This window comes from Kribbella capetownensis (genome assembly GCF_004331485.1).
GTDB lineage: Bacteria > Actinomycetota > Actinomycetes > Propionibacteriales > Kribbellaceae > Kribbella > Kribbella capetownensis.
Map to the genome: position 1 here is coordinate 1349659 of NZ_SJKD01000001.1, position 55602 is coordinate 1405260.

The following is a 55602-nucleotide window of genomic DNA, read 5'->3' on the forward strand; positions in this document are numbered from 1 at the left end:
TCGAGTCGCCCGAGCGTCGTGTACACCTGCCCGAACGCCAGCGGGCGGCTGTCCGGGAACCAGGAGTCGTGGCCGCGCTTCACGTCGTACCCATGCGCCGGACCGGCGGAGAGTAATCCAAGGACCAACTCGGCGGTTGCCATGACGAGGACTATACACCAAGTGTATGTACTGAGTGAATAGTCGGCGATGCGGCGTTCTGGCGCCCGGTCGGTAGGATTCAGGGCGTCACGCCGGAACGAAACCTGGAGTAGTCAGTGGCTCGCGTTGTCGTCGACGTCATGCTCAAGCCCGAGATCCTCGACCCGCAGGGCAAGGCGGTGCACGGCGCGTTCGGCCGGCTCGGCTTCGACGGCGTGGCCGATGTCCGGCAGGGCAAGCGGTTCGAGATCACCCTGGACGGCGAGGCGACCGAGGAGCGGGTCGCCGAGATCCGCAAGGCCGCCGACACGCTGCTGGCCAACCCGGTGATCGAGGACTACACCTTGCACGTCGAGGGCGACGCGCAGTGAAGATCGGGGTCGTCACCTTCCCGGGGTCGCTGGACGACGCGGACGCCCGCCGCGCGGCCACAGTGGCCGGCGCCGAGCCGGTCGCCCTCTGGCACGGCGACGCCGACCTGCACGGTGTGGACGCGGTCGTCCTGCCGGGCGGCTTCTCGTACGGCGACTACCTCCGCGCCGGTGCCATCTCCCGGTTCGCGCCGGTGATGGAGACCATCATCAAGAAGGCCGGCGAGGGTCTGCCGGTGCTGGGCATCTGCAACGGCTTCCAGGTGCTGTGTGAGTCGCACCTGCTGCCCGGCGCGCTGATCAAGAACCACCACCGCAAGTTCATCTGCAAGGACCAGCCGCTGCGGATCGAGAACAACCGCACCGCCTGGACCAGCGACTACGACGCCAACCACGAGATCACCATCGTGCTGAAGAACCAGGACGGTTCGTACGTCGCCGACGAGGCCACGCTGGACCGGCTGGAGGGTGAGGGCCGGGTCGTCGCCCGCTACCTGGCCGAGAACCCGAACGGCTCGTACCGCGACATCGCCGGCATCACCAACGAGCGCGGCAACGTGGTCGGCCTGATGCCGCATCCGGAGCACTGCGTCGAGACACTGACCGGCCCGACCACGGACGGCCTGGGCTTCTTCACCTCGGTGCTGAAGGCCGTCGTCTCCAGCTGATGAAGTCGTCACGGTTGCGGCGCATCCTGGCCCGCAGCCTCTTCCTCACCGCGGCGATCCTGATCGTCGCCGCCGGTACGGCGAACGCGCAGCCGGCCGGCCTGATGGCCAAGGTCGTGGTGATCGGCGTACCGGGACTGACCTGGGACGACGTGAAGGCCTCGCCGGAGCTGACCGCGCTGGTGAACCAGTCCAACGTCGGGTCGATCACAGTGAAGACCGCCGGGCCGCACACCTGTCCGGTGGACGGCTGGCTGACGATCAGCGCCGGCACCCGGGCTTGGGGGAGCGTTTCCGACCAGCCGTGCGGCGACCTGCCCGCTGTGACGGACGGCAAGGTCGCAGGCTGGCAGACGTACGTCGACCGGCAGGCCGAGCACCACACCGGTGCGCCTATCGGCCGGCTCGGTCAGACCGGTTACCCGATCTGCGGGTTCGGTCCGGGTGCCGCGATCGCCTTGGCGCGGACCGACGGCTCGGTGACGAACTGGCAGCCAGAGGCCGACCGGGCCCGATTGGCGAGCCCCGCGTGTGGTGACGCGATCGTCGACGCCGGGGCGCTGCCGCTGGGCGAGGGGCGGGCAGAGGCCCGCAAGAAGGTTGCCGACCTCGTCGCCGATGCCCGAGCGGCCGGAGGGTGGGTTCTGCTCGTCGGTGTCAGCCAGGAGCTGGCCGACTCGCACCAGGAGCCCCTGGTCGCCATGCAGCTCCCGCCGGACAACGGATCGCGCTGGCTGACCAGCGACAGCACCCGTCGGCCCGGTCTGATCCAACTGACGGACATCACCGCGACGATCCTCAAGGGACGAACCGCGGCCGAGGTGGATCCTGCCGGGGCGGAGAAGGCCGGTCCGCTGGACGGGAGCGAGATCCGCTTCACCGGCCCTGTACACACCGACGCGGACGCGGTCATCGAGAATCGGCTCGACGCCGATCAGCGGTTCGAGCAACCACGGCCGGTTCTGATCGCGGTCTCGATGACGATCCTGGCCGCGGAACTCCTCGCACTCGCCTGGTTCTGGTTCACCCGCAGCCCGCGCTCCCGGCGTACGTTCGTCTTCACGTTGCTCAGCCAGGGCGGGTTCTTCATCGCGGCCTTCCTGTCCACCGCGACCGTGTGGTGGCGCTGGCCTACGCCCGGACTCTCCTTGTACTGCGTGGTTCTGGGGATCAGTGCGATCCTGGCGGCGGTGTCCCAGCTGGTCCTGAAACGCTATGCGTTCCTGGGAATCACGCTGGTGGCGTATCTGATCCTGCTGGTGGACGGCGTACTCGGGACTCCGCTGCAGTTCGGCAGCATGTTCGCCGACGGGCCGGTCGTCGGTGGGCGGTTCTACGGCTTCGGCAACTCGACCTTCGCGACGCTGGCGGTCGCTGCCCTCGTCACGGCCGGGTGGGCCGCGCAGAAGCTGATCGACAAGAGCAGAGTGCAAGCCGCACTCGCTGTGCTCGTCATCGGCGGCGCGGCTATCGTGGTGGACGGCAGACCGGGCTGGGGGACCGACTTCGGCGGCATCATCGCGCTCACACCGGCTGTGCTGCTGATGGCCTGGCTGACCTGGCGCGGCAGCATCTCGCTGCGTGCCCTGATCGGTGTGAGTGTTGCCGGCGCACTGGCGGTGTCAGCCGTCGCGTTCCTCGACTACTTGCGGCCGCCGGATCAGCGGAGTCACTTCGGTACCTTCGTGGCCCGGTTGCTGGACGGCGATGTGGGCGACGTACTCATCCGCAAGCTGGACATGGCGGCGCACTACTTCACCGGTCCGGCCGGCTGGGCCATGCTCGTCGGTGTGGTGCTGGCCATGCTTGCCACTGTGTTGCCGGAGCGGGTGCCGTTCCCGGCGTACCGGACCTTCTACTCGAGTCTGCCGATGATCCGGCCGACTCTGCTCGCCCTGTCGGCCTGCGGTCTGGTCGGCATGCTGCTGAACGACGCCGGGGTCACAGTGCCCGCGATCATGACCGGGTTCAGCCTTCCACTGCTGGTGGCCCACCTGGTGGCTTCCGAGCAGCCCGCTACCGTTTCACCTGAGTCCCACCTAGTGCAGGAGTCCTGAAGTGTCTACCGACACCGTTAGCAACGCCACCAGTACCCCGGACGTCGAGCAGCCCTGGGCCGAGCTCGGTCTGAAGCCGGACGAGTACCAGCGGATCCGTGACATCCTGGGCCGGCGGCCGACCAGTTGCGAGCTGGCCATGTACTCGGTGATGTGGAGCGAGCACTGCTCGTACAAGTCGTCCAAGGTGCACCTGCGCAAGTTCGGCGACATCCCGCAGGAGACCCCGGCCGGGAAGATGCTGGCCGGGATCGGCGAGAACGCCGGCGTGATCGACATCGGCGAGGGGTACGCCGTCACGTTCAAGGTCGAGTCGCACAACCACCCGTCGTACGTCGAGCCGTACCAGGGCGCGGCGACCGGAGTCGGCGGCATCGTCCGCGACATCATCGCGATGGGCGCCCGCCCGGTCGCGGTGATGGACCCACTGCGGTTCGGTCCGCTGGACGCCCCGGACACCAAGCGCGTACTGCCGGGAATCGTGTCCGGCGTCGGCGGCTACGGGAACAGCCTCGGGTTGCCGAACATCGGTGGCGAGGTCGTCTTCGACCCGACGTACCTGGGGAACCCGCTGGTGAACGCGCTCTGCATCGGTGTGATGCGGCACGAGGACCTGCACCTCGCGAACGCGACCGGCGTCGGCAACCAGATGATCCTGTACGGCGCCAAGACGGGCGGCGACGGTATCGGCGGAGTGTCGGTGCTGGCGTCGGAGACCTTCGCCGAGGGCGGTCCGACCAAGCGGCCGGCGGTCCAGGTCGGTGACCCGTTCATGGAGAAGCTGCTGATCGAGTGCACGCTCGAGCTCTTCGCCGCGAAGGTTGTCGAAGGCATCCAGGACCTCGGCGGCGGCGGACTGTCCTGTGCGACCTCGGAGCTGGCCAGTGCGGGTGACGGTGGCATGCGGGTGTCGCTCGACAAGGTGCCGCTGCGTGATGCCTCGCTGTCGCCCGAAGAGATCCTGATGAGCGAGTCGCAGGAACGGATGATGGCCTGCGTCACCACGGACAACGTCGAGGAGTTCCTGAAGATCTGCGCCAAGTGGGACGTCCAGGCCGATGTGATCGGTGAGGTGACCGACACCGGACGGCTGGAGATCGACTGGCACGGCGAGCGGGTCGTCGACGTCTTGCCGGAGACGGTCGCGCACGAGGGCCCGGTCTACAACCGCCCGTACGCGCGGCCGGACTGGCAGGACGACCTGCAGGCCGACGGCGCGGAGAAGTTGCCGCGAGCAACCACTGGCACCGAGCTGCGGGACACGCTGCTGAAGTTGGTTGCCTCGCCCAACCTGTGTGACAAGTCCTGGGTCACGGACCAGTACGACCGGTATGTGCTGGGCAACTCGGTGCTCGCGCAGCCCGAGGACAGCGGCATGATCCGGGTCGACGAGACCAGCGGGCTCGGCGTCGCGGTCTCGACCGACTGCAACGGGCGGTTCGCCAAGCTCGACCCGTACACCGGTGCGAAGCTGGCCCTCGCCGAGTCCTACCGGAACGTGGCCACCACGGGTGCCCGCCCGGCCGCGGTGACGGACTGCCTGAACTTCGGTTCGCCGGAGGACTCAGGTGTCATGTGGCAGTTCACCGAGGCCATCCGCGGCCTGGTCGACGGCTGCATCGAGCTGGGCATCCCGGTCACCGGCGGCAACGTGTCGTTCTACAACCAGACCGGTGAGACTCCGATCCTGCCGACGCCGGTGGTCGGCGTACTCGGTGTGATCGACGACGTCACCCGTCGTACGCCGATCGGCTTCACGGCCGAGATGGAAGGCCACCAGCTGTACCTGCTCGGTGAGACCGAGGAGGAGCTGTCCGGGTCGGAGTGGGCGCACGTCGTCCACGGCCACCTTGGCGGGCGGCCGCCGGCGGTCGACCTGGCTGCAGAGCAGCAGTTGGCCGACATCCTGATCAACGCCTCTCGCGACGGACTGATCGACGCGGCGCACGACGTCAGCGACGGCGGTGTCGCGCAGACGCTGGTCGAGTCGGCGCTCCGCGGTGGCGTGGGTGCCCGGGTCTGGGCGCCGGACGGGCTCGACCCGTTCCTGTTCCTGTTCGCGGAGTCGGCCGGCCGCGCGGTCGTCGCCGTACCGCGCACCGAAGAGGTCCGGTTCACCGACATGTGCACCGCGCGCCGCTTCCCGCACGCGAAGATCGGCGTCATCACCGGCGACTCGCTGGACGTGCAGGACCAGTTCGAGCTCCCGCTGACCGAGCTCCGCACCGCCTGGACCCGAACGCTCCCGGCCGTCCTCAGCTGACCAGTCGCTCGAGGACCCGGGCGCTGTGGGTGCCCGGGTCGGCGGTCATGAAGACGACCTGCTGGTCGTCATCCGGTACGACGAGGACGTCGCAGCTCACCTGGAGCGGACCGAGCTCCGGGTGCTGGAGGGTCTTGGCGCGGTGGCCGGGGGCGTGCACCGGGTCGGTCGTCCAGAGGACGCGGAACTCCGGGCTCTTCGCTCGCAGCTCGGTCACCAGCTCGGTGATCTGCCGGTCGCGGGGATAGCGCCGTGCCGCGGTGCGGAGGCGAGAGACGGCGATCCGCTCGAAGCCCTGGCTCGCGGCGACCTCGCGGGCCCGCGACGGGTCGAGGAAGCGGCGGCGGGCCAGATTCGAGCCGGCGTCGAGGTCCAGGAGCGCGGTCGCCAGCGGGTTCGCGGCGACCACGTCGTACCCGGCGTCAGTGACGATCGCGGCGGTGGCCGGTAGGCGGTTCAGGAGTTGCCGGACCGATGGGCGGACGTGCCGGACCGGGCTGGTCGGCGCCGTCGGGGCCACATCGGCCAGGCGGAAGAGGTGGGTACGCTCGGCCGCGGTGAGCCGGAAGGCGCTGGTCAGCGCGTCCAGAACCTGCGCCGACGGATGCGGTCCACGGGCCTGCTCGAGCCGCGTGTAGTAGTCCACCGACACATGGGCGAGCTCCGCGACCTCCTCGCGGCGGAGTCCCGGCGTACGACGACGTGCCCGGGGCGGCAGGCCGAGGTCGCCGGCGCGCAGTATTTCGCGTCGTACGCGCAGGAATCGGGCCAGTTCGTCCCGTGCCATCTTGTACCTCCTTCGCTCAGCCAGGCCCAGGTAGTCCCTGGTTGAGGCGCTGCTGAGGCGGAATCGTTCCTGGTATGAACAATTCCACAGCCCTGGTAACCGGTGCGAACAAGGGCATCGGCAAGGAGATCGCCCGGCAGCTGGCCGCTGCCGGGCTCACCGTGTACGTCGGCTCGCGGGATGCGAGCCGTGGACAACGAATAGTCGACGAGCTCGGCGACCGGGCCAGGCTGCTGGTCCTCGACGTCACCGACGCAGACAGCATCGCCAAGGCGGCGGCCGCGGTCGGCTCGCTGGACATCCTGGTCAACAACGCCGGCATCTCGCCCGACCTGGCGCCCCCGGCCGAGGCCGACGTGGAGGCCTTCCGCCGGACCTACGAGACCAACCTGTTCGGCGTCCTGGCCGTCACGAACGCCTTCCTTCCGGTACTGCGCCAGTCCGCGCACCCGCGGATCGTGAACATCTCCAGCGGCACCGGTTCACTCACTCACAGCGCCGGCCCCGCCTTCGCGATGACCGGGAGCGGCGCGGCGTACCGCAGTTCCAAGACTGCCCTCAATGCCCTGACGTTGTTCTACGCCCAGTCCCTCGGCGAGCCGTTCAAGGTCAACGCTCTCGCTCCCGGCCTCAGGCGTACCGACCTCAACGCCCGCGCCGCCGCGAGCGACGGCGACCCGGGCGAAGCGGCTGCCGGTGCCGTCCACCTCGCTCTGCTGCCTGACGACGGGCCCAGCGGGACGTTCGTCTCCTGGGACGGGACCCCGCTGCCCTGGTGAATCCGTGGCGCTGCCCGGTCGTCTGGCACACTCGAAAGGACGAGTGAGGTGAGGCGGATGGTGGAGCGGCGGCCGGCGAAGCCGTCTGTGGGCGACCTGATCGGGTTGGCCTCGGCGGCCGGGCAGGAGGCCCGGGTCGTGGCGGCCCGGCGGCGGGTGGCGAACATCCGGCTCACCGACGAGGAACGCCGGATCTGTACTGACGACCTCGCCGAAGCGTTCGCGGTCGGGCGGCTGGACGAGGACGAGTTGCACCGGCGGGTCGATCGGCTGAACGAGGCCGTCACGCACGGCGAACTGCAGCCGATCTTCGCTGGGCTGCCCGCGCCGTCGCTGTACCAGCTCGAGCCGCGCAAGACCGGCCGGTGGCGCTGGGCGGCGTTCGTCGGTGCGGTCTGGCTGGCCCTGCCGTTCTTCCTGCTCGGACTGGTCTTCCTGGTCTTCGGTCGCGAGCTCGCCGCCGCGATCTTCGGCCTACCCGCGATCCTCTGGACCCTGGTCGCCTACCGCTGGGCCAAGGGGACCACGCGCAGATCCCGCCGGACCTGAGGCCCGGCGGGACTACGCCTGACTACTTCTCCGGCTCGGAGCCGATCCAGAGCACAACGACTCCCGGCGACTCCGGCTCGGCCTCATGGACGTACCAGTCGCCTGGTGCCGGGTCGACTTCCTTGGCGGTGTTCACGCCGTTGACCATCTCCGTCTTGGAGTTGAGGTAGCCGCCGATCGTCACGCCGCGCGCCGCGATGAGCTTCTGCACCTCCGACACCTGCTTGTTCTTGTACGACAGGCCCGCCAGCTCCTCCCCGGGAGCACTGGCATCGCTCGGGATGTACTGGTACCTCTCACCAGGCTGGGCGGCCCGGCCGAAGTGGATCTCGGCCTTGCCCTTGAACTTCTTGTCCACCTCGACTCCGTACTGGCAGCCGGGGTCGTTCGCATCCAGGGTCGATCGGCAGTCCTCACCCGGCTTGAGCAGCCCGAGCTTGGACCCGTCGCTGCCCACGTAGTACAGGAAGGTCGCGTATTTGCCGACGGCCGACGGCGCGACCGGGACCATCTTCACCTTGATGTCCAGGCCCAGCCTCTTCAACTGCTGGTTGTAGGCCTTCGGGTCGGCGTCCTCATCGACCACCCGGACGGTCAGCCGTTCGCCTTGATCCGTGACGGACAGCGCCTGCGGCAGATCCTGCCCTGGCCGGTTGACCACGGTGGCGGCGACCACGCCGGCGATCAGGAGGGTGCACGCGGCGGCTAAGAGTACGCGAGGTCGGGCCGGGCGGCGGCGGGTTGCGAGGGGGACGATCGTCTCGTCTGCGCCATTGGTGATGTTGGCCGACAGTTCGGACCAGGCTGCGTTGGTGATCTGCTGGTCGGGGCGGGCCAGGCCGCGGACTGCGGCGTCGATGTCAGGCGTCTTCATGTGAGGTCTCTTCCGTGAGGGCGACCAGCTTCCGGTTCGCGAGCGGGGCGCTGAGCAGTTTGGCGAACCGCTTCCGGGCGCGGTGCAGCCTGATCCGTACGGCGTTGCGCGTGATCCCGAGCACGGTCGCGATCTGGGCGGTGTCGAGGTCCTCCCAGGCGACGAGGGACAGAAGTTCCCGATCCTGGTCGGGCAGTGCGCTGAACGCCCGCGCCGCGGGGGAGTCGTCGGGCAACGACCGGTCCGTCCCGTCCGGCTCGGTGAGTTCCTCGCGCAGCTTGGTCGCGAGCGCGTGCCTGCGTCCCACGCCTCTGCGGTGATTGGCCAGCACCCGCCGCGCCACGCCGTACAGCCATGGCCTGGTCTGGACGCCTGAAGGGACGTCGTCGAGCCGTCGCCACGCGATCAGGAACGTGTCCGCGAGCAGGTCGGCGGCGTCGTAGCCGCTGTCGGTCCGGCGGTGCAGGTAGCCGAGGACGGCTTCCCGGTGTGCGCCGAACAGCTCTTCGAACCGGTCCCTGCGTGGATCCGGTGGTGGGTGCACGGCTCCCTCACTCACCGGCCCTGCCCAGGCCTTGATCGGTGTCTGCGTCATACCCGGTAGATGTCCGGCAACGGTCCGACCCATTTCACCGCACGGGTGTTGCGGAACCAGGGCACGACTCTCAATTCCCTGCGTGCTGCGCGGCACTCGGCACCTGATCGCGACTGCAGGGAATTGAGAGACGTGCCCTAGCCTGTGAGGCGTGGAGGCTGTGTTGCGGGTCGCGGTGCGGGCGGACGGGCCCGCTGTGGCCGAGTTGGCGCGTGCCTCTGTGCGGGAGCTGTTCCCGGCGTACTACGACCCCGCTCAGACGGCCAGCGCCGCGGAGCACATCACCACGCTGGACACCGCGCTGATCGACGACGGGACCTACTACGTGCACGAGGCCGGCGGCGAGATCGTCGCGTGCGGTGGCTGGAGCCGGCGGAACAAGCTGTTCAACGCCAGTACGGCGGGAGCCGACGCGCGGCTGCTGGACCCGGCGACCGAGCCGGCCCGGATCCGGGCGATGTTCGTCCGCAGCGACTGGACCCGCCGGGGCCTGGGCCGGGCGATCCTGGATGCCTGCACCGACGCCGCCCGGGCCGAGGGCTTCACGCAACTTGCGCTGATGGCGACGCTGCCCGGCGTACCGCTCTACAAGGCTTTCGGATTCACCGAGGTGGAATCCGCCGAACTCCCCATGCCCGACGGCGTCGTCCTCGGCGCGGTCGCGATGGAACGCCCAGTCGACCCGCCCGTGAAGGAGAAGACCGTATGACCGCAGGCACCACCGTCGCCGCACCCGACGGCACCGAGGTTGTCCTCGGTGAGATCGGTACGCGCGTCCTGCTGAAGAACTCCCGGGTCCGAGTCTGGGAGGTCTCGCTCGCGCCGGGTGAGGCGCAGGGCTGGCACCTGCACCACAACCCGTACGTCGTCCTGTGCCTGTCGACATCCCCGTGTCACATGGACTGGCTCGACGGCAGCCCGGCCCGGCAGCTCAACGAGACCGTCGGTGGCTCGGTCTACCGGCCGGTGTCGCCGGTCCACATGCTCACCAACGACGGCGAAACGCCGTACCTGAACCGGCTGATCGAGGTTCTCGACCTCGGCGAGGAGGCGTCGGGCGATCCGTACTTCCTGGTCGCCGGCGTGCCCGCGGAGGCGGGGTTCGAGCAGGTGGGCGAGGTCCCGGCGAAGGTGGTCGTAGACGAGGACGACGTCCGCGTGCAGCACGTCACGCCTGATGCGGGCGAGTCCTACACCTGGCACACCGGCGCGTACCCGGCTCTCGTGGTCGACCTCGACCTGGAGCACCCGGACGTCACGTACCTCGAGCCCGGCGAGTCCTACACGCTGCCCACCAAGCCGACCCGCACGTCGGGCTTCAACCTGGTCGAGCTGCGCTACTACAGCAAGCCACGCACCTGAGTGGCGTCCCGGGCGGCCAGCACGGCGGCAGTGTCGATCTGACCGAGATCTGCGTGCCGTAGACGTTCCTTGACCAGCGGGACCTGCGGACCGACCGCACTGAGCTCGTCCACACCAAGAGCGGCGAGCAGTACGGCGGCCTGCGGATCGCTGGCGAGGTCGCCGCAGATGGCTACCCGGACTCCGGCCCGCCTGACCACGTGGTCGATCAGCTGCAGTACGGCGGGATCGAGCCCGTCGGCGAGTGGCGCGACCGCGGTGTTGGTGCGGTCCGCGGCGGTCGTGTACTGCGTGAGGTCGTTGGTGCCGATGCTGACGAAGTCGAGGCCGGCAGCGAGGGTGTCGATCCGGAGTGCGGCCGCGGGGACCTCGACCATGATGCCGACCTCCAAACCATCGGGCCGCGGCCCGAGCTCGTCCAGCGCCCACGCGACCTCGTCGGCGGTCGTCACCATCGGGAACATCACGTGGACCGGTGTCTCGGCCGCGACCCGGCGTACTGCTTCGAGCTGATCCCGCAGCAGCTGAGGACGGCGCCGGAAGACGCGGAGGCCGCGCTCGCCCAGGAACGGGTTCGCCTCCTGGTCCTGCGGCAGGAACGGCAGCGGCTTGTCGCCGCCGATGTCCCAGGTTCGGATGGTGATCGGCTTCTCCTGCAGGGCTCGGGCGATCGCACGGAACTGCTCGGCCTGCTCGTCGACGCTCGGCGCCGTACGCCGATCGCCGAACAGAACCTCGGTCCGCACCAGCCCGGACCCGTCCGCTCCGCGCGCCTCCACAGCATCCTGCACCGACCCGACGTTCACCAGTACCGCGATCGTCCTGCCGTCCACGGTCGTCGCAGGCTGATCAGCCTCCTCGATCGCGCGCTCCCGCTCGGTCTGCCGCTCGGTGATGGTCCGCCGGACCGCGTCCTCGTCCGGCGCGACCTCGAACGAGCCTGCCCGTGCATCGAAAGCGACCGTTGCTCCAGCCGGTACGGCGACGTCGCCGATGCCGGTGATGAGAGGTATTCCGCGCGACCGAGCCACGATCACCCCGTGCCCGGTGGTCCCGGCCGCCCGCACCGCGATCCCGGCAACCTTGGCGGCGGCGAGTGTGGCCGCGGTCGCGGCGTCCAGCTCGGGTACGACGAGGATCCCGCCGTCAGCCGCTTCGTCGACGGTCGCTCCCGTCAGGGCCCGCAGTACCCGATCCCGAACGGCCCGGACGTCTTGCGCGCGTTCCCGCTGATAGGCATCGTCCAGCCCTTCGAACGTCTTCGCCAGGTCGTCGTAGGTCTGCTTCCAGCCGACGGGTGCCGGCGTACCTGCGGCGATCGCGGCCCGAATCTCGTCCAGCGGTTTGCGGTCCTTCAGCAACGCGAGATGTGCCTCGAAGATCCCTCCATGCTCCGGACTCGCGTCTCGAAGCCGCCCCAACTCCTCAGCAACAGTCGCGACCGCACCGTCAAGCCGCGCCGCCTCGTCGCCACCGGCAACGTAGTCGTTCAGGTCCACGCCCGCCCCGGCAATCACCGCGGGCCCGATCGCAACGTCCAGCCCCGATCCACTGGCGAGGGAGCCGGCTGCTCGCGATCCTGTCTGCCCGGCGGCCGTGGGCTCATCGCCGAAGTTCTCGGCGGCCAGTTCGCCGATCGCCGCCAGCACCTCGGCGGCTTGCCGACCGCTCGCACCGACTCGCAACCTGTGGCCCTGCTGGGCGTTGAGGGTGGCGACCATACTCAGACTGCCTGCGTCGATCGGCCCTCGCCCGGTATCCAGATCGGTCAGCGTCACGACAGCATCGAACGAGTTCACCAGCCCGACCAGCCGCGCTGCGGGCCGGGCATGCAATCCATGCTCGTTGCCTACGACAACTTCCACGGTCTGGTCAGTGGCCGCCACAGCAGCTGCCTCAACGCCACCGCCGCCGCCAAGATGATCCTGCTTGCCGAGCAGGCCGCGCTCGGCTTCGGCCGCGACCGCGGCGAGTGAGGCGCCGGTGGACGCGGTGACGACCGCCGCCACCAATCCCTCGACGAGCGGCGCACTCGTCAGCCGCACGTGCGAAGCCACGTCGGGATCGACGAACTCCAGCGCCAGCTCCGCACTCAGTACGGCGCTACCGAGATCGAGCAGCACGAGTACGCCGTCCGGGCTGTCCGCCGTCGTGATCGCCTCGGAGACCGCCATCGCATCCGTACCGAACGTCGTCGCGTCCAGCCCGGCCGCGACCGCGATCACCGGACGGTTGTCAGCAGCAACCATCTCCGCGGCGAGCCCGATCGCCGCGTTCGCCAGCGCGTGGCTGTGCGACACGACCACGATCCCGATCATGGGAGGGTGCGGGCAGCCGACTCCAGCAACAGTGTGGTGCTCGTCGCCCCCGGGTCCTGATGACCGGCGCTGCGCTCGCCCAGGTAGCTCGCGCGGCCCTTCCGCGCGACCAGCGGGACCGTCGCGTCCCGGCCCTTGGCGGCCGCCTCCGCCGCGGCGGTGAGCGCACCGGCGAGGTCCGCTCCGCCCGCGACCGCGGCGTCGTACGCGTCCAGAGCCGGCGCCCAGGCGTCGTACATGGTCTTGTCACCGAGCTCGGCCTTGCCGCGCTGGAGGATGCCGCCGACGCCCGCCGTGAACGCCTCGCCGATCGTCGCCGGAGTCAGGTCGGCGCCGGCCAGCGCGGTCCCGAAGCGGAGGAAGAACGTGCCGTACAGCGGCCCGCTCGCCCCGCCGACCTTGCTGACCAGCGTCATCCCGGCCTTCTTCATCAACTCATCGACCGTCTCGAAGCTGGTCTCGTCCAGCAGCGCGACAATTGCCCGGAACCCACGGTCCATGTTGGCCCCGTGGTCCGCGTCACCGATCGCCGAGTCCAGCTCAGTCAGGTACGCGGCATTGTCGTGCAAAGACCCCGCAGCATCCCGCAGCCAGTTGACGAAGTTGTCGACTCCCATGCTCACGCGCCCCAGCGTAGGCCGGGGGTGTTGACCGGAGCGTCCCAGAGGCGTACCAGGTCGTCGTCCACCTTCAGCAGGGTGACCGAGCAGCCGGCCATCTCCAGGGAGGTGATGTAGTTGCCGACCAGCGAGCGGGCGATGGTGATGCCGGCGCGGTCGAGCAGTTGGGCCACCTCGTTGTACATCAGGTACAACTCGATCAACGGGGTACCGCCCATGCCGTTCATGAAGGCGATCACGGAATCGCCTTGCTGGTAAGGCAGATCGCTGACGACCGGGTCGACCAGCATCGCGGCGATCTCCTTCGCCGGTGCCAGCGGCAACCGTTGCCGGCCGGGCTCGCCGTGGATGCCGATGCCGACCTCCATCTCGTTGTCGGCCAGGTCGAACGTCGGCTTGCCCGCCGCCGGGACCGTGCACGAGGTGAGCGCCATGCCCATGCTGCGACCGTTGTCGTTGACCCTCTTGGCCAGGTCCGCGACCTGCTGCAGCGGCTGGCCCTCCTCAGCGGCCGCGCCGACGATCTTCTCCAGCAGCACCGTCACACCGACGCCGCGGCGGCCGGCGGTGTAGAGGCTGTCCTGGACGGCGACGTCGTCGTTGGTGACGACCGACAGCACCTCGGTGCCCGCGTCGGCCGCGGCCAGTTCGGCGGCCATCTCGAAGTTCATCACGTCACCGGTGTAGTTCTTCACGATGTGCAGTACGCCGGCGCCCGCGTCGACCTCCTTGGTCGCCGCCATCATCTGGTCCGGCACCGGCGAGGTGAACACCTCACCCGCGCAGGCCGCGTCCAGCATCCCGAGCCCGACGAAGCCGCCGTGCATCGGCTCGTGCCCGGATCCACCCCCGGAGATCAGTCCCACCTTCCCGGTCCTCGGTGCGTCCTTGCGGTACACGATCCGGTTCTCGTGATCCACCCGCAGCCGATCCGGATGCGCTGCCGCCATCCCCCGCAGCGCCTCACTCACAACATCACCAGGTTCGTTGATGAGCTTCTTCATGGCACCCATCTGAGCACACGCCCGCCCGGAACGGGAGCCCCCTGATCACACGGGGGTCGCGGCCTTCACCTCGGACAGCAACGGAATCGACCGGATCGGTCGGCTCAGCGTGAGCAGAAGAGACGCGACGGTGAGGATCGCGCCCAGAACGCCCACCGCGGTCCGGTGCCCGAAGCTCGCCAGCATCACGCCGCCGAGGGCAGGAGCAAGCGGCTGGGTGCTGGTGGCGAGGAACATGACGGCACTCTGCGCCCGCCCTTGCAGATGGTCCGGTGTGATCAGCATCTGGTAGCCGAACAGACCTGAGTTGAGCGCCGGGAGCAGGAGCATCGCCAGGGAGAGCAGCACGATCAGTGCGGCTGGTGCACTGGTGAAGGCGGTCGCCGTGAACGTGCACGCGACGATCCATGAGCCGACGATCGCGATGGCGCCGGTGCTGAACATGGCCAGCAGTTTCGGGGTGAGGATCGCGCCGAGCAGGCCGCCGACGCCCATGCCGGTCTCCAGCAACCCGATCACGGACGGCCGGACGCCGCGCTGCTGGAGGTCGAGGATGAGGACCAGGACTGTCCCGTTGGCCGCGAAGTTCAGTGCGGTGGCGACCAGTGCGATCGTGCGCAGGGCGGGCTGCGCGAATAGCCAGGTGATACCGGAGCGGATCGAGCGCAGCATCGGCTCGGGCTTGGCATCGCGGGTTTCGGGAGCGCCCAGTGGATGGCGGATCAGCGCCAGCAGACCGGACATCACCAGGTAGGACAGTGCGTCGATCGCCACCGGGACCATGCGGCCGACGGCGAAGAGCAGTCCGCCCAGCGGTGCACCGGCCAGCGAAGCGACGTACATACGGCCCTGGTTGGCGGCGACCGCGGTGCCGATGTCCTCGGGCGGGACGATCTGCCGGAGGGCGGCGTTCTGGGCCGGCATGAAGAAGGCGGTGCTCATGCCGCTGCCGAGGGCTACCACGATCAGGTGCCAGATGGTCAGGTCGTCCATCCAGCCGGCCACAACGACTGAGCCGTACAGTACGGCGCCTGTCACGCCGCAGCTGATCAGCACTACCCGGCGGCTCGTCCGGTCGACCAGTGCTCCGGCCGGCAAGGAGGACAGGGTGGCACCCAGGGCGTACGCCGCACCGACCAGACCTGACTGTGCCGGAGAACCGGTGATGGCCATGGCGAGCAGCGTGAAGACGAAGGTGCTCATCGCCGAGCCGAGGGAGCTGATCGTCTGACCGCTCAGCAGCTTGAGGTAGTCGCCGTTGCGCAGTAACCCCCGACCTGACATAACTGGGAGATTAGGTCCATACCAGGTCAATTACGGACGACTTGCAGCCTGCTGCAGTCAGTCCTTCGGGCGCAGGAGCGGCCGGACGACCTCGCGGGCGTCGTGGATGCGCGACTTGACCGTGCCGAGTGGGGCGCCGACCTCGGCGGCGATCTCCTCGTACGACAGGCCGTAGACGTCGCGGAGCACGAGCGGGGTGACCATCTGGGGCCGGTCGCGCTCCAGCGTCTCGAGTGCCTCGAGCAGGTCCAGGCGGGTGCCGGCGATGACGCTGGTGGTGCGGGGGTCCGGCTTCTCCATCGCCTCCGGGTTGTGCGCGGCCTGGGCAGTGCGCTTCAGCTTGCGGTACGTCGACCGGGCCGAGTTCGCCGCGACCGAGTGGACCCAGGTGGAGAAGCTGCTCCGGCCGGAGTACGTGTGGATCTTGGTCGCGATGTTGAGCAGCGCTTCCTGAGCCGCGTCCTCGGCGTCCGCGGAGTACGGCAGCACACTGCGGCAGATGCGCAGTACCCGCGGATGGACCAGCCTGAGCAGGTCGTCCATCGCGTTCTTGTCGCCCCCCTTGGCCCGTTCGGCCAGGGCTCCGAGGTCGTCCGTCGGGCTGGTGCTCTCGCTCATCTGCGCCTTTGCTGTCATTCCGCCCCCGGCAGGGGACTCCCAGTGATCCATAATGCCTTGTATGGGGGTCCCGACCAGACTTGGCCGCTACGTCGTGCGCCGACGCCTGGGCTCAGGCGGTTTCGCTACGGTATGGCTTGCTCACGATGAGCAACTGGATGCCGAGGTCGCGATCAAGGTGCTCGCGGACAACTGGGGCCACGACGACTCGGTCCGCCGCCGGTTCCTCGAGGAGGGCCGGTTCCTGCGCCGGGTCGAGTCCGAGCACGTGGTCCAGGTGCACGACGTCGGCGAACTCGACGACGGCCGCCCCTTCCTCGTGCTCACGTACGCCGATCGCGGCACCCTGGCCGACCGGCTGAAGAAGCAGCCGCTGCCGATGGTCGAGGCGGTCGACGTCGTCGTCCAGGTCGGCCGCGGCCTGCAGGCGCTGCATCGGCGCGGTCTGCTGCACCGCGACGTGAAACCCGCGAACGTTCTGTTCCGCAGCACGGACGAGGGCGAGCGGGCCGTGCTGTCCGACCTCGGCCTCGGCAAGTCGCTGGACGAGGTGTCACGGATCACAATGCCCGGCGGCACCCCGTCGTACGTCGCTCCCGAACAGGCGATGGGTGAGCGGCTGGACCAGCGCGCCGACCAGTACTCCCTCGGCGCAGTCGCGTACGCCGCTTTGACCGGGCGGTCACCCCACCAGCTCGACGGCCTCGGCGCGGCCGGCCGGGTCGCGGCGCCGCCACCGCCGAGCTCACTCGGGTTCGAGCTGCCCGAGCAGGTCGACGCCGCGATCGTGCGGGCCCTGGACCCGGACCGGGAGAAGCGCTGGCCGGATGTGCAGTCGTTCACTCGTGAGCTCGTCGGTGGTCTGGACGAGACCACGCACGGATTCGTGCCGGCGTCCTACGGCATCCGCGACACCTCCGTGGTCGACAGCCCGTCGGACGACAGCGAGACGACCGCCCTCAGCGACGCCAACAAGCCCACGATCGTCAAGCCGGCGCCCGAGCAGCCCGAGGAGACCGCTCCGGCCGTCGCCTCGGTCGAGCCGGCCACGGAGCCGGTGACTGCTCCGAAGCGGAAGCGGCACCGAGGCCGATGGGTGCTCGCTGCCGTCCTGGCACTGATCGTGGGCGGTGGGGCCGGGTTCGGAGCGCAGCGCTACCTGTCCGGGCGCGAGGTCGTGCCGCTCTCCTACGGCTGGGTCAACCTGGAGATGCCGAAGGGGTGGGCGAAGTCGGTCGCCGACGCGGACTGGCAGCCGCCGGGCACCACGCTGTCGTACCCGGCGCTCCGGGTCAGCCAGGACCCGAGCTGGTCGACGAGGTCACCCGGAGTCTTCATCGGCATGACCGACGCGCAGGTCGCCCGCCTGTCGGTCGGTAGCGGTAAGTCGTTCGGCTGCGTCGCCGACGAGGAGGTCAAGTCCTCGACGGTCAACGGTTCCGCGGTGACCGAGCGGTTCTCCACCGGCTGCGGTGACGGCGGCAGTATGCTCCTGCAGCGAGTCGTGGACACGGGGACCACCGGCTCGATGCTCGTTCAGGTCCTGGTACCGGCCAACGGCCGCGACCAGGCCCTCGAGATCGCCCACTCGGTGTCGTTCACCGGCTGACGAGCGCTTCTGTCCTGCTCGGTCCCGAGGAAGTCCCTGGTGTTGCGTTTCGCGTTCGACCGGCTGCGGCCGTCACCTGCCCTGATCCAGTCCACCCGTCGCGGCTTCTACCGCCTCCGCTCCACCATCTTCCGAGCCATCTGGCCGATTGACTGACCGGACTTCGGGTACGGCGTACAGCGTGTTCGACGGTTTCACGACATTCGACGTACCAGTGTCCGGGGCAACCATCCACGGCCGCCGCGGCGGCGACGGACCGCCCGTCCTGCTGCTGCACGGTTTCCCGGAGACACACGTCATGTGGCATCGCGTCGCCCCAGCGCTGGCCCGGGAATTCAGCGTGGTCGCGACCGACCTGACCGGCTTCGGTGACAGCACGGCCGGTGACACCCACTCGATGCGGGAGCTGGCCACGCACCAGGTCGAAGTGATGCAAGCCTTCGGGTACGACGCTTTCGCGGTAGCCGGTCACGATCGGGGTGCCCGGTGCGCGTACCGGATGGCGCTCGACCACCCGGACGTCGTGACGAGGCTCGCCGTACTGGACATTGTGCCGACCGGGGATGCGTTCGACCGGGCGGACAAGGAGTTCGCGCTGGGGTACTGGGTCTGGTCGTTCCTGGCGGCGCCGGAGCCGATCCCGGAACGCCTGATAGCGCAGGAACCTGAGCTGTTCGTGCAGCATTGCCTGGACAGTTGGTCCGCGGCCGACGTGTTCCCGCGAGAGGTCCGGAACGAGTACGTGCGCCACTTCCGCGATCCTGCCACCGTGCACGCGATCTGCGAGGAGTACCGCGCCGCGGCGACTGTCGACCACCAGCACGACACGGCCGATCGCGGCGTACGGCGGATCGGCTGTCCGGTGCTGGCGTTGTGGGACCCGTCGGGTGCGGTGGTCAGTTGGTACGGCGATCCGATCGCGATCTGGCGGGAGTGGGCGGACGAGGTCGTGGGAGCGCCGATTCCAGCCGGGCACTTCATGGCCGAAGAGGCTCCGGCCGAGACACTCGATCGGTTGATGCCCTTTCTGCGTGGGGATGTACGGTCAGCCAGGTGATGGCCAGCCCGACCAGCCACAGGCTGGTGCCGATGTAGGCGAGGGTGTGGAGGCCGGTGATCATGCCGGCCGGTCTGCCGACGATCGCGCCGTACAGAATGATGCCGATGGCACCGAATGCCTGCCGGCAGGTGTTGTTGACGCCGCTGGCGAAGCCGGCGCGGTCGGGCGGCAGTGAGGCGACCGCTGCGTTGACGACGGCGGCGGTGAGGAAACCCATGCCGATGCCGAGGCCGAGCTCTACGGGTATGAGCTCGCGGTAGCCGCCGTGAACTATCAGCAGGCAGGCCGATCCGGCTGCTCCGAGCACCAGACCGATGGTCATGGGCAGTCGAGGACCGTAGCGGGCGGTGATGCGGCCGGACACCGGAGCGAGTACGGAGAGCGGCAGGAACAACGCGATGAGCTCGAGACCGGCCCGGAACGCGTTGTGGCCAAGGTGTTCCTGGAGATACAGCGTCAGTACGAGGACTGTGCCGAGACCGACCAGATTCATCAGGCCGGCGGTGACATTCGCACCGACGAAGTCCTTGCCGATGCGGAGTGGGCTCCGCGTGCCTTGCCGGGCCGATTGATGCTGGGGGATCAGGCGGAAGGCCAGTGGCAGGCCTACGGCGATGATCGGGAGGTTGATCAGGAACACAGCCCGCCATCCGAGGCCACTGACCAGCGCACCGCCCAGCAGCGGACCGGACGGCAGCGAGAGTGCTCCGGCGCCGGCCCAGATGCCGACCGCACGAGCCCTTGCCGCACGGTCGACGTACCGGTCGGTGATGACGGCCAGCGTGCCGGGGAGGAGCAGAGCGGCGCCGATGCCTTGTATTGCGCGCGCCGCCACGAGTAGCTCGATGGTCGGAGCCACACCACAGCCGAGCGAGGCCAAACCGAACACGGTGAGACCTGCGAGCACCACGCGCCGGTGACCGATCCGGTCGCCCAGTGCGCCGCAGACGAGGAGCAGCGCGGCGAGCGTGATCATGTAGCCGTCGACGACCCACTGCTGTCCGGCGAGCGTCGTACCGAGGTCGATCCGGATGTCCGGAAGCGCAACGTTGACTACGGTCACGTCGAGCTGGACCAGGAAGATCCCGACGCAGAGGAGGGCGAGAAGCATGTGTTCCAACCTCGCATCGAATCACTTCGGGTTGCGTCGAAGTGTGACGGTGTGAGCATGGAGACATGGAGTTCACCGGGGATGCGGATGTGGCCCGCGCGGCCGCACTGCTGGCTGAGCCCGCTCGCGCGAAGGTGCTGATGGCGCTGGCGGACGGCCGGGCGCTCCCTGCGTCCCTGCTCGCCACCGAGGCCGGTGTGTCACCGCAGACGGTCAGCTCACACCTCCACAAGCTGCTGGATGGCGGTCTACTGGAGATGGAGCGCTCCGGGCGGCACAGGTACTACCGGCTCGCTGGTCCCGAGGTGGCCGCGGCGGTGGAGGCAGTGGCACGCATCGCCAAGCCGCAGCCGATCAACTCGCTCCGGCAGAGCACTCGCGCCGCGGCACTCCGCGAGGCGCGCACCTGCTACGACCACCTGGCCGGTCGGCTGGGCGTTGCCCTGCTCGAAGGCCTGGTACGGCGTGAGGCACTGGTGCGGACTGACGGCGGCACCGGCACGGACCGTCGGCCGGAGGATCCACTGGCGCAGCAGCTACCGGATGGGCCGTACGCGTTGGGTCCTGCGGCTTCCGAGGTCTTCGGCGAGCTGGGTGTCGACCTGTCGGAGAAGGCATCTGGCCGACGGCTGCTGAGGTTCTGCGTCGACTGGAGTGAGCAACGGCATCACCTGGCCGGTCGCCTGGGCGCGATGGTCGCCAACGCAACACTGGAACGGGACTGGGTACGTCGGAGGCCCCGACAGCGCGCAGTCGACCTCACGGATGCCGGTCGGCACGCTCTGGCTGACCTGCTCGGTTAGGGCGTGTCCCGGCGTACGACGCTCTTGGACGCGTGGTCGAGAACGTCGAGCAACGCGTCCTTGTCCTGCGGGAGACCGGTCGAGCTCATCTCGATCGCGCAGAGGCCACTGTCGTCGGCGACCCAGCGGACGATGACGTACCGGATCACCCCCTCGGACGTCTGCGACTCGGGCGGAAGGTAGGTGTAGGCGAGCGTGGCCTGGTCGTCCTCCACTTGCTGGGAAACGATCGTCAGCAACTGGTTCTTGTCCAGGGTGTTGAGGTCCTTGATCCGCGCGGCCATCGACGCCGCCGGGGGACGGCTGATGGTGAAGCCCGCCTCGATCCGGATCCAGCGCTTCGACGTCGGATCGGTGAACCGCGCGTAGTTCGGCGGATCGGGCTGGGTGATCCGCCAGTTGTACGGCACCCGGGCGCTGACATGGGACTTGACCACGAGCTCCGCGGTGAACGACCGGGTCTTGTAGCTGATGTCGTCCGCCTGCAGCGCAGGCCTGTTGTCGGGCTTGGGGGTGCGCGTCGGCGCCGCGGGTGTGGGTGTCCCCGACGGCGTCGGTGATGCGGTCCCGAGTGGAGCCGCCGCGCCGGACGCCACCGCGGGCTGCGCCTCGCCGATCAGCAGTCCGACCCCGTATCCGCCCGCGCCTCCGAGGGCCGTGATCACCACCAGCCCGGATCCCAGCAGGGCGCCAACCGTCCCCCGACGAGCCACGCCTGCCTCACCTCCCCACTCGAAGCCCTACTTCAATGACACTTCAACCCGCCACAAGGTTGCAGCAGCCCGGTAACGATTCCATGAAAAAGCTGCCGGCGGGGCAGCAGACCTTCGGCTCAGCCGGTCTCGCGGACCGACTGGGTGGCCCTCAGCAGGACCTCGTCCAGCGCGGGCGAGTCGTCGGGCAGGCCGGTGATGCTCATCTCCACGTTGGCCAGGTCGTCGCCGTTGGTCGAGACCCAGCGGACGATCACGTAGCGCAGGGTGTCGGTCGGAATGTAGGTGTAGACCAGCGTCGAGACCGTCCGCATCTGGTCGTCGTCGCCGACGATCTGCTCGGTGGTCTGGGACTGGATCCGCAGGTCGTCCTGCGGCGGCAGGCTCTTCTTCAGGTCGATGACGAGGCCCGCCAGCGCGTCCTTGGTGGGGATCGGCGGGCGGTTCGCCTCCACCCGGACACCCCGCTCGTTGCGGGAATCGAGGTACTTGACCTCGGCCGGACGCTTCGGGTCCGTCTTGAAGTGCCAGCCGTCCGGTACCTCGATCGCCATCTGCACCGACTGGTAGTCCTTCGGCGAGACCGTGAAGGTACGCCGCCGGAAGCTCAGGTCGGTCTCTAGCGGCGGGATCGTGTTGGGCACCGGAGTCTTGACCGGCAGCGGCGGATCGGACGGTGTCTGCGACGGGGTAGGCCCGGCCGGTGTCACCTGACCGAGCGGGGCCGCCTCACCGGAGGCCGTCGCCGCCGGGATGTCCCAGCGATCGCCGGCGAAGTAGCCGCCGGCCGCCCCGAGGACCGTGATCAGCAGCAGAACGATGACCAGAATCGGACGTTTCACCGGCCCACCGATCCGCGGTTCGGCGCCTGCTCGGTGGCGTCGAGGAGGGCGTCGTACGGCGGGACCCGCGGGTTGCCGGTGGGTGGGTTCGAGGGCAGGCTGCAGCGTCCGGCCGGCCGCGGAGCGTACGGCGGGCTGACCGGTCGGGCGCAGGCGGTCGCGGACACATCCTCATCTTCTCAGGCGACCCGGGCAGGGACCCAAAACGTGTGATCCGGTTTTCGCACCGGCCCGAACTGAATCCTTTCAACGAGGTCTTGACACCCCTCCGGGGCGACCGTAGCGTCCCGCGTGAAAAAAGTAACACGAATACACGATTACTTCACATCCCACAGCGGTACTTCAGAGGCGGCTGTCGCCTCGCTCAGGAGGAACTCATGGCACTCGATCAGACCGTCAGCCGGCGGCGTCTCCTGCAGCTGATGGGAGGCGCCGCCGCGGTCGGCACCCTGGCGGCCTGCGGAGGCAACGGTGGCGGCTCGTCGTCCGGCGGGCAGCTGAAGGTGATCGGCGCCGGCAGCCAGGAGGCCGGCCTGCGCAAGGCGCTCGACGACTACAAGAAGGCGAACTCCGACTTCGACTTCAATCTCTCGTTCTCACCCGCCGACCAGCTGCAGACCGCTCTCCGGGCCCAGCTCGCGGCCGGCAACGCGCCCGACATGCACGCGGTCTACCCGGGCAACGGCAGCGCGATGTCGATGGTCCAGCTCAGCAAGGCGAACCTGCTGACCGACCTCAGCTCCCAGTCCTGGACGCAGAAGATCCCGGAAGGCTTCAAGGGCGCCTTCCAGCAGGACGGCAAGACGTTCATTTTCTCGCCCGGCACCAGCGTGCTCGGCGCGATCTACAACAAGAAGGCGTTCGCAAGCGCCGGCGTCGAGCCTCCCACGACCTGGTCGGAGCTGCTGACCGTCTGCGACAAGCTGAAGAAGAAGGGCATCGTTCCGATCGCGCTCGGCGCGCAGACCCCGTGGGTCACCCAGCTGATCGACTACGCGCTGGTGCCCGGCACGGTCTACGCCAAGACCCCGGACTTCGACGACAAGATGATCGCCGGCAACGCGTCGTTCGGCGACTCCGGCTGGGCCGACGCGATGGACAAGTACCTGGAGTTGCAGAAGAGGGGCTTCTTCAACGACAACCCGAACGGGACGACGTACGAGCAGGCCACCTCGATGGTCGGCACCGGCAAGGCCGCGATGGCCGTGCAGGTGTCCGCGGTGCTGCAGGCGTTCCGGGACGCGTCGCCGTCGCCGGACGACCTCGGCATGTTCCCGTTCCCGGCCACCGACGTCGCGGCGGACAACTGGATCCCCGGCGGCATCGTGGTCGGCATCGCGGTCAGCGCGAAGAGCAAGAGGGCCGAGCAGGCGAAGAAGTTCATCGAGTACTGCGGGCAGCCGGAGGTCGTGAGCGCCTGGTCCCAGGCCGTCGCCTGTGTTCCGCTGTACTCCGACGGCGATGCGAAGGTCGACCCGGTGCTGACGTCGTTCCTGCCGTACCTGAAGGACAACAAGGCCGTGCCGTTCATGGACCAGCGCTGGCCGAACGCCGAGGTCCAGCCGACCCACTTCGCCGTCGTCCAGGAACTCCTCGGCGGCAAGACCACGGTCCAGGGCGCGCTGAAGAAGATGGACGAGGCCTACCGGAAGACCGCATGACCGTCACCGCTCCACCGGTCACGCCGGTACGACGGGACGCCTCGAAACCACCGCGGCGGCGGGGCGGCGGGGTCGCGCCGCCGTGGTTGTTCGCGGCCCCGGCACTGGTCGTCTACGCGCTGGTGATGCTCTACCCGAGCATCGTGGGCGCGGGGTCGGCGTTCACCGACTGGTCCGGTGTCGGCGAGGCCCGGTCGTTCGTGGGCGTGGACAACTTCAAACAGTTGGTGCACGACGACCAGGCGCTGGGCGCGTTGCGGAACACGTTGCTGCTGACCATCGCGATCGTCGTCGTACAGAACGGGATCGGTCTGCTGCTCGCGCTCGGCGTACACACCAACATCAAGAGCCGGATGGCATTGCGGGTGATCTTCTTCGCGCCGGTCGTGGTCAGCCCGGTGATGGTGTCGTTCCTGTGGAAGTACGTCTACAACCCGGCGCCGGACGCGGGCCTCAACGCGGCGCTGAACGCGATCGGGCTCGGTGCTCTGCGCCAGGACTGGCTCGGGAATCCGTCGCTGGCGATCTGGTCGGTCGCGTTCACGGTGATCTGGCAGTGCGCGGGGTACTCGATGGTGATCTTCCTGGCCGGACTGGAAGGCGTACCGCAGGAGTTGCACGAGTCCGCGATGGTGGACGGTGCCGGGACGGTCGCCCGGTTCCGGCACATCACCTGGCCGCTGCTCGCGCCGGCGGTGACGATCAACGTGATGCTGTCGACAGTGGGCGGGCTGACGCTGTTCACGCAGATCATCGCGATGACCAACGGCGGGCCCGGGTACGCGACGGACACGTTGTCGACCGTGCTGTACAAGCAGGCCTTCGTGTACGGGAAGTTCGGTTACAGCACGGCGGTCGCGCTGGTACTGGCGATCTTCGTCGCGGCGGTGTCGTTCATCCAGATCGGGTACCTGCGATCGAGGGAGACGGCAGCATGAGGACCGGCTATCGTCCCCGCACGTTCGTGCTCGAGATCGTCATGGTCGCGGTGGCGATCGCGTTCCTGTTCCCTGTCTATGCACTGGTGACGCTGGCGTTCAAGGATCCGCAGCAGATCGCGAACAAGCCACTGTCACTGCCTTCGCCGCCATCGGTCGGCAGCTTCGGTGAGGCTTGGCAGTCCGCGTCGCTCGGGTCGGCGCTGCTACACAGCACGCTGATCACTGTTGCCAGTGTGATCGTCCTGATCGTTCTCGGGTCGCTGGCGGCGTACTTCCTGGCCCGGACCGTGACGCGGCTCAGTTACAGCCTCTACATCCTGTTCCTGGTCGGCATCATCCTGCCGTTCCAGCTCGGGATGATCCCGCTGTATCAACTGGTCAACAACATGGGTCTGCTCGGGACGTACCAGGGCATGATCCTGTTCTACACCGGCATCCAGTTGCCATTCACAGTGTTCCTGTACACCGGGTTCATCCGCTCGCTGCCGGCCGACTACACCAACGCGGCGTTGATCGACGGGGCCTCCCATCTGCAGGCGTTCGCGCATGTGATCTTCCCGTTGCTGCGGCCGATCACCGGGACCGTGCTGATCCTGAACGCCGTCCACATCTGGAACGACTTCTTCACCCCGCTGCTGTATCTGGGCGGCTCGGGCCGGGAGACCGTGCCGGTACGGGTGTTTGCCTTCGTCAACGAATACACGTCCGACTACGGGCTCGTCGCGGCCGGTCTTGTGCTCGCGGCGCTGCCGATCCTGGTCGTCTTCCTGATCCTCCAGCGGTACGTCATCCGTGGCTTCTCCAGTGGTCTGAAGGGATAACTGTGGCTCTCCCCGAGCGCCTGGCGTCGGTTCTCACCGATCCGCCCAGGGCCTTCTCACCTGCGCCCTTGTGGTGGTGGAGCGGTGAACCGCTCGACCCGGCGCGGTTGCGCTGGCAGTTGGAGCGGTTCGTCGAAGGTGGCGTGTACCAGCTTGTCGTCATGAACCTGGCGCCGGCCGGGACCGACCACGGCTGCGACGCGGACGACCCGCCGTTCTTCTCCGAGCGGTGGTGGGAGATCTTCCTCGGCGTCTGCGACGACGCTGAGTCGCTGGGTGTGTCGTTGTGGTTCTACGACCAGCTGGGGTTCTCCGGCGCGGACATCCAGGCGCGACTGGTTGCCCGGCAGCCCGCCTTCGCAGGGCGCCGTCTGCAGCGGCTGACCGTGAGTGGCACTGGTCGGTTGGTACTGCGTTGCCCCGCCGGGGGTCGCGTTCTGGGGGCTGTGCTCGGCTCGGAGCCCGTGCCGGTGGTTGATGGCGTTGTCGAATGCGAGGCGTCCTCCGAGTCGCGGTTGTCGTTGTTCTACGAGACGGACCACGGGTTCGACTACCTCAGTCCTTCCGCGTGTGCCGCGTTGCTGGACCAGGTGCACGGGGAGTTCGAACGACGGTTGGGGGATCGGCTCGGCCAGGTGGTCGTCGGCTCGTTCCAGGACGAACTGCCGTCCGTGCCGACGTGGTCTGCCGACTTCGCCGAGCGGTTCGTCGCGCGGTACGGGTACGACGTTCGCGACCAGCTGGCCGCGTTGTGGGATCTCGACGTACCGGATGGGGCTCGCGTTCGGCGGGACTATCACGCGTTGCGGGCTTCGCTCGCCGAGGAGGCGTTCTTCCGGCCGTTGCACGAGTGGCACGAGAAGCACGGACTGATCGTCGGGTGCGACCAGCAGGATCCGGCGCGGGCCGGCCGTCCGATCGAGGGCGTGGAGTTGTACGCCGACTATGCGCGGACGCACCGGTGGTTCAGTGCGCCCGGGTCCGATCATCATGGGGATGCGCGGATCCACTCGTCGTTGGCGCATCTGTACGACCGGCCCCGGACGTGGATCGAGGCTTTCCACTCGACCGGATGGGGTGGAACGCTGGAGGAGACGTTCGACTGGTTACTGCCGTGGTTGCGGACCGGGGCGACGCTCTACAACCCGCACGCCGTCTACTACACGACCCGCGCCGGGTGGTGGGAATGGGCGCCGCCGGCAACGGATTGGCGGCAGCCGTACTGGCGTCATCACAAGTCGTTCGCTGATGCGGTGACGCGGCTGTGCGCCGCGCTGTCGCTGGGGCGGCACGTGTGTGATGTTGCTGTGCTCTTCCCCAGTGTGACAGCTCAGGCCGACACGGGGCTGGACGGTCCTGGGCCGATTGCTCTTCGTGCGCAGGAGGTCTATCGCGAGCTGATCGGTGACGCGACGTGGTTCGCTCCGGTGCCGGGCGTACTCGACCGAGCCCGGATCGACGCCGACGTGATCGACGACGACTCACTGGCCGGAGCCGAGGTTGGGGACGGTCCACGGCTGCTCGTCGCGAGCGAGTCCTATTCGGCCGTGGTGTTGCCTGCGGCAACTGTGCTGGAAGACGCGGTGACCGAGCGATTGTCCGAGTTCGTGCTCGCGGGTGGGATGGTGGTTGCTGTCGGCACCGTTCCGCCGGGACTGCCGGAGGGCGTCGTACTCGTCGCCACGGCCGCCGAGGTTCCCGGTGAGCTCGGGAGGTCGCAGCGACGGGTCGAGGCTGACGTGCCGATGCTCGCGCGGGAGGTGGACGACGCTCTGGTCGTGTTCGTCACGCCTACCGAGTGGAGTGCGACGGAGATCGCGGGACCGCCGGTGGGGCGCGGGATCAGTCATGAGTGGGCCAGTGTCGGATACACGTTCGATCCTGGGCGCTATCGCCGTGAGGTCGTCGTACAGGTCCGCGACGTACCGGGACCGCCGCTGCTCGTGGACCCGTTCGGTGGGGAGCCTCGAGCCCTTGCGTATAAGACCGTCGGCGAGCTGACCGAGGTCGCCGTACCATTCGATGCCGGCCCCGCGGCCCTGCTGGTGTTTGCCTCCGACAACCCATCTGCGGCTCTCGATGCTCCGATGGTGCGGGAGGTGGAGACCCTGGACGGCGACTGGGACGTGACGCTGATCCCGACGCTCGACAACCGGTGGGGCGACTTCGCCTGGCCGGCCTCGCCGTCCTCGGACTCCGTGGTCGAGCGCTGGGCACTTGAGCACCGGGTCGAGGGATCCGATGACTGGCGTCCGGCGCACGCGACGTTCGGGCCGCACGGCCTGATCGAAGGCCGGCCGATCGAGTACTCCGAGAAACTCGGCATCCACAAGGACCCGATCCATCATCACGCGCTCGGTCCGAAGGGCCATGTCCCTGAGGACTTCCTCGACTTCGGCACTGTGACTGCTGGCGACACCGTCACGTTCACGGCCGCCTTCACGGTGGATGCCATCGAGAGCACGGTCGTTGTCGGCACCGCGGCGGCCAAGGAGCTCCTGATCGACGGCAGCCTCGTGCCGATCGAGGATTTCGGTGGTCACTTTGCGTCGGGCGCTGTCAGCCTCGCCGCCGGTTCGCATCACCTGGAGCTCCGGTTGACTCCTGAGGTGGATCTCCATCTCCGCGCGAACGTCGCCTTCGTCAGCGACCTCACGTCGTGCCGCCGCCCCGACTGGATCGCTGTCGCCGAGCCGCCGGAAGCCGGGACTGCGATCCGCTACACGACAACCGTCGTACCGGGCGACTGCTCCGAACTGACCTTGACCGCGTGGGGCTCGGCCAAGCTGGTCGTCAACGGTGCGGAGGTTGGCCGGCAGGGCGGGTTCATGCCGTACGAACGCACAACGCCCCGAGTCCGCCGGTACGACGCTGCGTCGGCGCTCCGACCGGGTGCGAACACGATCGCCGTCGAGGTCACCCAGCCAACCCCGATCCTTGTCGACGGCCTGGCCATCAGCGACCACGACTGGCACGCCGAGGTCGCGGACGCCGTCGTACCAACCGTCCGCCGCCGCCCCCAACACCGCGCCCTGGCCGACCTCTACCTGACCCGCCGACCACACCCCTTGCCCGCCGCCTCCTGGCTCGACGGCACCCCAACAGCCGCTCCCGCGTCGTCCGCGGTCGTGCCCGTCACCTTCGCCGTACCAAGATCCGCTCCCGAGCGCATCGAACACCTACGCTTCCCCCTCCCGCCAGGCACAACCCGCCTCGAGCTGGACGTACTCGGCGAAGCAGTCCTAACAGTCGACGGCACCGAACTAACCACCACCACCGCCGACCCGCCCGCCGCCGACCCCTCCGCCTCCGGCCCGTCCGCCTCCGTCCCCACCGCCTCAGGTCGCCGGGACGTCGCCGCTGCTCCCACTCGACACCTGGATGTCGCCGTACCTGCCGGCTCGCGCGTCGGCTGGCTGACCGTCCTCACCCAACCCGGCTTCGAAGCCGGCGCCGCCCTCGCCGGCCCCATCCGAGCCCACGTCGGCCCCGGCCGCATGTCCCTCGGCAACTGGGAGGACCAGGGCCTGTCGGAGTACTCCGGCGGCGTCCGCTACACCCGCCAACTACACATCCCCGAGACCCGCGATCTCCAACTCGACCTAGGCCGCGTCCGCGGCACCGCCGAGGTCTTCCTCGACGGCGTCTCCGCAGGCACCCGCTTCTGCGCCCCCTACACCTACAACCTGCCCGCCACTCCCGCCGGCCCCCACACCCTCACCATCGAAGTCTTCAACACCCTCGCGCCCCACCTGAACGCCACCAGCCCCACCCACTTCATCTTCCCCACCCAAAAAACCTCCGGCCTACAAGGCCCAATAACCCTAAAAACCACCTAGCCCCCACGCCCCAATCCGCGTCGCCCAGGCTGGTCTCGTCCAGGCGAAGTGGACGGATCGGATCCTCGACGAGCCTTCCGCAACCTCAAACTGAACCGGCCCGACCTGGACCCCGGTCAAGCTGGACCGCAGGCGGGAGCTGATGAACAAGGCGAGCCGCGATGTGCTGGTCAGGGGCTACGACCCGCTCATCGAGATCGTCGACCTGCCCGATGCCGATGACCGGCACGTTCTCGCCGCAGCGATCAAGGCTCACGCTCAACTGATTGTCACGGACAACACCAAAGACTTTCCGCGGCCGGCGTTGCGTCCTGGAACGTCGAGGCGAAGAGCGCTGACGACTTCGTACTCGACCTCATCGACCTGAGCCGGCAGACGGTTTACGCACAGGTGCAGCGGATGGCGGACGCCCGGCAGAGGCCTCCAGAAACCGTGGAGGACGTGCTCTGCTCACTGGAGCGCGTCGGTCTCCTCAGTAGCGTCGCGGCGCTGCGGCGATGACAGACGGGGGCGGGGGAGGAGGAAGCGGTGGTAGGTGGTGAAGGGGGTGAAGCCTATTCGGTGGTAGACGGGGGCGCCTAGTTCGGTGGCTTGGAGTGTGACGGTTTGCGCGCCGTGCTCGAAGGCTAGGCGGGCTACTGCGGTGGTGACGAGGGTGCCTAGGCCTCGGTTGCGGGTGGCGGGGGTGGTTGCTACCCAGTAGATGCCTGCGGTGGGTCCGTTGTGGATGAGCATTGCGCAGGACGCGGGTGTGCCGTTCACTCGGGCGAGTACGGCGGTCACGTTCGGGGCCAGCAATGCATCGGGGGAAGCGAAGTGGTCGACGGCTTCGGCGGGTCGGCCGGCGTTGACGAAAACCTCGCGGTGTACTGCGGCGAACGCTTCGGAGTCGGCGCGATCGGCGACCCGGATCAACTCGACGTCGGCGGGTACGGCGGGCTCCGGTGGCGGTGTGCGTAGTGCCATACCTGGCGCGGTGGACCGGAGTTCGAACCCGCTGGCTTGGGCCTCCTTCGCCAGGTCCTGGTCTCGATGGGTGGCGACCCACAGCACGATGGGCCGATCATGCGCGCCCCCGAACGCGCGCGCTTCATCCACGACTCGGCCAGGGGCAGTGTCGGGGCTCACTCGCAACGCCGTGTTGTGGAACGCCCCCACGAAGTCGGTCCTGGATGCCACCAGCAGAGTGTCCGCGCGTCGGGTCGCCACCGCGCCCTCGCCGTACCGACCGAAGTGCTCGACCGCAGTCTCCACACTAAGATCCCCGGCCGCACGGAGGTCGTCGCCCCCAACAGGATCCACAGCAGCACACATGATCCGGGACACTAGTCGTTCAGTTGAGCAACGCACGGAGCGCCCGCAAGCCGGGCGACTGAGCTCGGCTTGCGGGCGGGCCCGGTCAGGGAGTGGGGATGGCGCCTAGTTGGCGTAGTTGGGAGAGAGTGTCCACCACGCCCCAGGTCTTGGTGATGCGGCCGGAAGCGACGCGGAAGATCATGATCTCCTTGTAGGAGATGCGTTTTCCGGTCGGGGCGATGCCCATGAAGTCGCCCTCGTGAGTGCCGGTGACGGTGTTGCGGCAGACGAGTTTGTCGCCTTCTGCGATCACGTCCTCGACGTGAACGTCCAGGTCGGGGAAGGCGTGCAGGAGCAGGGACCACACCTGCTTCACGGCCTCGACGCCGGTGGTTCCGATCGGCAGCGGAGTACCGAGCTCGACGTTCGGGTCGAAGAGTTCGTCGATGGTCTTGGCGACGACGTCGGGATCGGCGCTGTTCATCGATTCGTGCAGGCGCGCGAAGATGGCCTTGGTGGTTTCCGTTGTTGCTGACATGGGGTTCTCCTGGATGGTCATTTCTGCAGGACTGCCTGGATCTCGAGGGTGATCGACACCTTGTCGCCGACCACGACGCCGCCGCCGTCCATCGGGATGGTGTTGGTCATGCCGAAGTCGCGCCGGTTGATCTGCGCGGTCGCCGAGAAGCCGGCCCGCTGTCCGCCGAACGGATCCGTGGTGAAGCCGTTCACCTCCACGGCGAGTGGCACGGGACGGGTGACGCCGTGCACCGTCAGCTCGCCGTCGATGATCCAGCCGTCGCCGGACGGACGGATGCCGGTGGAGCCGTACGTCATCGTCGGGTACTTCTCGACCTCGAGATAGTCCGCGGTACGGAGGTGGTTGTCCCGCGGTTCGTACCCGGTCTCCAGAGACCCGAGGTCGATCGTCGCGGTGACCGACGAATCGCGAGGATCGTCGGCCGTGACGATTGTGACGTCGTACGCCGTGAACCGGCCGCGGACCTTGGTGACCATCAGGTGGCGGGCGGAGAAGGCGATCTCGGAATGTGCCGGGTCGGCTGTCCAGGTGCCGGGCAGATAACCCGGGACCAGTTCGTGGGCAAGGTTGGAAAGTTGGTCGCTCATACCCAGGTGACGAACGAATGATCGCCTGGGGGACAGCCCGGATTCAGAGTCGTTCGAGCTGCCGGGCCAGGAACCGTCGTTCGGGTGTCGTGGTGGCCAGGTCGAGCGCCCGCCGGTACGACGCTTTGGCCTCGGCGTCGCGGTGGAGACGCCGAAGCAACTCGCCGCGGGTCGAGTGGAAGTAGAGGTAACTGTCCAGCTCGAGGCGGTCGACCGTGCGCAGTGCCCTGGCAGGATCACCGGCCTGAGCGACCGCAACGGCGTAGTTGAGCTCGACCACCAAGGAGCCGGTGAGCTCGATCAGTCGCCTATACAGGCCGGCGACCTGCGGCCAGTCGATCTGTTCCCGCGTCTGAAGGGACGCGATCGCCGCCTGCACGACGTACGCACCTCGGCCGCCCAACGCGATCGCTCGGTCGAGTACGGCGCGGCCCGCCGCGAGTTGGCGGCTGTCCCAGAGCGAGCGGTCCTGATCGTCGAGCAGGACGAGATCGTCGCCGGAGAAGCGAGCCCTGCGCCGGGCGTGGTGGATGACCATCAGCGCGAGCAGCCCGTGAACCTCTGGCTCATCCGGCATCAGCGCGGTGAGCACCCGCCCCAGGCTGATGGCCTCGGCGCCCAGGTCGACGCGGCCGCTGTAACCCTCGTTGTAGATCAGGTAGATGACGGCCAGCACGGCATCGAGGCGGTCCGGCAGCAGGTGTGCCGCAGGGACCGCGAACGGGATGCCGGTCGCCTTGATCTTGTTCTTTGCGCGGGTCAGGCGCCGCTTCATGGTCTCTTCGGAGACCAGGAACGCCCGGGCGATCTCGGCGGTCTGCAAGCCGCCGAGGGCTCGCAGTGTGAGCGCCACCTGACCTTCGAGCGGCAGCGCCGGGTGGCAGCAGGTGAAGATCAGCTCGAGCCGTTCGTCCTTGATCACGGTGTCGTCGAACTCGTCCATGACGGCCTCGGGTACAGGTAGCAGATGGATCTTGTCGGCCAGGGTGCGTTCGCGGCGGATCCGGTCGATCGCGCGGTTCCGCGCCGTGGTCGTCAGCCAGGCGGCGGGACTGGACGGCGTACCTTCCGTCGGCCAGCGGTGCGCCGCGATGACGAACGCCTCCTGGACGGACTCCTCGGCCTTGTCGAAGTCACCGAGGAACCCGACCAGCGAAGCCAGCACGCGGCCCCAATGCTCGCGGAACACGTCCTCGAGCGTGCTCAACGGCGTGCCACCGGCCGGATCTCCACACCGCCGCCGAGCCGGGCCGCGGGAATCCGGGCCGCGAGGTCGATCGCATCGTCCAGGTTGGCCGCCTCGATCACGCAGAATCCGCCGAGCACCTCCTTGGTGTCCGCGAACGGGCCGTCGGTCGTGAGCGTCCGCCCACCGGCCACCCGCACACTCGTCGCCGTCGCAGCCGGTGCCAACTGCGCCATGTCGACGAAGCGGGAGTCATGGGCCAGTTCGGAGTACTCCGCATGCACCTCGTCCGGAGGCGCCGCGTCGTACTCGGCCTCGTTGTAAACAATCAGGGCGTACTGCATCACAGCCTCCAGGCAGTCGTCTGTCACCCCCCTGACGAACGAACGCCCAGAAACGGGACACGATCTACCGCGCGAGTTCAGAACGGGCCTGCATGAGAGCGAACCCGAGAAGGTTGAGCCCACGCCAAGCCGCGGGATCGCCGGCCCGAGGATCGTCTGCCGCGAGCCCGATCCCCCAGATCCGGTCGAGCGGACTGGCCGTCCAGACGTCCTCGTCGAACCTCCGGATATCCCGTCCCGCTGCCCCCAGAAGAACAAGAACTTGACCCGCTGACCCTCCGCCACAACCCGCTGAAGTTCCACGACATCGCCCAGCATCCAACCAGCCTGGCAGTTCTCAGCTGTGGTGACCACCAGGCTTCAGGCGGACTGCAGCACGAGCCAGACGTTGTCCCACTCGCCGTCCTGAAGGTCCTGATCTCTGATCCAGCAACCTCGGGTTAGCCGAGTTCGTCGTGGAGGAGGTTGAGGTGGGAAAGGAGGGTCAGGGCTGATTGGTGGCGGGAATGGGCGTAGGTCTTGAGGGAGGGGGTTACTGCGGTTGGGTTGTTCAAGGGTTCGGCCAGCGGGTAGGTCGAGGCGAGGGTGTAGGCGCAGCCGACGGCGATGGTGGAGGTGAGGTCGTCCAGGTGGGCGGTGGGGTGTTCGTCTTGATAGGCGGCGAGGAGGTGGGGGAGGCCGGTGATCCATTCGTCGCCCAGAAGGATGGTCCTGGGGTCGCAGCCGATGCGGGCGATCTCCCAGGAGACGTAGCGCGGAGTCGGCGGCATGAAGTCGATCAGGGCTGCTACGGCGTCGCCGCGCAGCATCAGGTTCGGCGAGGCGAGATCGCCGTGGACGACCTGCTCGGTGAGTTTGGGCAGACGTGCCAGGATCGCATCGACCTTGTGGAGTAGTCCCCGCCGCTGCTTTGCGGCATCCAACGCCCATGCCTCGAACGGGCTGAGCGTTTCGCGTCGGCTGTACTCCGCGATCAGCCAGTCGAACCGAGCGCGAGTCCGCTCCGCGTCCTTCAGCCCGGTCGCGGGGCGCGTCCTGGGTGCCGCCGCTGGGTGATCGGCGAGGCGACGGTGAAGCCGGCCGAGTACGGCGCCGACCGCCGGCCACCGGTCGCCGGTGAGTCCACCATCAGCGGTCTCGGCATCGGCGACGTACTCCCAGACAGACATCGGCAGGGGACCCGCGTCCTCGATCAGGTTGCCGGCACGGGTACGACGTACGCCCGGCACCGGCACGCCTCCGGCTCGGGCGAACTCGGCCAGTTCCACCGCATCCAGTTCGTGCTGCAGGACTGTGCGATCGCGATACACCTTGGCGAACCACTGATCACCATCGTGATCGGTGACGTGGAAATTCAACGTCGCCGTCCCCGCCGCGATCCTGGTGATCTCGGCAGGGTGCATGCCATAGGCAATGACCAGTGCGTCGGCCACCATCCGCTCGTCCGTGGGCTTTGACGGCTCGCGCATGAGCCCCACTCTCTCACGCGGCGGCCGGGCACGGGCTGCCTGCATTCCTCGAGGACGCAGTAACGCATAAGGCTGTCCGAACGCCCAGGCCGCCATCAGCGGGAATTCGTCGCGCCAGAACGCGTCACCGTGCCCTCCGGCCCGCTCGGTCATGACGACGTCGGCCTGTGCATCGCGCAGCTCGTCCGCCCAGCGGGCGGCGTTCTCCTGGAAGAACGGCTCTTCCGTGCCGGCGACGAGGTACGTGCGTGGCAGTGAGGTCTGCATGTCGCCGGGTGGCTGGTAGCCCCCGCCGGGCGACGCGCTGAAGATCGCACCGTAGATGTCGGGATGGCGAAGTCCGATAGCGAGTGCGAGTTCGCCGCTGGCCGAGACACCGAAGACCGCCGTGCGTTCGGCGGGCAGGGCGACGTCGAAGCGCGACTTCGCCCAGTCGCGGAGGTCCTCGACGAAGAACTTCTCGTGCGCCGCGAATCGTCCCGCGTCGAAACCCGGTGAGTACTCGGAGAGCCGCTCCATCTCGTCGTCCAGGCGGTGGGCGGCGACGATCATCGTCGGCGGTACCTCGGCCGCCTCGTTGAGGAACGCGCCCCACTGCGAGATCAGCTGACCGTCGCCGGCGTACACGACCGCCTGGGGCGTTTCGGATGGGACGTACGCCGTGACCTGCCGGCCGCCGTCGTACGCGAAGGTCTCGGTGACGAGCTCACCCAGCATCGTGGGCCTCCCAGTAGGTAGCGGCTTCCCGTGCGAGATCACACTACGATCGTCCGGTGACTCGCCGATTCCCGCCCGCCGCGGCCGACGAACGCACGATGCTGACCGGCTGGCTGGACGTGCAGCGTGCCACGGTCAGGCTGAAGTGCGCCGGCCTGACGGACGAGCAGGCCCAACTCGCCGTACTGCCGTCGTCGCCGCGGATGACTGTGAAGACGCTGGTCGCGCATCTGCGCTGGGTGGAGCTGTCCTGGTTCGAGGCCAGCTTCCTGGGTGCGCGTGAGCTGGCTGTGCCAGACCCTCTCGAGCTCCCGCAGCCGCCCGGCGCCTCACTCGACGAACTGCTGCACGAGTACGACCAGCAGTGCGCCCGGTCCCGCGAGATCGTCGCCGGTCACGACCTCGACGACATCGAAGCCTGGGCGCCCGAAGGTCTGGATCTCCTCTCACTGCGGTGGATCGTCACCCACCTGCTCGAGGAAACCGCCCGCCACCTGGGGCACCTGGACGCCCTTCGAGAGCTGACCGACGGCACCACCGGCTACTAGTACACCTCGATGCGGTCGAGGCTGATGATCGTGCTGCCGGAGGCTGGGTTCTTGTCGCCGGTGACCCGGACCTTCAGGGTGTGGGGGCCGGCGGGGAGGGTCGGTGTGGTGTAGATGAGTTGTTCGCCGACGCGGATCGAGCTGTAGTAGTCGATCCGTTGCTCCGGACCTCCGTCGACCGAGATCGCCGCGATCCCGTTACCGGTGTCGACGACGCTCAGCAGGGCGGCTTTGGTTCCGGTGAAGCGGATGGTGGCGGACGCGTCCCGTTCGCCGCTCCAGTGATCGTTGCCCCAGAAGCACTGGTTGCCACATCCGGAGCCGGAGTTCCAGTTGCCGGCGTACTCGACCTGGTTGAGCCCGGTCCCAGTGTCGAAGTCGTTGATCCAGTAGTTCGACGACCCCGGATCACCAGACGGCAAGGTCTGAGTCGCGCCAGCAGCCAGCGGCCGCCCAAGGTTCGGCGTGCCATCGGCGTTCCAGCTGATCTTCTGTACGCGCGTGGTCCGGAAGGAATACGTGTAGGTGCTGGTGTTCTTGCCGTGGTACGCGATCCAGTCCTGCGTCCCGTCCGGCGACTTGAAGAACGAGTGGTGACCCGGACCCCAGACGCCGGTCTGGTCGTTCCGGGAGAAGATCGGCCCCGCGTGCTGCACCCAGTTCGACGCGACCATCGGGTCGGCGCCGTTCGCGATGCTCTTCATCCACAGCTGGTAGTCCGGCTTCCCGGTGTCGCACGTCGAGTACGTGAGGAAGATCCGCGAGGCGCCGTACAGCGGAGTCGGTCCCTCCCGCACCTCGCTGCAGCCGCCGTCGGCCGGGATCGCGACTCGGGCGCCGGTAGACGTCCACGGGTTGCTCATCCGGACGATGTACAGCTGCGCCGGCCCACCCTGGCCGCGACCAGGCCCGGTCCAGACGAAGTACTGCTGCCCGTTCACCGTGATCGGCTCACCGTCGATCGCGTACTCGCCGAAGTCCGCGATCTTGGCCTTGAAGTTGTACGGCCCGAGCGGATCGTCACCGGTGGACTCGAGCACGTACATCCGGTGGTTCGCGTCGACCCCGTCGGACGCCGTGTAGTAGATGTACCAGCGCCCGCCGACATGCCGGAACGCCGGCGCCCACATCTGCGTGTTGCGGCTGGTGTCGGTGTCCCGCCACACCACCTGCTCCGGCTGGACGAGCAGCGTCGCCAGGCTCGGCGACGACCAGATCCCGATCCGGTCGCCGCGGGTGGTCGCGACGTAGTACTTGCCGTTGTAGAACATCAGCGACGGATCCGCCGACGGGTTCACCGGATTGCGGAAGTCCTGTGACGCCACCGCGCTCTCCTGTCGTTCGGCGGCTGGAGCGGTGGTGGCCAGGCCGCCGGTCAGCAGTACGGCGAGCATGGTGCAGAGGACGGGGCGGAGGAACCTCATGTCACACCTCTTCCAAGTGGACCTGTCGGTAGTTCTATGCCGCCTCTACCAACGTTGTAAACCCTTCCCACCAGGATCGAATACCAGCCACCGGAACCGGCCGCGCGGGGCGGGCGTCGTACCCGGCATGAAGCTGAAGGTTCGGGTCGTGCACTACCGATGTCAGGGGCGCGACTGCTGGTACGCCGACATCGACGACGCCGACGACCGGCAGCCGGACGACCCGTTCTGGTACGCCGACGGCTGCCGCACCCAGGCGGAGGCGATCACGGCCGCGTGCGCCCAGCTCGCGATCCTGCACCAAGCGGTTGCCGCGGGCACGCTCCCGCGCCGCATCAGTGAAGGCCGGCCCCGAACCGCAGCCGCCTAGGGCATGAGGTCAAGGCTCGGCAACTACTCGGCCGCATCTCTGGCCGGGCGTGTGACGGCACGGCATCATGGGGCGATGCTCGGGGAATCGGCAGGCACCAGAGGCGACGCCACGATCGAGCAGATCGGCCGGCGCCGGACCTTCACCAGCACCCTGCAACTCGCGGTCGTGCTCGCCGTGGTGCAGTGGCCGATGCGCGACGCCGTCCACGACGCGGCCGGCTCGGCGCTCGGCTGTGAGGTCCCCGCCCGGCTGTCGTTGCTGGTCGACGCGACGTTCATCATGGCCTCCGTCTACGCGGCGTTCCGGGCCTACAAGTACGTCAAGTTCGTCGATCGCCAGTCCTGGACGAAGATCGCGGCCATCGGGTCGTGGCTCGTCTTCGGTGCGGCAGCGCTGGACGTTGCCGAGGACATCCGGCTGTGGACCGAGTTCGGTCCGACGAGCCCCTGCGTGGACCTGTCGACGGGCTGGCTCACCTGGCTGATGCGGGCGGCCGGCCTCGCCGGCGCCATCGTCCTCGCCGTCTGCTACTTCGCGACCAGTCGCTTCGGGCAACGAAAGCTGTACGGCGTCCAGCTCGAACCACCGGTGACGTTCAAGCGGGTCAAGGAGGAAGGCAGAGACGCGGGGCGGCTCGTGATCACCTGCTCGGGCGGCGGCATCCGGTCGGCGTCGTTCTGCCTCGGCGCGCTGCAACTCCTGCGGGAGAAGGGGTTGTACGACAAGGCGTCGACCGTGATCGGGGTCAGCGGTGGCGGCTACATGGCGGCCGCGTTCCACATCCTCCGGAAGTCCTGCACCGATCCCTTCTCGCCAGGGTCACCCGAGCTCGCCCGGCTGCGCCGGCAGACCCGCTACCTCCTGCAGGGCGGTCGCGCGATGTTCCGGGCCGCGCTGTCGGTGCTGTTCGGCCTGGTCGTGAACCTGCTGCTGATCGGGATCACGCTGCGAGCGATCGCCTGGGTGCTCGGCTGGTTCCTGGCCGATCAGCAGGTGGTGGTCGCCGGGTACACCGAGATCCACGTCGACCTGCGCCCGAACGGCTCCTGGTTCTTCATCGGACTCTCGGTCGGCCTGCTCGCGATCAGTGCTGCGATGTTCGTGGTGGAGAAGGTGTGGGACCGCTGGGCCAGGATGCCCGACGTGATCCGCCGGGTGCTGACCACGATCGGCAACTTCACCCTCTGGTACGGCGTCCCGGTCGCCGTACTGCTGCTCGGCGTACCGGGAGGCCTTTATCTGCTGGGCAAACTCCCCGGCGACTCGAGCCTGCCGTCCGCCTTGCTGGCGTTGGTCGACCCCACGAAACAAGGTGTCGCGTCGTTCAGCGCGCTGGTCCTGGTCCTGATCGGGCTCGGCAAGTCGGTGTGGAACGGACTCGCGGTCGAGGGCAAGGCGGCGACCGGGATGCGCGCCCGGCTGCTCGCGTTCGCACGGACCAAGCTCGCGCCGTGGCTGGCCAGCGCCATCATCGTGGTGTCGGCGATCATCGTGCTGCTGCGCTGGACCGGTGGTTACGCGATCGACAGCTCCTACCAGTCCGACTGGAACGTCGCGCTGATCCTGGCCGCGATCGCGGTCGCGATCAAGGTGCTCACCGACGCGAACCGGACCTCGCTGCACTCCTTCTACCGGGAGCGGTTGTCGCGCGCGTTCCTGGTGAAGCGCAAGGACAACGGCGCCGCGGTCGCGCTCGACTACCACCTGCGGTTGCGGTTCTCCGACTGGGCGACGCCGCCGAACGGCGGGCCGCAGTTGGTCATCGCAGGCGTCGCGAACGTCGACGACGCGGACTTCGTGCCGACCCAGCGGGACTGCGTTCCGTTCGTGTTCGATCCCGATCAGATCGGGATCGTCGGTGACCGGTCGCTGCCGGACGGCGGCCGGCGTCAGACCGCGGACTACGAGCGGGAGGCCGACGTACTGACGCGGGAGGTGACGGTGCCGGCCGCGATGGCGATCAGTGGTGCCGCGTTGAGCCCGCTCACCGGCCGCGTGAACGCTCGGACCAGACCCGTCCGGCTGCTGCTCGCCGTACTCAACGCGCGGCTGGGCGTGTGGCTGCCGAACCCGTACTGGAACAACCGGTCGGGACCCGCGTTCCCCGAGGTCCACGGCGTCGTCGCGAAGGTCCGGCGGTACGTCGGCAGCGTGATCGACAAGCCGGGACCGTACCGGCTGCTGCGGGAGGCGATCGGGTCGCCGTCGATGTACGACCGGCGGATCTACGTCACCGACGGCGGCCACTACGAAAACCTCGGCCTGGTCGAGGCGCTGCGCCGCGAACCGGCGCAGGTGATTGTGATCGACGCGTCGAACGACGTCGAGGACCGCTTCACCGCGCTGGCCGAGGCGATCGCGACCGCGCGGATGGACCACGGGATCCGGATCGACATCGACCCGTCGCCGATGATCCGCGGGCCGAAGCAGCGGGCCGACCGGGCCTGGACGTACGGCATCGCGACGCACCCGGTGAAGGACGGCGAACAGACGCCGTACAAGACCGAGATCTTCTTCGTGAAGGCGGTCCTGGCCGGGGCGCTGGACTGGGACATCGAGCAGTACGCCGTCGAGCACACCGACTTCCCGCGGCGGACCACCAACGACCAGTTCTACGACGAATGGGACTTCGAGGCCTACCGCGCCCTCGGCTACGCCCTGACTCAGTCCCTCACCGACCACCACCGGGTCCGCGACCGCCTCGCCGACCTGTAACACTCCGTCACCGTGACTGGATGTAACCCCCGAGGGGGGAACTCACCATGTCAACATTCAATTCACCGCCGGGGTGGCCGGCACCACCGGCACTCGACTGGCAACCACCGCCCGGCTGGCAGCCGGACCCGGCCTGGCCGCCCGCACCGCCGGGATGGAGTTTCTGGCTGAACAGCCGCGGGCTGCGTTCCCGTGGCCCGAACGGGCGGTACGGCGCCGAGCCGCCGGTGAAGCTGGTCGCGGGGTGGGTGGCCGGTGGGGTCGCGTTCCTCGTCATCCTGGCCGCGATCGGCGGGAGCAACGGCGCTTCGTCGAGTGCCGCGCCGACGGTGCCCCGCGCCACCGTGACGGCGACGGTGCCCGGGCCGACCGCGACGGCGACTGTCACCGTGCAGCAGACCGTTCCCGGGCCGACGGCAACGGTCACGCTGCCGCCGCTGCCGGCGAAGACCGTGACGGTGAAGGCGCCGAAGGCAACGGTCAGTGCTCCGGCGCCATTGGTGCGGTCGACCCAGACCGCTAGGCCGACGAGAACGACGGCACCACCCGCCGACGTGTACTACGCGAACTGCTCGGCGGCCCGGGCCGCGGGCAAAGCGCCCTTGCACGCTGGGGATCCCGGCTATGCGTCGCATCTCGACCGTGATCACGACGGCGTCGCGTGCGAGTGATCACGCCGCGTTGCTTGTGGATAACCAGGAGTGTGCTGTGGACAAGGCAACGATCGCGGGTGCTGATGCACGTGCAGTCCGGCTGGTGAGCGCATGGTTGCCTGCGCTCCGCAGCGGTGATGACATGGGGTAGCTGTGCGTCGAAAACTTTACGAAGATTTTGTCGTAACGCCCGGCGCGCCTGGTCGTTGATCAGTCAGGCAGTTTGTGAGCAAGGGATCGCTGGGGTCCATCGCGCTGGGGAACTGGGAAGGACCGCCCGTGCACCGATTCAATCCACCACCTGAGTGGCCCGAGCCGCCGAGCGACACCTGGCGTCCGCCGCCGGGCTGGGAGCCCGATCCGGAGTGGCCGGACGCGCCGGCCGGCTGGGGCTTCTGGCTCAACCGCAACGGCCGTCCGTCCCGCGGCCCGATCGGCGCCTACGGGGCCATCGACGCCGGCCGCCTCGAGCTGGCCACCGTCGACCCTGCCCTTGTCCTGATGCACTCCTGACAGCCCATCCAAGCGACCTCCTCCTGGCTAGGCGCAGCCGGCTGGAGGACCGGCTCCCGCATGCTTCCCAGATGCGGGAGCCGCGGTGCGTCCGGTGCAGGGTGGCCGGGATCGGACGGAGGGCTGGCGTTCTCTTATCGTCTTCTGATGTTATGTTATCAGCGTAGATAACACTCAGTCGGGAGGCGGCACGTGGCAGGACCGGCCTGGATCGGCGTCGACCTCGGCACGCAGAGCGTGCGCGCAGTACTGGCCGACTCTGACGGTACTGTCCTGGCCCGCACGGCCCGGCCACTGACCAGCCGTCGCGACGGTGTCCGGCACGAGCAGGACCCGCAGAGCTGGCTCGACGCCGTCGACTCCAGCATCGCCGAAGTCGCTCCGCACGCGGACCAGTTGGCCGGCATCGCGATCTGTTCCACCTCGGGCACTGTCCTGCTGACCGACCGTTCCGGCCGCCCGGTGACGCCGGCTCTGATGTACGACGACGCCCGCGCGGCCGACCGTCGCGTCCAGATCGTGGACGCCGACCCGGAGCGCTGGGCGACCTCGATGCAGCCCACCTGGGCGCTCCCCAAGATCCTCTCGCTGGTCGCCGACGGTTACGACCTCGCCGACCACCGCATCGTCCACAGCGCCGACTTCGTGGCAGCCCACCTGGTCGGTCACCCGGTCGCCACCGACACGAGTCATGCCCTCAAGACCGGCTACGACCTGGTCGCCGACACCTGGCCGGCCGCGGCCTTCGACAAACTCGGCCTGCCGCTCGCAGCCTTCCCCGAGGTCGTCCTGCCGGGCGCCGAGCTCGGCCGCACTCCGGCCGGCGTCCCCGTCTACGCCGGCATGACCGACGGCTGCGCGGCCCAGATCGCCGCCGGCGCCCTCGCCCCCGGAGCCTGGAACTCGGTCCTCGGTACGACGCTCGTCCTCAAAGGCGTCAGCAAAGACCTCCTCAACGACCCCACCGGCGCGGTCTACAGCCACCGCCACCCGGACGGCGGCTGGCTCCCCGGTGGCGCATCGAGCACCGGCGCCGGCGTACTGACCGAGCTGCTGCCCGGCGAAGATCTCGACGCCTTCGACCGGGCCGCGCGTGAACTGGGTCCGATCGATGCGGTCATCTACCCGCTGACCAAGACCGGTGAGCGGTTCCCGTTCGTCGCGCCGCAGGCAGAGCGGTTCACCCTCGGCGACGCCTCCGGCAAGCTGCAGACGTACGCCGCTGTCCTCCAAGGTGTGGCCTTCATCGAACGACTCGCCTTCGAGCACTTGGTCAGCCTCGGCGCCGACCCCGTCCGTTCCGTCTCACTCACCGGTGGCGCGATCCGCAGCGGCTACTGGAACCAGCTTCGTGCCGACGTCCTCGGCGTACCCGTCGAAATCCCGGCGGCCCCGGACCCGGCGTACGGGATGGCGGTCCTCGCGGCCTCGGCCGGCGGCTCGCTGACCGAGACCGCCGGCCGGATGGTCCGGGTCGAGCGCGTCCTCGAGCCGCGCCCGCAACCCCTCGACACGTTGTACGGCGAGTTCGTCGCCGAGCTGGACTGGCGGGGGTACCGCGGATGAGGACCACGATCGTCCTGGCCCGGCACGGCCGGACCGAATGGCATCACGGCAACCGCTACACCGGGTCGACCGACCTTCCGATCGACGAGGTCGGTCTACAGCAGGCCCGGTTGCTCAAGGAGTGGGCGGCCGATTACGCGCCGGACGCGCTCTGGTCGTCTCCGATGCTTCGTGCGCGGCAGACGATCGCGCCGATCGCCGAAGCTCTCGGGCTCGAGCCGACCGTGGACGCGCGGCTGCGCGAGGTCGACTTCGGTTCGGCCGAGGGCAAGATGCTGAGCGAACTTCCGCCCGTCGTCGCCAAGGCGTTCGAGCTCGACCCGGTCAAGGATCATTTCCCGGGTGGTGAGGATCCGGCCGAGGCGGCCGACCGAGTGCACGAGGTCTTCCATCAGATCGGCAAGCAGCACGAAGGCGGCAAGGTGCTGGTGCTGGCGCACAACACGCTCATCCGGCTGCTGGTGTGCCGGGTGCTCGGACTGCCGTTGAGCGAGTACCGCAGACTGCTACCTGCGCTCGGTCCCGCGGCGCTGGTGCGTTTCCGCTGGCAGGACGGCACAGTGGGTCTCGAGGCGTACAACGTTCCTGCTGTCCGAATGGAGACCCTGGCATGACATCCGATGTCGACGGTGACACCACCGAACTGAGCCGTCCCGCCCGCCGGCAGGCCGAGATCGCGGCGTACGTCGTGAAGCACGGCTCGGTCTCGGCCAACGACCTGGTCGAGGCGTTCGGGGTGAGCGTGATGACGGTGCACCGCGACCTGGACGAGCTCGAGCGGCAGGGCGTGGTGCGCAAGTACCGCGGCGGCGTCAGCGCGCAGCCGACCAGCGTCTTCGAGAGCAACGTCGCGTACCGGCTGAACACCGCGACCGCTGAGAAGGCCGCGCTGGCCCGGCACGCCCGCGCGATGATCGAGCCCGGTATGTCGGTGATGCTCGACGACTCCACCAGCGCGCTGGCCCTGGTCGACCTGTTCGAGGACATCACTCCGTTGACCGTGGCAACGAACTTCCTGCCCGCGATCAGCAAGCTGACGGAGTTGCGCGACGTCACCCTGCTCGCCCTCGGCGGTCTGTACTCCGCGACCCACGACTCGTTCGGCGGGATGCCGTGCGCTGAGGCCGTCGAGGCGCTGCACACGGACCTGCTGTTCTGCTCGGTGTCGGCGGTGTCGGCGACGCACGCGTTCCACCAGGAGGAGGAGATCGTCCTGGTGAAGCGGGCCATGCTGCGATCGGCCAAGACCAAGGTCCTACTGGTCGACCACGGCAAACTCCAGCGCACCGCCCTGCACCGGCTCGCCCCACTCACCGACTTCGACGTCGTGGTGGTCGACGAGAAGACCCCGGACGACCTGATCAAGCCACTACGCGACAACGGCGCGACCGTGGAGGTCGCAAAACTCTAGGAGGGGGCCTATGGATGTCGGCGTAGACGTCGGCACAACCGTCACCAAGGCTGTCGCGTTCGACGACGACGGACGGCCGGTAGCCGAGGCTTCCCGGCCGACCAGGCTGGTCCGGCCGGCGATCGGGCGGTTCGAGCACGAGACCGCCGAGATCGTTGCTTCGGTCAACGAGGTTGTCGGTGAGCTGGCCGGTACTGTGGGCGACCACCCCGGCGTCCTGGCGATCACTGCCCAGGGCGACGGCCTCTGGCTCGTCGACGCCGACGGTACGGCGGTCCGCCCGGCGATCTCCTGGCTGGACGCGCGCAGCAGTGCCATTCTCGATCGCTGGACCGACGACGGCGTGGCCGAACGTGTCTTCCGGCGCTCGGGCAACCGGATGTTCCCGGGTGCCTCGGGTCCACTGCTGGCCGCGGTCCACGCCGAGGAGCCCGACGTCATCGCTCGCGCCGGGACAGCGGCGTACTGCAAGGACGTCGTCATGCAGCAACTCACCGGCGTCCGTGCGACGGACGTGTCGGATGCCTCCGCGCCCTTCCTCGATCCCCGCACGAACCAGTACGACGAGGAAGCCCTGAAAGCGACCGGTCTCTCAGAGTTGAGCCACTTGCTCGCGCCGGTCGAGCCCGCCGGACCAGTCGGCGAACTACGCGACGATTCGACCGGCATCGCCCGCGGCACCAGGGTGTCCGCCGGCCCGTACGACCTCCCAGCCGCTGCAGCCGGCGCCGGCGTCCAAGACCCCGGGGACGCCTTACTTACTGTCGGTACGACGCTCGCCTGCCAAGTCGTGACACGAGAGCTCCCCGTGGACGGCGAACCCGCGGGGCTGTTCCTCGGCACCTGGACCCCAGGCGTCTGGTTGCGCGCGATGCCCGCGATGGTCGGCACCGCCGCTCTCGACCGAGTCCTCGCACTCGTCGGCGCCGGCACAGACCGACTGCCCGAGCTGCTCGCCGAGAGCCCGGTCGGAGCCCAAGGCGTGACCGTGCTGCCCTATCTGTCCGAAGCCGGCGAGCGTGCGCCGTTCGTCGACACCCGCGCGCGAGGCTCGATCGACGGGATCTCGCTGTCCACGACAACGGCGGACTTGGTGCGCGCAACCTGCGAAGGCATCGCGTACGCCGCTCGGCACTGTCTCGAGGCAGCCGGATGGAGCGGCCGCGTCACGGTGTGCGGTGGTGGCGCCCGCAGTACCGAATGGACCCAGATCCTGGCCGACGTGCTGAACGCGCCGCTGCACACCGCTGAGGCCGAGCAAGTCGCGGCCCGTGGTGCAGTGATCTGCGCTCGTCGTGCGGTCGACCCGGACAGCGCCGACGGCTGGGTCGCCGAGACCCGTCAGGTCGATCCCGATTCCGCCCGCGCCGCGTTCTACGCCGAGGGGTACGCCCACTACCTGCGCCGGATCGAGGCAGCCCGCCCGCGCTGGTCTGACCCAGCACCAACCTTCACCTCAGGAGTTCGATGAGAACCATCAAGACATTGCTTGCCGGCGACCACTTCGTACGCAACGATCTGCTCGCCACAGCATTGTCCTCCGTCCAGAACGTCACGTTCGACTTTCGTCAGGTCACGTTGCCCTGGCCGCTGACGCCGTACGGGCGGGTGGCCGAGGTGGATGAGGCGAGCGATGCCGAAGATCAGCTGATCGCGGCGCTGCCCGGGGTCGAGATCGCGGTCACCCAGATGGGCCCGTTCACCGAACGGGTGCTGGACGCCGCGCCGGACCTGCGCTTCCTGGTCGTCTGTCGCGGCGGCCCGGTGAACGTGAACGTCCCCGCGGCAGTCAAGCGCGGCATCATCGTCGCGTCCACCCCCGGCCGCAACGCGGTCGCCGCCGCCGAGCACGCGGTCGCCATGATGATGAGTGCCCTGCGCAACCTTCCGCGGCTGCAACGAACGCTGGAGCAGGGCGAGTGGCGCAGCGACCTCTACGCGTACGACGAGTGTGGCCTCGAGCTGGACGGGGCAACGGTCGGTCTGATCGGGTACGGCGCGATCGGGCAGCGCGTCGCTCGGGTGATGCTTGCCTTCGGCGCCGAAGTCCTCGTGGTCGACCCGGCGATCGATCCGGCCAAGGCGCCGGACGGCGTCGAGGTGGTCGAGCTGGACAACCTGTTGCGGCGGTCGGACGTAGTCAGCCTGCACGCGCGGCTGACCGATCAGACCCGCGGGATGATCGGTGCCGACCAGATTGCCCTGATGCCGCGAGGCGCCGTACTGGTGAACACAGCGCGTGGTGGGTTGCTCGACTACGACGCGACCGTGGATGCGCTGGAGTCCGGTCAGCTCGGTGCGGCCGCCTTCGACGTGTTCCCGGTTGAGCCGGTGCCGGTTGGTGCACGCCTGCTGACAGCACCGAACGTAGTCATGACGCCACACCTCGCCGGTGCGACCAAACAGACCGCCCTCCGCGCCGGCTCAATCGCCGCCGAAGCCGTAGCGGCATACCTCGCCGGAGTCGACCCCATAGGACTGGTCTCGGCGTGAGGTGGTGTCTGATGCTCCCCCGCCTACTGCGCGGCACTCGGCACGGCACCTCGCCCCGAGCACCTGCTCGCTACGGCGCGGGAGCATCAGACACCACCTGTTAGGGAACTGGAAGCACCATGCAACTCGTCACATCCACCACCTGGACCGAGCTCCTGTTGCTGCTGGCCGCGTTCGTGCTGTCGATGGTCATCGGCATCGAGCGGCAGCTGCAGCAGAAGAGCGCGGGGATGCGCACGCACACCCTGGTCGGCACCGGGGCTGCTCTGTTCACACTGGTCTCCGGCTTCGGCTTCGACGCCGTCCTGGGGACCGAGGTCAACCTCGATCCGTCGAGGATCGCGGCGCAGGTCGTGTCCGGCGTCGGGTTCCTCGGCGCCGGGGTGATTTTCATGCGCCGCGACGTGGTCCGCGGGCTGACCACCGCCGCGACGATCTGGATGACGGCCGCGATCGGAATGGCTTGTGGTGCAGGGATGCCGGTGCTGGCCGTGGCCGCGACCCTGCTGCATCTGGTCGCGGTCGGCCCGTTCGGCCGGCTCGGCCGCTTCCTGCCGTCGCCGGACCGCCGCCGGATCGTGACCGTTCGGTACGAGGACGGTTCCGGCGTACTGCGGGCGATCCTGTCGACCGCCACGTCGATGGGTTTCGAGGCGTCGGTGCTCGGCACCGACGTGCACCGGGAGGCCGGCCGGCCACAGGTACGGGCGTCGATGCGCTTCACCGGCCGGCCGCCGTTGCAGAATCTGGTGCTGGCCCTGGACGACCTCGACGGCGTCACCGGCGTCCGCCTGCGCGAGGACGTCGACGACTGAGTTGCCTGATCGTTGTGAAGTCGGTGAGAAAATCACATAGATTCTCTATACGTCACCATAGAACGATGATAATTTCACGGCGTGCTTAACACTCCGCCCCTCACCGAGCTGCAGACGCTGGCTCTACGACTGGCCGCTGCGGCCGGCGAGGAGTTGCTGGCGCGCCAACCAGGTCTATCCATTGATGCCGTCGGTGTCGAGACCAAGTCCTCGGCCAGCGACCCGGTCAGCGCCGCCGACCGCGCCTCCGAGAAGCTGATCACCGACGGCCTCAGCGCGGCGCGGCCCGGTGACGGCCTGCTCGGCGAGGAGGGTGCCGCCCGGCCCTCGGAGACCGGTCTGACCTGGGTGATCGACCCGCTGGACGGCACCGTCAACTACCTCTACGGCCGCCTCGACTGGTGTGTCTCCATCGCGGTCGAGGACGAGGCTGGTGCACTGGTCGGCGTGGTTCACCAGCCGCGCACGGGCATCACCTGGTCCGCGATCCGCGGCGAGGGCGCCTGGCGCGACGACTTCCGCCAGTGCGCACCACGCGACGTGGTCCCGCTCGGTCCGCCGCGTGACGTCGTACTCGCGTCGGCCCTGGTGAGCACCGGCTTCTCCTACCTGCCCGAGCGTCGCGCCGAACAGGCCGACCACCTGCTGCGTGTGCTGCCCGCCGTACGGGATGTGCGCCGCGGGGGATCGGCAGCCCTCGATCTGTGCTCGGTCGCCGACGGTACGGCGGACGCCTACTACGAGCACCTCATTCAGCCCTGGGACATCGCCGCCGGCGCTCTGATCGCCCGCGAAGCGGGTGCACAGACGACCGGCGGACCCGGGACCGCACTACCGCATGGCATCCTCGCGGCCGAGCCCTCTCTGGCTGCCGCACTGATCGAACTGTTAGCCCCGTCAACCCCGAGGAGGCCGGTGTGACCGCACTGGACCTGCCGGTCCGGACCCATCCGGACGAACGCGTTCTGGCCGGCGACGCCGACAACCACCGCCGCCGCAGACGTCGCCGCGAGTACGGCCTGTTCGCGCTGCTGGTGGCGCCGAACCTGATCGTGATCGCGGTCTTCGCGTACTGGCCGATCATCTACAACGCGTTCCTCAGCCTGACCGACTGGAACATGATCGCGGCGCGGCCGACGTTCGTTGGCCTGGCCAACTACACCCGTACGCTGTCCGATCCGGCATTCCACAAGACGCTGTGGATCACGATCGTGTTCACCGGGCTCATCGTGGTCGGCAGCCTGGTGATCGGACTCGCGCTCGCCTTCCTGTTCAACCTGCCGCTGAAGGGCCGGGGCGCGGTCCGGACCATGGCGTTCGCGCCGCACGTGCTGTCCGGTGCCGCGGTCGCCACCATCTGGGCGTTCATGTTCGACCCCGGTTACGGCCTGCTGCGAGCGTTGATCGAACCGCTCGGTGCCGAGCCGCCGGACTGGATGAACAGCTCCGACTGGGCACTGCCGGGCCTCGTCATCGTCTACCTGTGGAAGAACGTCGGCTTCGCCGCGCTGATCTACCTGGCCGGCCTCCAGGGTCTGCCGAAGGATCTGGACGAGGCGGCCGCGATCGACGGCGCGAACACCTGGACGAGGTTCTGGGCGATCAAGCTGCCGTTGCTTGCCCCGATCACCTTCTTCCTGCTGATCACCACGGTGATCGGCACCTTCCAGGCGTTCGACGTGATCGCGGTGATGACCGGTGGTGGTCCTGGTGATGCCACCACGACGCTCAGCTGGTCGATCTACAACGAAGGCTTCAAGGCGTTCAACGCGGGCCGCGCGGCGACGCTGTCGATCATCATGTTCGTCATCCTGCTGGTCGTCACCACCGTCCAGGCCCGGGTGATGGAGAGGCGGGTGCACTACCGATGAAGGCACGTGCGATCCAGTACGTCGTACTGGTCGGGGTGGCGGCCGTGTTCCTCGGTCCGCTCTACTGGCTGATCAGTACGACGGTGAAGCAGCCGACCGAGATCTACCAGTGGCCGCCGTCGTGGTGGCCGGACCACTTCACCTGGGAGAACTTCAAGCTGGCCTGGGAAGCGGCGCCGTTCGACCGGTTCTTCCTGAACTCGACGATCACGACGGTGCTCGGCACCCTGCTCAAGGTGACGAACGCGGTGCTGACGGCGTACGCCTTCGCCTACCTGCGGTTCCCGTTCAAGAAGGTGCTGTTCTTCGGGGTGCTCGGCGCGATGATGGTGCCGGGACATGTGACGCTGCTGCCGAACTACCTCACCGTGGCGACGCTGGGATGGATCAACACCTACGCAGGGCTGATCATCCCGGGCATCGGGTCGGCGTTCGCGACGTTCCTGATGCGCCAGCACTTCCTCACCCTGCCGACCGAGGTGACAGATGCGGCCGCGGTCGACGGAGCCGGCCACCTGCGGACGCTGTGGCGCGTCGTACTGCCGATGTCGCGGCCGATGCTGGTCACGGTCGTGGTGATCACCGCGGTGGAGGAGTGGAACAACTTCGTCTGGCCGCTGATCGTGACGAACTCGGCCTCGATGCGGACGCTGCCGATCGGCCTGCTGATCCTGAAGACCGAGGAGGGCGTGGCCAGCTGGGGCACCATCATGGCCGGCACCTTGATGATGCTGGCGCCGATGCTGGTGATCTTCCTCATCGCGCAGCGCTACATCGTCGGCGGCCTCACCCAGGGAGCGTTGAAGGGATGACGATGCGACGCAGAATGTTCTTGGGTCTTGCCGCCGGTACCACCCTCGCGGGCTGCGGCTACCGGTCGGTCGACGCGGAGTACTCGCAGCCGCCGGGTGCGGTGCCGGCGAAGTACGGCAACCGGGTCCGGGTCGTGTTCTGGACGTCGTACGGCGGCGCGAACGGCAAGGCGGTCGACAAACTCGTTGCCAAGTTCAACGATTCCCAGCAGGACGTGTACGTCGAGGTGCAGTTCCAGGGCAGCTACGACGACGTGGCCCAGAAGGTCGCCGCGGCGCTGGTCGCCAAGCAGGCACCGGACCTGGCCATCCTGTCCGACGTGACGTGGGAGCGGTTCTTCCTGAACGACGCGCTGGAGCCGCTGAACAGCTACTTCACCGACGGGTTCGGACCGGCCGTCTTCCAGCAGAAGCTCTTCGGCGAGTACGTCGTGAAGGGGCAGAGCTGGGCGGTCCCGTTCGCCCGCAGTACGCCGATCCTCTACTACAACAAGGACGCGTTCGCGAAGGCCGGCCTGCCGGACCGGGCGCCGCGGACCTGGAGCGAGCTGCGGTCCTGGGGGCCGGAGCTGTCGAAGGTGCAGTCCGGCGGACGCTCGCTGCGCACGCTCGCGCTCGCCAAGGTCGACGGCGACTGGCAGTTCCAGGGCAACGTCTGGCAGTTCGGCGGTGCATACTCCAAGGGCCTCGATGTCACGATCGACCAGGATGGTGCGGTCGCGGCGGGCGAGTGGCAACGGCAGATGGTGCACGTGGACAAGCTGGCCTACATGGCCCACAGCCCGAGCACCGACTTCGCCAACGGGCTGGTCGCGATGATGCAGGAGTCGACCGGTGGCCTGAAGAGCATGACCAGCAAGGCGAAGTTCCCCGTCGGCGCCGGCTTCATCCCGTCCGAGGTCGCGTCCGGGCTCGCCACCGGCGGAGGCGGCATCGGGATGATGCGCAACATCTCCACCGAGCGCAAGCAGGCTGCCGCGACGTTCCTGACCTTCCTCGCCCTGCCGGAGAACTCGGCCTTCTGGACCACGCAGACCGGCTACCTGCCGGTGGTGAACGCGGCCCGGGAGAACCCGGATCTGAAGAAGCTGATCGCCGAGCAGCCGAACTTCGGCGTCGCGATCGCGCAGCTCACCAACGCCCGCCAGCAGGACGCCATCCGGCTCTACGGCCGGAACGCCAACGTCGCCATCTACACCGGGTTGCAGCAGATCTACGCCGACAACACGGCGGTGAAGAAGGTGTTCGGTTCGGTCGCCAAGCGGCTCGAGGCGATCGGCGACGAGGTCAAGCGACTCTACGAGGAGAAAGTTCTGTGATCATCACCGGCCACCGCGGCGCACTCGGCACCGAACCCGAGAACACGCTGCGGTCCTTCCGGCGGGCGGTCGTCGACGGCTGCGACGAGATCGAGCTGGACCTGCGGGTCACGGCCGACGGGGAGCTCGTGATCATGCACGACGCCACCGTCGACCGGACGACCTCCGGGACCGGCGAGATCGCCGCGATGTCGTACGACGAGGTGCGGTCGCTCGACGCCGGTCTTGGTGAAGTGGTGCCGACGTGGGCCGAGACGGTGGCCGAGATCGGTGTCCGTTTCCAGGCCGAGGTGAAGGCGGTCGACGCCATTCCGCTGCTGGTCGAGTCGCTGCAGGCCGACCCGTCGCTGGCGGCGCGGACGCTGGTCACGTCGTTCCATCCGGAGATCCTGCTGGCGGTACGGCGGGCGATGCCGACCGCGTCGACCGGCCGGATCTTCGGGCGTACTCCCGCGATGTCCGACGTACTCATGCTGACGAAGGAGGCCGAGGCAGGTGCGGCGCTCTGCGGGATCGCCGGCCTGACCGCGGACGGTGTGGCGGAGCTCCAGGCCACGGGGCTGGAGGTCACCGCCTGGCCGGTGCCGGACCAGGACACCCTGGTCCGGGCAGCATCCCTCGGCGTCAACGGCATCACCACAGACAACCCACACCTCCTGCACCGCGTCGAGTAGCGGACCTGGCAGTGGATGGTCCGGATCACCTTCCAACGTCTCCGGCCTCCTCGCCTCGCCTCAGGGCGGGTGGTCTGGATCACACGTTCCAACGTCCGCGGCCCTCCTTGCCTCGTCCTACTGCGGGTGGTCTGGATCACACGTTCCAACGTCCGCGGCCCTCCTCGCCTCGTCCTACTGCGGATGGTCTGGATCACACGTTTCTAACGTCCGCGGCCCTCCTTGCCTCGTCCTACTGCGGGTGGTCTGGATCACACGTTCCAACGTCTGAATTTGTTCTTCCGTGGAAGAAAAATGTGTGATTGCCTATCCGCATGGGATTCAGCATCGGTGTGGTCGGCGCCGGCCAGTTCGCTCCTTCGTTCCTGCGGCTGTGGTCCGCGCACCCGGACGTGTCCGACGTGCGACTGACCGACGTACTGCCGGAACGGACCGCCGAGATGGCGGCCAAGCAGGGCATCTCGATCACGTACCAGTCGTTCGAGGAGATGCTCGCCTCCGACGTGGACGCCGTCGCGATCTTCACCCAGCGCTGGCTGCACGGCGAGATGGCGATCCGCGCACTCGAGGCCGGCAAGCACGTCTACTCGACCGTACCGATGGCGATCGAGGCGGACCAGATCGCGCGCATCATCGAGCTGGTCAAGGAGACCGGCCTGACCTACATGATGGGCGAGACCAGCTTCTACTACCCGTCGTCGGTGTACTGCCGGCAGAAGCTCGCCAACGGTGAGTTCGGCCGCGTCTTCTACTCCGAAGGCGACTACGTCCACGACATGGACCTCGGCTTCTACGCCGCGTACCAGTACAGCGGCGGCGACGAGTGGAAGAAGACCGCTTCCTTCCCGCCCATGCTGTACCCGACGCATGCCGTCGGCAACGTTCTCTCGGTGACCGGGCAGCACGCCACCCACGTGTCCTGCATCGGTGTGAAGGACGACCGCGGCGACGGCGTCTTCGACAAGGACGTCAGCCAGTTCGACAACGACTTCAGCAACGCGACCGCGCTGTTCAAGCTGGCCGACGGCGGAGTGATGCGGACGAACGAGATGCGCCGCGTCGGCTACCCGTCGCACATCCGTGAGTCACGGCTGCGGGTGTTCGGCACCGAGGGCAGCTTCGAGCAGCTCGCCACCACCACGGTCTGGCAGACCAAGGAAGGTGTCGAGGACATCAGCCAGCTGATGGAGACGAAGCCGAGCAGCTCGATGGACGACGCCGACCTGGCGAACGTCGACCCGGCACTCCGGGACGCGTTCCGGTCCGGCCTGTCACCGGTGCACGACCGCAGCCGTCTGCCCGCCGAGTTCGACGGCATGCACAACGGCCACGAGGGCTCCCACCACTTCCTCGCCGACGACTTCGTCCGCGCGGTCGCCGACAAGACCCTCCCACCCGTCAACGCCTGGGTCGCCGCCCGCTACACCCTCCCAGGCATCTACGCCCACCAGTCAGCCCTGCAGGGCGGCGTACAACTAGAAATCCCTGACCACGGAGACGCGCCGGCCTGACGTCCGGACCTGCCGCACTCACCAACTTCCCCGGCAGCGCGCCGTCCACGCTCGACCCGACCTGGCGTGGACACCGCCGACCCAGTTGGTGAGTGCCTGGCGTCCGCTCCTGGCGCCGAGCACACGGGAGGACCCCGCGGCCGGCTCCCCCTAGAGGTAGTTGCTGAGTTCGATGAGGTTCTGGTCGGGGTCGCGTAGATAGACACTCAGGATCGGGCCGGTCGCGCCCGTACGCTCGACCGGACCTTCCTCGATCTCGACGCCGTGCGCGATCAGCTCCGCGTGCACCTGCTCGATCGGGTCGTCCACGATGAAACACAGGTCGGCCGTGCCGGCCCCGGGATGCTGCGCCTTCGGCTCGAACTCATGTCCGACCTGATGCAGGTTGATCTTGCTCGTTCCGAAGCCGAGTCCCCGCCGCCCGCCTTTGAACGTGATCGGCTCCATCCCCAGCACCCGCTGGTAGAAGTCCACCGTCACATCCAGATCGGCCACGGTCAGGACCAGGTGATCCAGTCGATTCACCTTCATACCCCCATCCTATTTGTAGGATCCGGTATGGCTCTGGACTTGTTCGCCGGGATCTCGGTCAGTGACTACGCGGCCGCGGTCGATTGGTACACGAAGCTGCTGGGGGCGCCACCGAGCTTCCTGCCGAACGACATCGAGGCGGTCTGGGAGGTCGGCGAACACCAGTACCTGTACATCGAGGTCGTACCCGAGCACGCCGGCCACGCTCAGCACACCCTCTTCGTCGAAGACTTCGAAGCCCGGATCCAGGCAATCTCCGAGCGCGGCATCGAGCCGGCCAAGCGCGAGACCTACGACAACGGCGTCCGCCACGTCACGTACTACGACCCCGAGGGAAACGAGATCTCGTACGGCGGCGCCCCGCTGGAGTAACCAGCCCGCGGCGACATCAGTCGCTCGACAACGTACGGGCGCGAGGCTTCGTCCGACCCGCGCGCCCGGAGCGAACAGCCTCCGCAGGGCCCGCGTGGCGCGGGAGCACGCGTGGGGTCGGCCCACCACATTCGGCTCAGGGTTCGTGGTCGGCGCGGTGGCGGACGAGGT

General features: G+C 68.3%; 58 protein-coding genes and 1 pseudogene (2 of these 59 cut by a window edge). 35 read left to right on the plus strand and 24 right to left on the minus strand.

Going from position 1 to position 55602, the window contains the following annotated elements:
* Positions 1–143: the 5' portion of a PadR family transcriptional regulator gene (locus E0H75_RS06675; protein ID WP_131512245.1), read on the minus strand. It extends 379 nt beyond the left edge of the window; only the first 143 of its 522 coding nucleotides appear in the window; it begins with the start codon at positions 141–143; its stop codon lies off the left edge, out of view.
* A 114-nt stretch (positions 144–257) separates the two neighbouring features.
* Between E0H75_RS06675 and purS the strand changes: the two genes are divergently transcribed.
* Genes purS through purL form a run of 4 tightly spaced genes read left to right on the plus strand, consistent with a single transcriptional unit; the run spans position 258 to position 5500 of the window.
* Entirely contained in the window at positions 258–512 is a 255-nt protein-coding gene (gene purS, locus E0H75_RS06680; RefSeq protein WP_131359615.1) for a phosphoribosylformylglycinamidine synthase subunit PurS, read from the plus strand.
* A complete protein-coding gene (purQ, locus tag E0H75_RS06685) occupies positions 509–1180 on the plus strand; it encodes a phosphoribosylformylglycinamidine synthase subunit PurQ (RefSeq protein ID WP_131512246.1) in 672 nt (223 codons plus the stop codon). Before purS ends, purQ begins: the two co-directional genes overlap by 4 nt.
* Positions 1180–3237, plus strand: a complete 2058-nt coding sequence (locus E0H75_RS06690; RefSeq protein ID WP_131512247.1) for a hypothetical protein — start codon at positions 1180–1182, stop codon at positions 3235–3237. The genes purQ and E0H75_RS06690 overlap by 1 nt, the downstream gene beginning before the upstream one ends.
* A 1-nt stretch (position 3238) precedes the next feature.
* Positions 3239–5500: a phosphoribosylformylglycinamidine synthase subunit PurL gene (gene purL / locus E0H75_RS06695; RefSeq protein ID WP_131512249.1), complete on the plus strand. Its 2262-nt coding sequence runs from the start codon at positions 3239–3241 to the stop codon at positions 5498–5500.
* Here the strand turns inward: purL and E0H75_RS06700 are convergent.
* Positions 5493–6287 (minus strand): helix-turn-helix transcriptional regulator, encoded by a 795-nt coding sequence (locus E0H75_RS06700; RefSeq protein ID WP_131512251.1) that lies wholly within the window; start codon positions 6285–6287, stop codon positions 5493–5495. The two genes, purL and E0H75_RS06700, sit on opposite strands and share 8 nt — an antisense overlap.
* Positions 6288–6361: 74 nt before the next feature.
* On the opposite strand from E0H75_RS06700, the gene E0H75_RS06705 reads away from it, so the two are divergent.
* Together E0H75_RS06705 and E0H75_RS06710 are read left to right on the plus strand one after the other, a co-directional pair.
* Complete coding sequence (locus tag E0H75_RS06705; protein WP_131512253.1) at positions 6362–7066, plus strand: SDR family oxidoreductase; 705 nt, start codon at positions 6362–6364, stop codon at positions 7064–7066.
* A gap of 57 nt (positions 7067–7123) precedes the next feature.
* The gene (locus tag E0H75_RS06710) at positions 7124–7615 is read left to right on the plus strand and encodes a DUF1707 SHOCT-like domain-containing protein (protein WP_131512254.1); all 492 of its coding nucleotides are present in this window, start codon (positions 7124–7126) and stop codon (positions 7613–7615) included.
* Between the two features lie 22 nt (positions 7616–7637).
* Here the strand turns inward: E0H75_RS06710 and E0H75_RS06715 are convergent, their stop codons facing one another.
* Both E0H75_RS06715 and E0H75_RS06720 read right to left on the minus strand, forming a co-directional pair.
* Entirely contained in the window at positions 7638–8489 is an 852-nt protein-coding gene (locus tag E0H75_RS06715) for a hypothetical protein (RefSeq protein WP_131512256.1), read from the minus strand.
* Positions 8476–9048, minus strand: coding sequence for an RNA polymerase sigma factor (locus E0H75_RS06720; protein ID WP_238162870.1), 573 nt, complete (start codon positions 9046–9048; stop codon positions 8476–8478). Before E0H75_RS06720 ends, E0H75_RS06715 begins: the two co-directional genes overlap by 14 nt.
* Before the next feature lie 187 nt (positions 9049–9235).
* On the opposite strand from E0H75_RS06720, the gene E0H75_RS06725 reads away from it, so the two are divergent.
* Together E0H75_RS06725 and E0H75_RS06730 are read left to right on the plus strand one after the other, a co-directional pair.
* Positions 9236–9793, plus strand: coding sequence for a GNAT family N-acetyltransferase (locus E0H75_RS06725; RefSeq protein ID WP_131512259.1), 558 nt, complete (start codon positions 9236–9238; stop codon positions 9791–9793).
* Positions 9790–10446, plus strand: a complete 657-nt coding sequence (locus tag E0H75_RS06730; RefSeq protein WP_131512261.1) for a cupin domain-containing protein — start codon at positions 9790–9792, stop codon at positions 10444–10446. The genes E0H75_RS06725 and E0H75_RS06730 overlap by 4 nt, the downstream gene beginning before the upstream one ends.
* On the opposite strand, the gene E0H75_RS06735 is transcribed toward E0H75_RS06730, so the two are convergent.
* From E0H75_RS06735 to E0H75_RS06755, 6 genes and pseudogenes are all read right to left on the minus strand, one after another.
* The gene (locus E0H75_RS06735) at positions 10425–12332 is read right to left on the minus strand and encodes an HPr family phosphocarrier protein (protein ID WP_337589499.1); all 1908 of its coding nucleotides are present in this window, start codon (positions 12330–12332) and stop codon (positions 10425–10427) included. The genes E0H75_RS06730 and E0H75_RS06735 overlap by 22 nt on opposite strands.
* Before the next feature lie 21 nt (positions 12333–12353).
* A pseudogene (dhaM, locus tag E0H75_RS44825) lies at positions 12354–12764 on the minus strand (dihydroxyacetone kinase phosphoryl donor subunit DhaM); the annotation flags it as partial.
* The gene (gene dhaL, locus E0H75_RS06740; protein WP_131513099.1) at positions 12761–13381 is read right to left on the minus strand and encodes a dihydroxyacetone kinase subunit DhaL; all 621 of its coding nucleotides are present in this window, start codon (positions 13379–13381) and stop codon (positions 12761–12763) included. The gene dhaL and the pseudogene dhaM, both read right to left, overlap by 4 nt.
* Before the next feature lie 2 nt (positions 13382–13383).
* Positions 13384–14388 carry a dihydroxyacetone kinase subunit DhaK gene (gene dhaK, locus E0H75_RS06745; RefSeq protein ID WP_131512265.1) on the minus strand — a complete coding sequence of 335 codons (1005 nt, stop codon included), beginning with the start codon at positions 14386–14388 and terminating at the stop codon, positions 13384–13386.
* Between the two features lie 45 nt (positions 14389–14433).
* A complete protein-coding gene (locus E0H75_RS06750) occupies positions 14434–15672 on the minus strand; it encodes an MFS transporter (protein ID WP_131512267.1) in 1239 nt (412 codons plus the stop codon).
* Between the two features lie 57 nt (positions 15673–15729).
* On the minus strand, positions 15730–16290 hold the full coding sequence (locus tag E0H75_RS06755) for an RNA polymerase sigma factor (RefSeq protein WP_131512269.1): 561 nt from the start codon (positions 16288–16290) through the stop codon (positions 15730–15732).
* A 61-nt stretch (positions 16291–16351) separates the two neighbouring features.
* On the opposite strand from E0H75_RS06755, the gene E0H75_RS06760 reads away from it, so the two are divergent.
* Both E0H75_RS06760 and E0H75_RS06765 read left to right on the plus strand, forming a co-directional pair.
* Positions 16352–17899 carry a serine/threonine-protein kinase gene (locus E0H75_RS06760; RefSeq protein ID WP_238162871.1) on the plus strand — a complete coding sequence of 516 codons (1548 nt, stop codon included), beginning with the start codon at positions 16352–16354 and terminating at the stop codon, positions 17897–17899.
* 148 nt (positions 17900–18047) lie between these two features.
* Positions 18048–18956 carry an alpha/beta fold hydrolase gene (locus E0H75_RS06765; protein WP_202872841.1) on the plus strand — a complete coding sequence of 303 codons (909 nt, stop codon included), beginning with the start codon at positions 18048–18050 and terminating at the stop codon, positions 18954–18956.
* Here the strand turns inward: E0H75_RS06765 and E0H75_RS06770 are convergent.
* A complete protein-coding gene (locus E0H75_RS06770) occupies positions 18877–20070 on the minus strand; it encodes an MFS transporter (protein ID WP_131512271.1) in 1194 nt (397 codons plus the stop codon). The genes E0H75_RS06765 and E0H75_RS06770 overlap by 80 nt on opposite strands.
* Positions 20071–20135: 65 nt before the next feature.
* On the opposite strand from E0H75_RS06770, the gene E0H75_RS06775 reads away from it, so the two are divergent.
* Positions 20136–20873, plus strand: coding sequence for an ArsR/SmtB family transcription factor (locus E0H75_RS06775; protein WP_131512273.1), 738 nt, complete (start codon positions 20136–20138; stop codon positions 20871–20873).
* Here E0H75_RS06775 and E0H75_RS06780 read toward each other — a convergent pair.
* The 3 genes from E0H75_RS06780 to E0H75_RS42935 all read right to left on the minus strand — a co-directional run bounded on the left by E0H75_RS06780 (position 20870) and on the right by E0H75_RS42935 (position 22595).
* Positions 20870–21586 (minus strand): hypothetical protein, encoded by a 717-nt coding sequence (locus tag E0H75_RS06780; protein WP_131512275.1) that lies wholly within the window; start codon positions 21584–21586, stop codon positions 20870–20872. The two genes, E0H75_RS06775 and E0H75_RS06780, sit on opposite strands and share 4 nt — an antisense overlap.
* Positions 21587–21705: 119 nt before the next feature.
* Positions 21706–22428 (minus strand): hypothetical protein, encoded by a 723-nt coding sequence (locus tag E0H75_RS06785; protein WP_131512277.1) that lies wholly within the window; start codon positions 22426–22428, stop codon positions 21706–21708.
* Positions 22425–22595, minus strand: a complete 171-nt coding sequence (locus E0H75_RS42935) for a hypothetical protein (protein WP_165553486.1) — start codon at positions 22593–22595, stop codon at positions 22425–22427. Before E0H75_RS42935 ends, E0H75_RS06785 begins: the two co-directional genes overlap by 4 nt.
* Before the next feature lie 210 nt (positions 22596–22805).
* On the opposite strand from E0H75_RS42935, the gene E0H75_RS06790 reads away from it, so the two are divergent.
* From E0H75_RS06790 to E0H75_RS45210, 6 genes are all read left to right on the plus strand, one after another.
* A complete protein-coding gene (locus E0H75_RS06790; protein ID WP_131512279.1) occupies positions 22806–24089 on the plus strand; it encodes an ABC transporter substrate-binding protein in 1284 nt (427 codons plus the stop codon).
* Entirely contained in the window at positions 24086–25027 is a 942-nt protein-coding gene (locus E0H75_RS06795) for a carbohydrate ABC transporter permease (protein ID WP_131512281.1), read from the plus strand. Before E0H75_RS06790 ends, E0H75_RS06795 begins: the two co-directional genes overlap by 4 nt.
* Entirely contained in the window at positions 25024–25851 is an 828-nt protein-coding gene (locus E0H75_RS06800) for a carbohydrate ABC transporter permease (RefSeq protein WP_131512283.1), read from the plus strand. Before E0H75_RS06795 ends, E0H75_RS06800 begins: the two co-directional genes overlap by 4 nt.
* A 2-nt stretch (positions 25852–25853) precedes the next feature.
* Positions 25854–29690, plus strand: coding sequence for a hypothetical protein (locus E0H75_RS42940; RefSeq protein ID WP_165553488.1), 3837 nt, complete (start codon positions 25854–25856; stop codon positions 29688–29690).
* 142 nt (positions 29691–29832) lie between these two features.
* Positions 29833–30057, plus strand: coding sequence for a PIN domain-containing protein (locus E0H75_RS43500; RefSeq protein ID WP_202872842.1), 225 nt, complete (start codon positions 29833–29835; stop codon positions 30055–30057).
* A gap of 23 nt (positions 30058–30080) precedes the next feature.
* On the plus strand, positions 30081–30191 hold the full coding sequence (locus E0H75_RS45210) for a VapC50 family PIN domain-containing toxin (protein WP_475009170.1): 111 nt from the start codon (positions 30081–30083) through the stop codon (positions 30189–30191).
* Here E0H75_RS45210 and E0H75_RS06815 read toward each other — a convergent pair.
* The 7 genes from E0H75_RS06815 to E0H75_RS43510 form a co-directional block, all read right to left on the minus strand.
* Positions 30141–30944, minus strand: a complete 804-nt coding sequence (locus tag E0H75_RS06815; protein WP_165553490.1) for a GNAT family N-acetyltransferase — start codon at positions 30942–30944, stop codon at positions 30141–30143. The genes E0H75_RS45210 and E0H75_RS06815 overlap by 51 nt on opposite strands.
* A gap of 145 nt (positions 30945–31089) precedes the next feature.
* Positions 31090–31524 (minus strand): ester cyclase, encoded by a 435-nt coding sequence (locus tag E0H75_RS06820; RefSeq protein WP_131512287.1) that lies wholly within the window; start codon positions 31522–31524, stop codon positions 31090–31092.
* A 17-nt stretch (positions 31525–31541) separates the two neighbouring features.
* Positions 31542–32114 (minus strand): YceI family protein, encoded by a 573-nt coding sequence (locus E0H75_RS06825; protein ID WP_131512289.1) that lies wholly within the window; start codon positions 32112–32114, stop codon positions 31542–31544.
* Positions 32115–32157: 43 nt separating this feature from the next.
* Positions 32158–33321 carry an RNA polymerase sigma factor gene (locus E0H75_RS06830; RefSeq protein ID WP_131512291.1) on the minus strand — a complete coding sequence of 388 codons (1164 nt, stop codon included), beginning with the start codon at positions 33319–33321 and terminating at the stop codon, positions 32158–32160.
* Positions 33318–33644 (minus strand): YciI family protein, encoded by a 327-nt coding sequence (locus E0H75_RS06835; protein WP_131512293.1) that lies wholly within the window; start codon positions 33642–33644, stop codon positions 33318–33320. Before E0H75_RS06835 ends, E0H75_RS06830 begins: the two co-directional genes overlap by 4 nt.
* Before the next feature lie 64 nt (positions 33645–33708).
* The gene (locus tag E0H75_RS43505; protein ID WP_238162872.1) at positions 33709–33966 is read right to left on the minus strand and encodes an NADAR domain-containing protein; all 258 of its coding nucleotides are present in this window, start codon (positions 33964–33966) and stop codon (positions 33709–33711) included.
* A gap of 118 nt (positions 33967–34084) precedes the next feature.
* Positions 34085–35830: a phosphotransferase gene (locus tag E0H75_RS43510; RefSeq protein ID WP_202872843.1), complete on the minus strand. Its 1746-nt coding sequence runs from the start codon at positions 35828–35830 to the stop codon at positions 34085–34087.
* A gap of 56 nt (positions 35831–35886) precedes the next feature.
* Here E0H75_RS43510 and E0H75_RS06855 point away from each other — a divergent pair, with 56 nt between their 5' ends.
* Positions 35887–36378: a DinB family protein gene (locus E0H75_RS06855; protein WP_337589495.1), complete on the plus strand. Its 492-nt coding sequence runs from the start codon at positions 35887–35889 to the stop codon at positions 36376–36378.
* Here the strand turns inward: E0H75_RS06855 and E0H75_RS06860 are convergent.
* On the minus strand, positions 36375–37802 hold the full coding sequence (locus tag E0H75_RS06860; protein WP_131512295.1) for a family 43 glycosylhydrolase: 1428 nt from the start codon (positions 37800–37802) through the stop codon (positions 36375–36377). The genes E0H75_RS06855 and E0H75_RS06860 overlap by 4 nt on opposite strands.
* 127 nt (positions 37803–37929) lie before the next feature.
* Here E0H75_RS06860 and E0H75_RS06865 point away from each other — a divergent pair, with 127 nt between their 5' ends.
* The 16 genes from E0H75_RS06865 (at position 37930) to E0H75_RS06940 (ending at position 54528) form a co-directional block, all read left to right on the plus strand.
* Positions 37930–38172 (plus strand): hypothetical protein, encoded by a 243-nt coding sequence (locus E0H75_RS06865; protein ID WP_131512297.1) that lies wholly within the window; start codon positions 37930–37932, stop codon positions 38170–38172.
* A 75-nt stretch (positions 38173–38247) separates the two neighbouring features.
* The gene (locus E0H75_RS06870) at positions 38248–40890 is read left to right on the plus strand and encodes a patatin-like phospholipase domain-containing protein (protein WP_131512299.1); all 2643 of its coding nucleotides are present in this window, start codon (positions 38248–38250) and stop codon (positions 40888–40890) included.
* Positions 40891–40937: 47 nt separating this feature from the next.
* Positions 40938–41561: an excalibur calcium-binding domain-containing protein gene (locus E0H75_RS06875; protein ID WP_131512301.1), complete on the plus strand. Its 624-nt coding sequence runs from the start codon at positions 40938–40940 to the stop codon at positions 41559–41561.
* Between the two features lie 261 nt (positions 41562–41822).
* On the plus strand, positions 41823–42056 hold the full coding sequence (locus tag E0H75_RS43515) for a hypothetical protein (RefSeq protein WP_202872844.1): 234 nt from the start codon (positions 41823–41825) through the stop codon (positions 42054–42056).
* A 192-nt stretch (positions 42057–42248) separates the two neighbouring features.
* Complete coding sequence (locus E0H75_RS06885; protein ID WP_131512303.1) at positions 42249–43622, plus strand: FGGY-family carbohydrate kinase; 1374 nt, start codon at positions 42249–42251, stop codon at positions 43620–43622.
* Positions 43619–44236 carry a histidine phosphatase family protein gene (locus tag E0H75_RS06890; protein ID WP_131512305.1) on the plus strand — a complete coding sequence of 206 codons (618 nt, stop codon included), beginning with the start codon at positions 43619–43621 and terminating at the stop codon, positions 44234–44236. Before E0H75_RS06885 ends, E0H75_RS06890 begins: the two co-directional genes overlap by 4 nt.
* The gene (locus E0H75_RS06895) at positions 44233–45033 is read left to right on the plus strand and encodes a DeoR/GlpR family DNA-binding transcription regulator (protein WP_131512307.1); all 801 of its coding nucleotides are present in this window, start codon (positions 44233–44235) and stop codon (positions 45031–45033) included. Before E0H75_RS06890 ends, E0H75_RS06895 begins: the two co-directional genes overlap by 4 nt.
* Before the next feature lie 10 nt (positions 45034–45043).
* Positions 45044–46504 (plus strand): FGGY-family carbohydrate kinase, encoded by a 1461-nt coding sequence (locus E0H75_RS06900; protein WP_131512309.1) that lies wholly within the window; start codon positions 45044–45046, stop codon positions 46502–46504.
* On the plus strand, positions 46501–47526 hold the full coding sequence (locus tag E0H75_RS06905) for a 2-hydroxyacid dehydrogenase (protein ID WP_131512311.1): 1026 nt from the start codon (positions 46501–46503) through the stop codon (positions 47524–47526). Before E0H75_RS06900 ends, E0H75_RS06905 begins: the two co-directional genes overlap by 4 nt.
* A gap of 119 nt (positions 47527–47645) precedes the next feature.
* Complete coding sequence (locus E0H75_RS06910) at positions 47646–48341, plus strand: MgtC/SapB family protein (RefSeq protein WP_131512313.1); 696 nt, start codon at positions 47646–47648, stop codon at positions 48339–48341.
* A gap of 81 nt (positions 48342–48422) precedes the next feature.
* Entirely contained in the window at positions 48423–49262 is an 840-nt protein-coding gene (locus E0H75_RS06915) for an inositol monophosphatase family protein (protein ID WP_131512315.1), read from the plus strand.
* Positions 49259–50212 carry a carbohydrate ABC transporter permease gene (locus E0H75_RS06920; protein ID WP_238162873.1) on the plus strand — a complete coding sequence of 318 codons (954 nt, stop codon included), beginning with the start codon at positions 49259–49261 and terminating at the stop codon, positions 50210–50212. Before E0H75_RS06915 ends, E0H75_RS06920 begins: the two co-directional genes overlap by 4 nt.
* Positions 50209–51024, plus strand: a complete 816-nt coding sequence (locus tag E0H75_RS06925; protein ID WP_131359684.1) for a carbohydrate ABC transporter permease — start codon at positions 50209–50211, stop codon at positions 51022–51024. Before E0H75_RS06920 ends, E0H75_RS06925 begins: the two co-directional genes overlap by 4 nt.
* 2 nt (positions 51025–51026) lie before the next feature.
* Complete coding sequence (locus E0H75_RS06930) at positions 51027–52343, plus strand: ABC transporter substrate-binding protein (protein ID WP_165553492.1); 1317 nt, start codon at positions 51027–51029, stop codon at positions 52341–52343.
* Entirely contained in the window at positions 52340–53017 is a 678-nt protein-coding gene (locus tag E0H75_RS06935; RefSeq protein WP_131512318.1) for a glycerophosphodiester phosphodiesterase, read from the plus strand. The genes E0H75_RS06930 and E0H75_RS06935 overlap by 4 nt, the downstream gene beginning before the upstream one ends.
* Positions 53018–53331: 314 nt before the next feature.
* Positions 53332–54528 (plus strand): Gfo/Idh/MocA family protein, encoded by a 1197-nt coding sequence (locus E0H75_RS06940; protein WP_131512320.1) that lies wholly within the window; start codon positions 53332–53334, stop codon positions 54526–54528.
* A gap of 150 nt (positions 54529–54678) precedes the next feature.
* Here the strand turns inward: E0H75_RS06940 and E0H75_RS06945 are convergent, their stop codons facing one another.
* Positions 54679–55059: a VOC family protein gene (locus tag E0H75_RS06945; protein WP_131512322.1), complete on the minus strand. Its 381-nt coding sequence runs from the start codon at positions 55057–55059 to the stop codon at positions 54679–54681.
* Positions 55060–55086: 27 nt separating this feature from the next.
* On the opposite strand from E0H75_RS06945, the gene E0H75_RS06950 reads away from it, so the two are divergent.
* A complete protein-coding gene (locus E0H75_RS06950) occupies positions 55087–55431 on the plus strand; it encodes a VOC family protein (protein ID WP_131512324.1) in 345 nt (114 codons plus the stop codon).
* A gap of 136 nt (positions 55432–55567) precedes the next feature.
* Here the strand turns inward: E0H75_RS06950 and E0H75_RS06955 are convergent, their stop codons facing one another.
* Positions 55568–55602, minus strand: partial view of a hypothetical protein gene (locus E0H75_RS06955; protein ID WP_131512326.1) — the end only. The gene runs 538 nt beyond the window's last position; only the last 35 of its 573 coding nucleotides appear in the window; the start codon falls outside the window, past its right edge; its stop codon occupies positions 55568–55570.

Bases quoted from the DNA above. Each gene is read 5' to 3' on its own strand.
- E0H75_RS06690 (WP_131512247.1), top strand. From the start codon at position 1,180: ATGAAGTCGTCACGGTTGCGGCGCATCCTGGCCCGCAGCCTCTTCCTC.
- E0H75_RS06700 (WP_131512251.1), bottom strand. From the start codon at position 6,287: ATGGCACGGGACGAACTGGCCCGATTCCTGCGCGTACGACGCGAAATA.
- E0H75_RS06705 (WP_131512253.1), top strand. From the start codon at position 6,362: ATGAACAATTCCACAGCCCTGGTAACCGGTGCGAACAAGGGCATCGGC.
- E0H75_RS06710 (WP_131512254.1), top strand. From the start codon at position 7,124: ATGGTGGAGCGGCGGCCGGCGAAGCCGTCTGTGGGCGACCTGATCGGG.
- E0H75_RS06715 (WP_131512256.1), bottom strand. From the start codon at position 8,489: ATGAAGACGCCTGACATCGACGCCGCAGTCCGCGGCCTGGCCCGCCCC.
- E0H75_RS06730 (WP_131512261.1), top strand. From the start codon at position 9,790: ATGACCGCAGGCACCACCGTCGCCGCACCCGACGGCACCGAGGTTGTC.
- dhaL (WP_131513099.1), bottom strand. From the start codon at position 13,381: ATGGGAGTCGACAACTTCGTCAACTGGCTGCGGGATGCTGCGGGGTCT.
- dhaK (WP_131512265.1), bottom strand. From the start codon at position 14,388: ATGAAGAAGCTCATCAACGAACCTGGTGATGTTGTGAGTGAGGCGCTG.
- E0H75_RS06750 (WP_131512267.1), bottom strand. From the start codon at position 15,672: ATGTCAGGTCGGGGGTTACTGCGCAACGGCGACTACCTCAAGCTGCTG.
- E0H75_RS06755 (WP_131512269.1), bottom strand. From the start codon at position 16,290: ATGAGCGAGAGCACCAGCCCGACGGACGACCTCGGAGCCCTGGCCGAA.
- E0H75_RS06760 (WP_238162871.1), top strand. From the start codon at position 16,352: ATGGGGGTCCCGACCAGACTTGGCCGCTACGTCGTGCGCCGACGCCTG.
- E0H75_RS06770 (WP_131512271.1), bottom strand. From the start codon at position 20,070: ATGCTTCTCGCCCTCCTCTGCGTCGGGATCTTCCTGGTCCAGCTCGAC.
- E0H75_RS06775 (WP_131512273.1), top strand. From the start codon at position 20,136: ATGGAGTTCACCGGGGATGCGGATGTGGCCCGCGCGGCCGCACTGCTG.
- E0H75_RS06790 (WP_131512279.1), top strand. From the start codon at position 22,806: ATGGCACTCGATCAGACCGTCAGCCGGCGGCGTCTCCTGCAGCTGATG.
- E0H75_RS06795 (WP_131512281.1), top strand. From the start codon at position 24,086: ATGACCGTCACCGCTCCACCGGTCACGCCGGTACGACGGGACGCCTCG.
- E0H75_RS06800 (WP_131512283.1), top strand. From the start codon at position 25,024: ATGAGGACCGGCTATCGTCCCCGCACGTTCGTGCTCGAGATCGTCATG.
- E0H75_RS43500 (WP_202872842.1), top strand. From the start codon at position 29,833: ATGAACAAGGCGAGCCGCGATGTGCTGGTCAGGGGCTACGACCCGCTC.
- E0H75_RS06820 (WP_131512287.1), bottom strand. From the start codon at position 31,524: ATGTCAGCAACAACGGAAACCACCAAGGCCATCTTCGCGCGCCTGCAC.
- E0H75_RS06825 (WP_131512289.1), bottom strand. From the start codon at position 32,114: ATGAGCGACCAACTTTCCAACCTTGCCCACGAACTGGTCCCGGGTTAT.
- E0H75_RS06835 (WP_131512293.1), bottom strand. From the start codon at position 33,644: ATGCAGTACGCCCTGATTGTTTACAACGAGGCCGAGTACGACGCGGCG.
- E0H75_RS43510 (WP_202872843.1), bottom strand. From the start codon at position 35,830: ATGCTGGGTGAGCTCGTCACCGAGACCTTCGCGTACGACGGCGGCCGG.
- E0H75_RS06860 (WP_131512295.1), bottom strand. From the start codon at position 37,802: ATGAGGTTCCTCCGCCCCGTCCTCTGCACCATGCTCGCCGTACTGCTG.
- E0H75_RS06865 (WP_131512297.1), top strand. From the start codon at position 37,930: ATGAAGCTGAAGGTTCGGGTCGTGCACTACCGATGTCAGGGGCGCGAC.
- E0H75_RS06870 (WP_131512299.1), top strand. From the start codon at position 38,248: ATGCTCGGGGAATCGGCAGGCACCAGAGGCGACGCCACGATCGAGCAG.
- E0H75_RS06875 (WP_131512301.1), top strand. From the start codon at position 40,938: ATGTCAACATTCAATTCACCGCCGGGGTGGCCGGCACCACCGGCACTC.
- E0H75_RS06890 (WP_131512305.1), top strand. From the start codon at position 43,619: ATGAGGACCACGATCGTCCTGGCCCGGCACGGCCGGACCGAATGGCAT.
- E0H75_RS06895 (WP_131512307.1), top strand. From the start codon at position 44,233: ATGACATCCGATGTCGACGGTGACACCACCGAACTGAGCCGTCCCGCC.
- E0H75_RS06900 (WP_131512309.1), top strand. From the start codon at position 45,044: ATGGATGTCGGCGTAGACGTCGGCACAACCGTCACCAAGGCTGTCGCG.
- E0H75_RS06905 (WP_131512311.1), top strand. From the start codon at position 46,501: ATGAGAACCATCAAGACATTGCTTGCCGGCGACCACTTCGTACGCAAC.
- E0H75_RS06910 (WP_131512313.1), top strand. From the start codon at position 47,646: ATGCAACTCGTCACATCCACCACCTGGACCGAGCTCCTGTTGCTGCTG.
- E0H75_RS06925 (WP_131359684.1), top strand. From the start codon at position 50,209: ATGAAGGCACGTGCGATCCAGTACGTCGTACTGGTCGGGGTGGCGGCC.
- E0H75_RS06930 (WP_165553492.1), top strand. From the start codon at position 51,027: ATGCGACGCAGAATGTTCTTGGGTCTTGCCGCCGGTACCACCCTCGCG.
- E0H75_RS06940 (WP_131512320.1), top strand. From the start codon at position 53,332: ATGGGATTCAGCATCGGTGTGGTCGGCGCCGGCCAGTTCGCTCCTTCG.
- E0H75_RS06945 (WP_131512322.1), bottom strand. From the start codon at position 55,059: ATGAAGGTGAATCGACTGGATCACCTGGTCCTGACCGTGGCCGATCTG.
- E0H75_RS06950 (WP_131512324.1), top strand. From the start codon at position 55,087: ATGGCTCTGGACTTGTTCGCCGGGATCTCGGTCAGTGACTACGCGGCC.